Genomic DNA, 57671 nt, shown 5'->3' on the forward strand with positions numbered 1-57671 from the left:
ATCGAACCGACCAATACGCCGAGGACGATTGCCCAGACGCCCGCCTGGAACGACAGGCCGAACAACACGGGAAAACTGCCCAGCACTGCCGTGGCAAAGGTATTGGCACCACCGAAAATCAGTCGGAACAAATCCCGGGGAGTGGCACTGCGGGCGTGATCGGGAATCTGTTCGACGCCGAAGGTTTCGATGCTGCTGGCGGGACGTTGTGTGGGGGCACGCTGTTTATTGTTATCCATGACCTGCTCCGATCATTGGGTGCTTGTGGAGTACTGCTTGTTTTAAGGGAATAGCGATTAGGGGATAGCCGACAAATGTTCGTGAACGGCGAGCCAGTTCCCGGACGCCTGGCGGGCAAACACGATGGTTTCGCGTTCGTGGCTGATGCTTTGTTCGCCTGCTACGCGTAACTCGGTGGTCACGTCGTGGAGAAAAATTGCCACATCGCCATACAGGCTGACATGGGCGTTGCTGGATACGCATGACAGCACTTCAAACCCCTCTTCCCGCCAGCTGTCCCACAACGTTTGATAAGCGCTGCGGCTGAGCAGCGGTTTTTCCAGGGTGTAGAAAACGAAAGTCGCATCCGGGCTGAATGCGCCGAAATACGTATGGCGGTTATTGCTGGCGAACGCCGTCACCAGATCGGCGGCGGCTTGCAGTACGTTGTTGTGGTCGCTCATGTGCAGTCCTCCTTATTGCCTTTGCAGGAGCGAGGCTTGCCCGCGAAGAACGCTAACGCGGTGTGTCTGGCACAACGCGGCGGTTCGTTCGCGGGCAAGCCTCGCTCCAACGGGTCGTCGTTTGTCGTTAACGATGGGTCACACCCGGCAAGACACAGAGCATTTCGTAGAGCAGGTTGGCGCCCAGCAGGGACGTGTTGCCGGTGGTGTCATACGGAGGCGAGACTTCCACCAGATCGCAGCCGACCAGATCCAGGCCCTGGCAGCCGCGGATGATTTCGATGCCTTGAATGGTGGTCAGGCCACCAATTTCCGGGGTGCCAGTGCCAGGCGCCCAGGCCGGGTCGATGCCGTCGATATCGAAACTCAGGTAAACCGGACCACCAGCGACTTTCTCGCGAACTTCAGCCATCAGCGGCGCCAGGGATTTGTGCCAGCACTCTTCGGCCTGAACCACGCGGAAGCCCTGTTTGCGGCTCCAGTTGAAGTCTTCGGCGGTATAACCCTGAGCGCGCAGGCCAATTTGCACCACGCGATCACAGTCCAGCAAACCCTCTTCAACCGCGCGGCGGAAGGTGGTGCCGTGGGCGATTTTCTCGCCAAACATGTGATCGTTGACGTCAGCGTGAGCATCGATGTGCACCAGGCCAACCTTGCCGTGTTTCTTGTGAATGGCGCGCAGGATCGGCAGGGTAATGGTGTGGTCGCCGCCCAGCGTCATCGGCACCACGTCATGGGTGAGGATTTCGTCGTAGGCTTCTTCGATGATGCGCACGGCGTCCAGCAGATTGAAGGTGTTGATCGCCACGTCGCCGATATCGGCCACTGACAGTGAGTCAAACGGCGCAGCACCGGTTGCCATGTTGTAGGGGCGAATCATCACCGATTCAGCGCGAATTTCACGCGGGCCGAAACGGGTGCCAGCGCGCAGCGAGGTGCCGATATCCAGTGGCACGCCGACAAAGGCAGCGTCCAGACCGGCCGCGGATTGCAGGTGCGGCAAGCGCATCATGGTGGCAATACCGGCGAAGCGCGGCATTTCGTTGCCGCCCAGTGGTTGGTGAAAAATCTTTTCCACGGGATTGCCTCATCGTTGGTTTGAATGGGTCGATTCTGGGAAGTGGGGCAGCAGGGAACAATCGCTGGGGCGAAATACTTAGTTTAGAGATTTCGAAACTAATCTGCTTTTGAGCTAAGCTGCGCGGCCAGAATATATAGTCGGACGGATGAACCGTAGGTCGCCAGATCAGCAATCCAGGAACCCAGGAACCCCCATGGCCAGCGCATTACCCGATCTCAAACTGCTGCGTATTTTTGCCAGCGTGGTGCGCCATCAGGGCTTCGCCAGCGCGCAACAGGAACTCAATCTGTCCACCTCGGCGATCAGCACTTATATGAGCCAGCTGGAAGCGGCGCTGGGCATTGTCTTGTGTCATCGGGGTCGGGGCGGGTTCAGTCTGACCAGCAAAGGCGAACTGTTTCATCAGGAAACCCTGCGTCTGCTGGGCGAGCTGGAAGGCTTCGAGCTGTATGCCGCCGCACTCAAGGGCGAGCTGCGCGGTACGCTCAACCTCGGCGTGCTGGACTCCACCGTCAGCGATCCGGCCCTGCCGTTTGCCGAAGTCATCGGTGCCTACAGCCAGGAACACCCGGCGGTGCATTTACACCTGTCGGTGATGAGCCCTTACGAGTTGCAGCTCGGCGTGCTGGATAATCGGCTGGACCTGGCCATCGGCTCGTTCTCCACGCGGATGAACGGTCTGCTCTACCAACCGCTGTATCGCGAGCAGCATTGGCTGTATTGCAGCAACCGCCACACCTTGTTTGCCGAGCGGCGCATTCCCGAACCGGTGATCGCCCAGCAGCGTATGGTCGGGCGCGGATACTGGAGCCAGGCGGAACTGGCCCGGCACGGTTTCAAGCACAGCGCCGCAACGGTGGAAAGTATGGAGGCGCAGCTGATTCTGGTGCTGTCCGGTGCTTATATTGGTTATCTGCCGGAGCACTACGCGCATTCCTGGGTGGACTCTGGGCACTTGCGCGTGCTGTTGCCAGCGACCTTCGGTTATCAGGCGCCGTTTTCGATGATCGTGCGCCGGGGCCGCAGCCGCGAGCCGTTGATTCAAACTTTCCGTGATCTGCTCAAAGCGCAGCTCAATCCTGTCTGACCGCATCCTTTCTGAGGAACGTTTCCATGTCCCGCCCGCGCTGTGAGCGTTGTCTGCGCCCCGAAAGCCATTGCCTGTGTGCGCTGATCCCGCGACTGGACAGCCGCACGCGCGTGCTGGTGTTGCAGCATCCCAGCGAAGTAAATCATGCCCTGAACACCGGCAAACTGGCGACGCTGGGCTTGAGCAATGCGCAGTTGGTGGTCGGTGAAGTTTTCGAAAATATGCATGAGCTGCTCAATCCGCCGGGTTATCAGGCGCGACTGTTATTTCCCGGCGACGATGCGCAGCCATTGGCCATGCAGGACAAGGACGCGTTGCCGATGTTGCTGGTGGTGCCGGACGGCACGTGGCGCAAGGCGCGCAAATTGTTGCATCTCAACCCGCTGCTGGCAGCGTTGCCCCGGGTCACGCTGGGGCAAGTGCCCGAGTCCCGTTACCGACTGCGCAAGGCACCGGGTCCGGATGCGTTATCCACCCTTGAGGCGATCACCCATGCCTTGCAAATCCTTGAAGCGCCGCAGTCATTCGCGCCGCTGCTGGCGCCATTCGAGGCCTTGATCGAGGGGCAGATCAAGGCGATGGGCGCCGACACGTTCGCGCGCAATCACGGCTGAGCATCAACCGTTAAGCGATGTCAGCCCAGCACTGTTGAGCGCTTGCATGCGCTGAATATAAGCCTCGGTTTCACGCTCGGCTTCAGTTCGGTTGGGGTACGGCCCTTCAAGGGTGTTTTCCCGGGTGCTGAAAAAATATTCGCCATTGACCCGCGTTACCCGGTCACTGCGATAGTGGACGGTGGGGGCCGGGTCCTGCTCACGCTTGCCGAACATGGTTTTCTCCTGCTTAAAAATGAATCTGGGGAACTGCACGGCGCGAAGTCCGACTAAAACAGTTCTGGCCGTATTGCGCGCTCAACTGCAACTGTGTCGTGTTGCAATCCACGCCTACAATGATCGCCTGCACTCTTTGCACTTGCCTGGGAAATCTTCATGCACATCTCGTCTGGCCGATGGATCTATGGCCTGTGTCTGGCGCTATTGACGGCGCTGCTCTGGGGCATTCTGCCCGTCAAGCTCAAACAAGTACTGCAAGTGATGGACCCTGTCACTGTGACGTGGTTCAGACTTTTGGTGTCCGGATCTCTGCTGTTTATATGGCTGGCCTCCGTCAAGCGCCTGCCCAGCTTCAAGGTGCTGGGACGCAAGGGAAAGATTCTGGTCCTGCTGGCGGTATTGGGGCTGGTGGGCAACTACGTGCTGTATCTGATCGGCCTGAATCTGCTCAGCCCCGGCACCGCCCAATTGATGATTCAGATGGGCCCGATCCTGTTATTGATCAGCAGTATTTTTCTGTTCAAGGAGCGTTTCAGTATTGCTCAAGGCGTGGGCCTGGCGGTGCTGTTGATCGGGTTTGCGTTGTTCTTCAATCAGCGCCTCGGCGAGTTGCTGACGTCCATGAGTGAATACACTGCGGGCGTGCTGACCGTGTTTCTCGCGGCAGTGGTATGGACGTTCTACGGTCTGAGCCAGAAGCAATTGCTGACGGTGTGGAATTCGGTGCAGGTCATGATGGTGATCTATCTGTTCTGCGCGCTATTGGTTACGCCGTGGGCGCATCCTGCCGAAGCGTTGCAGCTGAGCCCGTTGCAAGGCTGGCTGTTGCTGGCCTGCTGCCTGAATACACTGGTGGCCTATGGCGCGTTCGCCGAGGCGCTGGCTCACTGGGAAGCCTCGCGTGTCAGTGCGACGCTGGCGCTGACCCCGCTGGTGACCTTTGCTTGCGTGGCAATCGCTGCCTGGTTGTGGCCCGAGTACGTGCAAGCCGAGCAGATCAATCTGCTGGGCTATGGCGGGGCGGTACTGGTGGTGGCCGGTTCGGCACTGGTCGCACTCGGTCCTTCGATGCTTGCCGGATGGCGCGCAAGGAAGGCGAGGCTGGCACTCCAATAGATCCAGGCTATTTACTTGCGCCCGAGCATTTCGGCCTTGCGCAGCCATTGCTGGCGCTGTTCTTCGCTGGAAATGCGGATCGGGGCGAATTCGGTCAGGCGCTTGGTCTTGATCCCGCAGAAAGCCAGCACAGTCCGCACCATCTGCCGATGCGCCGGCGCGCCATATACCCAGCGGAAATAGCGCGGCGGGGTGTCCATGGTCACCAACAGCTCAGCCGTGCGGCCCCTGAGCAGCTCGTTGGAAATGTGTTTACGACCATGGGCCTTGAAGGCGAAACCGGGCATCAATACCCGGTCGAGAAAACCGCTGAGCACGCTGGGCAATCCGCCCCACCAGACCGGGTAGACGAACACCAGATGCTCGGCCCAATGGATCTCCCGTTGGGCTTCGAGCAGGTCATGTTCCAGATTCTGGCTTTGTTCGTAACCGTTATGCAGCACGGGGTCGAAGTCCAGTTCTCCCAGCTTGAGCATCCGCACCACATGGCCTTCGCTGCGCGCGCCCAAGGCATAAGCCTCGCCCAGCGCGTGGCCAAAGCTTGCGGATTTCGGCGTACCGAAAATCATCAGGATGCGTTTGCCATACCCTTCCAGGGGTGTCGCGCCGCTTTTCGGATCAACCATTGCTGCCGGCCTCGAGCATTTTTTCCGGGCGAACCCAGGCATCGAACTCGGCATCGGTCAGATAACCCAGGGCCAGCGCAGCCTCGCGCAAGGTCAGCCCTTCGCTGTAGGCCTTCTTGGCGATCTGGGCGGATTTGTCATAGCCGATGTGCGGGTTGAGCGCAGTCACGAGCATCAGGCCGCGTTCCAGGTGTTCAGCCATTTTTTCCGCGTCCGGTTCCATGCCGGCGATGCAATGCTCGTTGAAGTTGCTGCAGCCGTCGCCGAGCAGGCGAATCGATTGCAGCAGGTTATGAATGATCACCGGCTTGTAGACGTTCAGCTGCAAATGGCCCTGGCTCGCGGCAAAGCCGATCGTGACGTCGTTGCCCATGACCTGGCAGGCCAGCATCGACAGCGCTTCGCACTGAGTCGGATTGACCTTGCCGGGCATGATTGAGCTGCCGGGCTCGTTGGCTGGCAGTTTGACTTCAGCCAGGCCAGCACGTGGACCGGAGCCCAGCAGGCGCAGGTCGTTGGCGATTTTCATCAAGGTCACGGCCAGGGTTTTCAACGCGCCGGACAATGCCGTCAACGGCTCATGACCGGCCAGCGCGGCGAACTTGTTGGGCGCGGTCACGAACGGCAAGCCAGACAGCGCCGCCAGTTCAGCCGCAACCGCTTCGGCGAAACCATGAGGGGAATTAAGACCCGTACCCACCGCCGTACCGCCCTGGGCCAGTTCATAGACGGCGGGCAGGGTGGCGCGAATGGCTTTCTCGGCATAATCGAGCTGCGCGACGTACGCCGAAAGCTCCTGGCCAAAGGTGATCGGCGTCGCGTCCATCATGTGCGTGCGGCCGGTCTTGACCAGTTTCATATGCCGCGCCGACTGCTCGGCGATGCCGTTGGACAACTCGGCAATCGCTGGCAACAGTTGCTCTTTCACCGCCTGGGCGGCAGCAATATGCATTGCGGTCGGGAAGCAATCGTTGGAGCTTTGCGAGCGGTTGACGTGATCGTTGGGGTGTACCGGCGTCTTGCCGCCACGGCCTTGTCCGGCCAGCTCATTGGCGCGCCCGGCGATCACTTCGTTGACGTTCATGTTGCTCTGGGTGCCAGAGCCGGTTTGCCAGACCACCAAGGGAAACTGGCTGTCGTGCTCGCCGGCCAGCACTTCATTGGCGGATTGCTCGATCAGTCGGGCAATATCGGCTGGCAGGTCGCCATTGCGATCGTTGACCCGGGCCGCAGCCTTCTTGATCAGCGCCAGGGCGTGCAGCACCGGCAGAGGCATACGCTGATCGCCAATCGCAAAATTGATCAGCGAACGTTGAGTCTGTGCTCCCCAGTAGGCGTCATCGGGGACTTCGATCGGGCCAAGGCTGTCAGTTTCAGTACGACTCACGGGTTCACTCCTCAAAGTTCAGTGCGCATCAATGCGAAGTTTAGGCTTTGGTATCCATATTGGGTTCCCTAATTAGCGTTTTTAACCGCTCGGCGCGTCAGGGGTTGAGCCAAAAGCGGTCCTGGGCGCAGAATGGTCGGCCTTGAGGTATTGCCTCGCCTGCTAGAAAGGAAACTCGATGACCCGTCTTCGTGCCATTTGTACTGCGGTTGTACTGGTTTGTGCCAGCGGCCAGGTTCTTGCCGATACCGCCAGCCATAACGCCAGTGCCGAAACGTTCCTCAAGCTGGCTCATGCTGACAAGCTGGGCACCCCGGTCTACATGCAAGTGCAACAGATGTTTGCCCAGCGCTTTGCCGAAACCAAAGCCCCTGAAGCGAAAAAAGCCTTGCTTGAAACCTATCAGGCCAAAGCCAATGCTGCGCTGGATCAGGCGATCGGCTGGAACAAGCTGAAACCCGACATGATCAAGCTCTACACCGCCAACTTCAGCGAAAGCGAGTTGAAGGATCTGGTTGCGTTCTACCAGTCTCCACTGGGCAAGAAAGTGCTGACCAAAATGCCTGAGATGACTCAACAGTCGGCTCAGCTGACCCAGAGCAAACTGGAAAGCGCAGTGCCTGTCGTCAACAAGCTGCTGGCTGACATGACTGCTGAACTGGAACCTGCCAAGGCAGCTCCTGCTCCAGCCAAAAAGCCTTAACCGACTGATCGGGCGAAACCTGTCATGACCATGCAAAAGCGAATCGAATCGGCGCTGGCCGTGTTTCAGCCACTGCACCTGCAAGTGCTCGACGAGAGCCACATGCACAGTCGCGGTGAGCAGACTCACTACAAGGCGATTATCGTCAGCGAGCAATTCGAGGGGCTCAACGCCGTCAAGCGTCACCAGAAGGTCTACGGCATTCTGGGCGGCCTGATGGGTGAGTTTCACGCGTTGGCGTTGCACACGTTTACCCCTGAAGAATGGGCTAAAACCGGTGCCGCGCCAGCCTCGCCGACCTGTGCGGGTGGTCATTGACCGTCGCCTGACGGGGGTTACCGGATTAACCCTGATTTTTGCTAGAATCCGCACGCGCCGCTCTGTCGGCGCGTTTTTCATTCCGAATTTTGATCCGGTAGGCCCTTTGCGAGGGTCGCCACCTGGAGATACACATGACACAACAGCCGATGACTCAACCGATCGTCGTGGCCGCTCTATACAAGTTCGTCACGCTCAGCGACTACGTTGCCCTGCGCGAACCGCTGCTGCAGGCGATGGTCGACAATGGCATCAAAGGCACGCTGCTGATTGCCGAAGAAGGCATCAACGGCACCGTCTCCGGTAGCCGTGAAGGCATCGACGGGCTGATGGCCTGGCTGAAGAACGACCCGCGTATGGACGACATCGATCACAAGGAGTCGTACTGCGACGAGCAGCCCTTCTACCGCACCAAGGTCAAGCTCAAGAAAGAGATTGTGACCCTGGGCGTCGAAGGCGTGGACCCGAATAAATCCGTGGGCACCTATGTCAATCCGCAGGACTGGAACGCGATCATCAGCGATCCGGAAGTGCTGGTGATCGACACCCGCAACGATTACGAAGTGTCCATCGGCACCTTCGAAGGCGCCATCGACCCGAAGACCACCAGCTTTCGCGAGTTTCCCGAGTACATCAAGGAACACTTCGACCCGGCGGTGCACAAGAAAGTCGCGATGTTCTGCACCGGTGGCATTCGCTGTGAAAAAGCCTCGAGTTATATGCTCGGCGAAGGCTACGGCGAGGTCTTCCACCTCAAGGGCGGGATTCTCAAGTATCTGGAAGAGGTGCCTCAGGAAGAAAGCCTGTGGCGTGGCGAGTGTTTCGTTTTCGACAATCGCGTCACCGTGCGCCATGACCTGACCGAAGGCGACTACGATCAATGTCACGCCTGCCGTACGCCGATCAATGCCGAGGACCGCGCCAGCGAGCATTACACCGCGGGTATCAGTTGCCCGCATTGCTGGGACACGCTGAGCGAAAAGACCCGCCGCAGCGCCATCGATCGGCAGAAACAGATCGAACTGGCGAAGCAGCGCAATCAGCCACACCCTATCGGCCGTAACTATCGCCTGCCAACCGAGGCTTGATCCATGTCTGCTCGCCTGCTCTATGTGATGGACCCGATGTGTTCCTGGTGCTGGGGCTTTGCCGATGTGGCCAAGGCGCTGGTGGAGCAGGCGCAGGCGGGTGGCATGACCTTGCAATTGGTGGTGGGCGGTTTGCGCACCGGCAGCGGAGCCGCACTGGAGCCGACGACCCGACGCTACATCCTCGAACACTGGCAGGCGGTGGCGCAAACCACCGGGCAACCCTTTCGATTTGAGGATGCGTTGCCCGATGGTTTTGTCTACGACACCGAGCCCGCCTGTCGAGCGGTGGTGGCTGCGCGCAGCCTCGATCCGGACAGCGCGTGGCGTCTGGTCAGACTCATTCAACAAGCGTTCTATCTGGATGGCCGCGATACAACCCAGGCCGCGTTGCTGACCGAACTGGCCGAGCAGGCTGGCTTGCCGCGCATTGAATTCGCCGAGGCGTTTGACAGCGCCGAGCAGCATGCCGCGACGGCGGCTGATTTCGCCTGGGTTCAGGACCTCGGTATCGCCGGGTTCCCAACCTTGCTGGCTGAACGCAACGGCCAGTTGGCGCTGCTGACCAATGGTTATCAATCCCTGGAAGATCTCTCGCCGCTGCTCGGTCGATGGCTGGAGCGTGCCGCCAGTGCATGAACCTGATCAGGGTGCGAGCGAGCAGCCCAGGCGCATTGATCGGCTGAGCTGGGCAGAAATTCGACGTCTGGCAGTGCGCCATAAAAAAGCCCTGTGGATCGCCAATGGTGTCGCCGTGCTGGCGACCTTGTGCAGCGTGCCGATCCCGTTGCTGCTGCCGTTACTGGTGGACGAGGTGTTGCTCGGCCACGGCGACAGCGCTCTCGCGTTCATGAACCGCTTTCTGCCCGGCAGCCTGCAAACCTCGGTCGGCTACATAGGCCTGATGCTGCTCGCCACGGTAGGCCTGCGCCTGGGTGCGCTGGTGTTCAACGTCATTCAGGCACGGCTTTTCGCCCGCTTGTCCAAGGACATCGTCTATCGGGTGCGCATCCGGCTGATCGAGCGGCTCAAGCGGATATCCCTGGGCGAATATGAAAGCCTCGGCGGCGGCACCGTAACTACGCATCTGGTCACCGACCTCGACACCGTGGACAAATTTATCGGTGATACGCTCAGCCGGTTTCTGGTTGCCATGCTGACTTTGGCGGGAACCGCCGGGATTCTGGTGTGGATGCACTGGAAGCTTGCCCTGTTGATCATGCTGTTCAACCCGCTGGTGATATATGCCACGGTCAAGCTGGGCAAGCGGGTCAAGCACCTGAAGAAGCAGGAAAACGACAGCACCTCGCGCTTCACCCAGGCCCTGACTGAAACCCTGGACTCGATCCAGGAAGTCCGCGCCGGCAATCGTCAGGGTTATTTTCTCGGGCGGCTTGGGCTGCGCGCGCAGGAAGTTCGCGATTACGCCATCGCCTCGCAATGGAAAAGTGACGCATCCAGCCGTGCCAGCGGGCTGTTGTTCCAGTTCGGCATCGATATCTTTCGCGCGGCGGCAATGCTCACCGTGCTGTTTTCCGATCTGTCCATCGGGCAGATGCTCGCGGTATTCAGCTACCTGTGGTTCATGATCGGTCCGGTCGAACAATTATTGAACCTGCAGTACGCGTATTACGCCGCCGGAGGCGCGCTGAAACGGATCAACGAGTTGCTGGCTCGTGCTGACGAGCCACAGTATCCGGGTGGTGCCGATCCGTTCGCAAAGCAGGAAACCGTCGGCATCGAGATTCGTGGCCTGAGTTTCGCCTATGGCGAAGAGAACGTTCTGGATCAACTGAACCTGACCATCGCTCCCGGCGAAAAAGTTGCCATCGTCGGTGCCAGTGGCGGCGGTAAAAGCACGCTGGTGCAACTTTTGCTGGGGCTGTACACGGCGCAATCCGGCACGATCCGTTTCGGTGGGGCGAGTCTGGAGGAAATAGGTCTGGAGACCGTCCGGGAAAACGTTGCAGTGGTGCTGCAACATCCGGCGCTGTTCAACGATACGGTGCGCGCCAACCTGAGCATGGGGCGTGAGCGCAGCGACGAGGCCTGTTGGCGGGCCCTGGAGATTGCTCAACTGGCGCCGACGATTCGTGCCTTCCCCGATGGGCTGGACAGTATCGTCGGGCGTTCCGGGGTGCGCTTGTCGGGCGGCCAGCGCCAGCGACTGGCCATCGCCAGAATGGTGTTGTCCGACCCCAAGGTGGTGATCCTCGACGAAGCCACTTCGGCGCTGGATGCCGCGACTGAATACAGCCTGCATCAAGCCTTGTCGCGCTTCCTTCAAGGGCGCACGACGCTGATCATTGCGCATCGCCTGTCAGCGGTTAAACAGGCAGATCGAGTGCTGGTGTTCGATGGCGGAAGTATCGCCGAAGAGGGCGATCATCAGCAGCTGATTGCCGATGGCGGGCTGTACGCCAGGCTTTACGGCCATTTGCAACATATCTGACAGGTGCCGATTCAAAAGCGCTGCGGATTATCCCGAAAATACCCGGAACCCACGTTTTCCTGAACCGTCTTCTTGTCGGCGCTGCGTCAGGATCGCGACGCAGCGCCCGCCTGTTTCATCGTTGAGAAAATCCTCCTACCTTTTCATGGAATTGGCCTAGTCTGAGGCAAGGATGAAATTGATCAGGCCGCTTGTTGAGCATCTGGCAACGCTAACGCTTATGAAAGGGAAACCATGAGGCAAAAGCGGATACTCGAAAAGCCCCGGCTGTTGGGCATTGTCTGGCCATTTATTGCTGTGGCGTTGTTCCAGGCGTTGCTTGGCTGCGTCAGCTTGTACACGCTGTCAGCCGTACGCAGCTATGTCGCCGGCGAAAGCCTTTGGTCCAAGGGGCAAAAGGATGCCATCTTTTACTTGAGCCTTTACGCCAACAGCCGCGACGAACTCGATTACCTCAACTATCAACAGGCCATCGCCGTGCCCAAGGGCGGCCAGCTGGTCCGACTGGCATTGGACCAACCCAAGCCTGCGCTGGATCTTGCGCGCCAAGGCATTCTGCAAGGCGGCAATCATCCTGACGATGTCTCTGGAGTGATCTGGCTGTACCTGAACTTTCAGCACTACGGCTATATGCAAAAGGCTGTGAAACTGTGGGTTCTGGGTGACGAGTACCTGATGCAGCTGGATGATATTGCCCGCCAGATGCACGAGCGCATCAACTCGGGCGAAGCAACTTACAGCGATGCAGTGCGCTGGCGCGCCGAGATCAGCGCGATCAATGAACATGTGACACCTACGGCGAAAGCTTTTTCCGACGCGCTGGGCGCAGGCTCCAGGAGCATTTTGCGGCTGTTATTGATCGTCAACCTTGCGACTGCTGTGGTGTTGATCATTCTGGCCTTGTTGCGCACCGACAAACTGCTCACCCAGCGCCACGCCTTCGCCGATGCCCTGGAAATCGAGAAGGAGCGGGCGCAAATCACCCTGGAATCCATCGGCGAAGGGGTCATCACCACTGACGTCGAAGGCTCCATCGTCTACATGAACCCGGCGGCTGAAAGTCTGACCCACTGGAAGAATGGCCAGGCCAGCGGATTGCCTCTTGCGGCGTTATTCAGCCTGCTTGACGAAAATGACCAGAAGGACAGCCATAGCCTGATCGAACGCATCCTCAGCGGCAAATTGATGGGCGGCAGCGAACACTCCAAATTGATTCAGCGGCTCGACGGCAGCACCGTCTCGGTCGCTCTGGTGGGCTCGCCGATCCAGACCGATGGCAAGATCAGCGGTACCGTGCTGGTGCTGCACGACATGACGCGAGAGCACCAATACATCGCCAATCTGTCCTGGCAGGCCACCCACGATGCATTGACCGGGCTTGCCAATCGGCGTGAGTTCGAGCAGCGCCTGGATGTTGCGCTGATCGGTCTGGCCCGCCAGCCGAATCGGCATTCGGTGATGTACCTGGATCTTGATCAATTCAAATTGGTCAACGACACCAGCGGGCATGCGGCGGGTGATGAGCTGTTGCGGCATATCTGCGCGTTGTTGCAGCAAGGCCTGCGCGAAGGCGACACGCTCGCCAGACTGGGCGGCGACGAGTTCGGGATATTGCTGGAAGACTGTGCGCCGCAACGGGCGGAAGACATCGCCGAGACCCTGCGCCAGACCGTGCAAAGCCTGCATTTCGTCTGGAAAGGCCGGCCGTTTGTCACCACCGTCAGCATCGGTCTGGTGCATATTTCTCACGTGCCGACCACCCTTGAGGCTGCGCTGCGTGCCGCTGACATGGCGTGCTACATGGCCAAGGAAAAGGGCCGTAATCGCGTGCAGGTCTATCACGCCGATGACTCAGAGGTTTCCGTGCGCTTCGGTGAGATGGCCTGGATCCAGCGTCTGCATCTGGCCCTGGAGGAAAACCGCTTCTGCCTGTATGCCCAGGAAATTTCTGACATCAGTCATGGCGGCGGGCAAGCGGGACATATCGAGATCCTGCTGCGTTTGCGTGACGAGTCCGGACGGATGATCCAGCCCGACAGTTTTATCCCGGCCGCCGAACGCTATGGCTTGATGACGACACTGGATCGCTGGGTGGTGCAGAACGTGTTCAAGATCATCGCGCAATGTGCCGAGGATAAAAGCTACAGCGGCCCTCTGGTGGTGTGTGCGATCAATCTTTCCGGCTCCAGTATTGGTGACGATGCGTTTCTCGAATTCCTGAAGCAGCAATTTCGCACCCATGGGATCGCGCCTTCTTCGATTTGCTTTGAAATTACCGAAACCAGCGCCATTGCCAATCTGGGAAGTGCAATTCGCTTCATTAGTGAATTGAAAAGCCTGGGATGCCAGTTTTCACTCGATGATTTTTGCGCCGGTATGTCGTCGTTTGCTTACCTCAAACACTTGCCTGTGGACTTTTTGAAGATCGACGGAAGTTTTGTCAAAGACATGCTCGACAATCCCATCAATAGAGCTATGGTCGAAGTGATCAATCATATTGGTCATGTCATGGGCAAGCGCACCATTGCCGAGTTTGTCGAAACACCGGAAATTGAAGAGGCGTTGCGGGAAATCGGGGTGGACTTTGCGCAAGGATTTCTGATCGAACGTCCAGCAGTGTTTACCTGTGAAAGTCTGCGGCCCCGGCCGGTGCGGACCCAGACATTGCTGTTCAGCACGCCCGGAGTATTTCGCTGACCCCTACTGAAACCTACACCAAAAAAGGAGCCACACAGTGATCGAAGTTTTCAGCAGAACCGGTCCGCTTATGGAAGCCAGTAGTTATCCAGTTTGGGCGCAGCAGCTAATCCAGGAGTGCAGCAGTGCCAAGGCCAGGGTCGTCGAACATGAGCTTTATCAACGTATGCGTGACGGCCAGCTTAGTTCGAAGATCATGCGCCAGTATTTGATTGGCGGTTGGCCGGTCGTTGAACAGTTCGCTGTATATATGGCCAACAATCTTGCCAAGACCCGCTTTGCCCGTCATCCCGGCGAGGACATGGCGCGGCGCTGGCTGATGCGCAATATCCGCGTGGAACTCAATCACGCCGATTACTGGATCAACTGGAGTGAGGCCCATAGCGTTTCCCTGGACGACCTGAAAGCACAGCGGGTATCGCCGCACTTACATGCGTTGAGTCATTGGTGCTGGCATACCAGTTCGGCCGATTCGCTGATCGTGGCAATCGCGGCCACCAACTATGCCATCGAGGGTGCCACGGGGGAATGGTCGGCAGTGGTGTGTTCCAGTGGCGAGTACGCGGAGTCGTTTCCGGAAGAGTCAAGAAAGCGCGCCATGAAGTGGCTCAAGATGCACGCGCAGTACGATGATTCGCACCCATGGGAGGCGCTGGAGATCATCTGTACCCTGGCGGGTAACAACCCGAGTCAGCAGTTGCAGGCTGAGTTGCGGCAGGCAGTCACCAAGAGTTATGACTATATGTTCCTGTTTTTGGAGCACTGCATGCAGCTGGACAAGACGGCAACGCATCGCGTGCGGGCGGTCGAGCTCCAGAGCTGAGGATTAACTGGCCATGGCCAGCCGATTACGGCCTTCGCGCTTTGCGACATAGAGGGCGGCATCGGCACGGCGCAACAGGCTGTCGGCGGACTCCGCTGGCAGCAGTGTCGAACAGCCGAGGCTGACGGTCAGCTCCAGCGGATGGTCCAGTATTGGGTAGATCAGGTCGTGTGCAGCCTGGCGCAGGCGCTCGCCGATCAATGCTGCGGATTCGCGCCCGGTGTTCGACAGCACAATCAGGAACTCTTCGCCGCCGTAGCGGAAGACCCGGTCGATATTGCGCAACTGCCCTTTGATCGCCAGGGAGATCGCCTTGAGCACTTCATCACCCGAGGAATGCCCGTAGGTATCGTTGACCTGCTTGAAGTGGTCGATGTCGAGCATCAGCAACGACAACGGCTGCTTGTGGCGACGGGCAACCTCGATTTCCCGCGACAGGGTCTGGTCCATCGCAATCCGGTTGCCCGCGCCGGTCAGCGGATCGCGCAGGGCGCTCTGCGTGGCCGAACGGTACAGCAACGCATTGCGCATCGGGAACAGCAGGCAGGCCAGCAGCGACTCAAGGTCTGCGAGCTCTTGCTCGGTAAACCGTTGGTTACGCTGGAACAGCAGGGTTCCCAGGTATTCGCCTTCGTTACTCAGGCTGTAGTTCGCACTGTGATGGGAGCGCTCGCCAAGCTGCAGATGCAAATCGCTGTCACGATGGTCATAGGTCAGTGCACTGAGGGACATCCAGCGCTGTACGCCCTGGAAAAAAATCGACAGAACCCGTTCCACTTCCAGACTGGTCTGTAAATGCAGGCCGAGTTGGTGTATCAACTGGGGCAGGTCGACAGGCGGCGGTACGATGTGTTGACTTTGCCTATTACAAAAACCCAGTCGTTGCAATTTGGCGGCGTCGAAATCAATAGCGTTGGTATTGTTGGTCTGGGTAGGAGAAATCATGGTCTCACTCCTCAGCACATATTGCTGGCTTGGCTCGGTTAGAGCGAAACTTATGCAATCAAGTTCATTTATATATATGACTTTGAGTTCAGATAGATATTGAACCGAATTGCCAAATGCTGGTCGGCCGGCGACAGTTAAATGACAGTAAGAGTGAGCCAGATATTTGACTGGCACTTACCAGGGTAATGTGCACCCTGGCAAATGCCTGTAACCATTGTTGATCAAACAGCTTATTGGGCGTTGTAAGCCTGGCCGTTTACCCCTGTGCTGTCGGGGCCCATCAAGTACAGATAGACCGGCATGATTGCTTCCGGCGTCGGGTTGTTCAGCGGGTTTTCAGCGGGATAGGCATGGGCACGCATGCTGGTGCGGGTCGCGCCGGGGTTGATGCTGTTGGAACGCACCGCTGCGACGGTGTCGAGTTCGTCGGCGAGGGTTTGCATCAGGCCTTCAGTGGCGAACTTGGACACGCCATAAGCGCCCCAGTAAGCGCGACCCTTGCGTCCGACGCTGCTGGAGGTGAACACCACCGATGCATCCGTGGACAGTTTGAGCAGCGGCAACAGCGTGCTGGTCAGCATGAACATCGCGTTGACGTTGATCTGCATGACGCGCATGAAGTTCTCGCCGGACAACTGCTCCAGAGGCGTGCGCGGGCCGATGATCGACGCGTTGTGCAGCAGTCCGTCCAGGTGACCGAATTCAGTTTCGATCATTGCTGCCAGTTCATCGTATTGATGCGGCTGGGCAGTTTCCAGGTTGAACGGGATCACCACCGGCTGAGGATGGCCCGCCGCTTCGATTTCGTCATAGATCTGGGTCAGATTGGCTTCGGTCTTGCCCAGTAGCAGCACGGTCGCGCCGTGGGCTGCGTAGGTTCTGGCAGCCGCAGCACCGATGCCGCGACCGGCACCGGTCACAAGAATTATCCGACCAGTCAGCAGGTCAGGGCGAGGGGAGTAGTCGAACATGGGTTACCTCTTTAATTCGTACGCGACGAAATTACTCCGTTGGAGCAAGGCTGCTGCAGGACCGACTTTAGCCGGGAGGGAAATTCACGCCTTCGCGACTAAAGTCGCTCCTACGGCCGATTGGCGGGCAAGCCTCGCTCCAACGGATCCTGCATTCAAATGAGTCTCAGCACCCGCACAGTGCGTTATCCAGCACCTTGCGCAGGTCCAGCGGATGATCGACCACCACATCCGCACCCCAATGATCGGGATTGTCATGGGGATGGATATAGCCGTAACGCACCGCTGCAGTCTTGGTGCCAGCATCGCGACCGGATTCGATGTCGCGCAGGTCGTCACCGACAAACAGCACGCTGGCCGGGTCGAGGTCGAGCATCTTGCAAGCCAGGATCAGCGGTTCCGGGTGGGGTTTGCTATGGGTGACGTGATCCGGGCAGATCAGCAGCGCCGAGCGCTCCGCCAACCCAAGCTGCTCCATGATCGGCTGGGCGAAGCGCACCGGTTTGTTGGTGACCACGCCCCAGATCAGATTGGCTTTTTCGATATCCGCCAGCAGTTCGGCCATGCCATCAAACAGTTTGCTGTGGACCGCACAGTCCCGCTGGTAGCGCTCAAGAAATTCCAGACGCAGCGCCTCGAACTCTTCGGCATTGGGGGAAAGGGCGAACGCCGCCGCGACCATCGCCTTGGCGCCGCCGGAAACTTCATCACGAATCAGTTTGTCGTCTACCGCCGGCAGGCCTCGTTCCGCCAACATCGCCTGACAAATGGCGATGAAGTCCGGAGCGGTGTCGAGCAGGGTGCCGTCCATATCGAATAGAACCGCTCTCAAGCGCATGGTTTACGCCTCCCGCAGGGTCTGGATCATGTAGTTGACGTCGACATCCGCAGCCAGCTTGTAATGCTTGGTCAGCGGGTTGTACGTCAGGCCGATGATGTCCTTGACCTGCAGGCCGGCAGCCCGGCTCCAGGCGCCCAGTTCGGAAGGGCGGATGAATTTCTTGAAGTCGTGAGTGCCGCGCGGCAGCAGGCCCATGATGTATTCGGCGCCGACAATGGCGAACAGATACGCCTTGGGATTACGGTTGATGGTCGAGAAGAACACCTGGCCGCCGGGTTTGACCATGCGGAAACAGGCACGAATGACCGACGATGGGTCCGGCACGTGCTCCAGCATCTCCAGACAAGTCACTACGTCGAACTGCTCAGGCAGCTCTTCGGCCAGGTCTTCGGCGGTGATCTGCCGATATTCGACGCTGACTCCGGATTCCAGCTGGTGCAGTCGAGCCACCGCCAGAGGCGCTTCGCCCATGTCGATCCCGGTAACTGTCGCGCCGCGCAGGGCCATGGCTTCGCTGAGGATGCCGCCGCCACAGCCGACGTCGAGCACTTTCTTGCCCGCCAGATTGACGCGCTCGTCGATCCAGTTCACGCGCAGTGGATTGATATCGTGCAGCGGCTTGAATTCGCTGTTGCGATCCCACCAGCGATGGGCAAGGGCTTCGAATTTGGCGATTTCAGCGTGGTCGACGTTGCTCATGGGAAGTCCTCTCAAACTTGGAAAATCGTGTCGCCGGGCTGGCAATGGGTGTCAGCGTGGCTTTAATCGGTGTGGCCTGAAATGCGCTGGCCCCAGGCTTTGGCGGTTTCGCACAGCGCCTGTTCATCCATGCGCGTCAAGCTGCGGTTTGCCAGCAGCTGCTTGCCAGCCACCCAGACATGGCTCACGCAGTCGCGGCCGGTGGCATATATAAGCTGCGATACCGGATCGTAAATCGGTTGCTGGGCCAGGCCGCTCAGATCGAAGGCGACGATATCGGCCGCCTTGCCAATCTCCAGCGAACCGGTGACCTGCGCAATGCCCAACGCACGCGCGCCATTCAGAGTCGCCATGCGCAAGGCGCGATGGGCGTCCAGCGCCGTGGCAGAGCCCGCGACCGCTTTGGCCAATAACGCTGCGGTGCGTGTTTCGCCCAGCAAATCCAGATCGTTGTTGCTGGCCGCACCATCGGTGCCTACTGCTACATTGACGCCAGCCTGCCACAGACGTTCGACCGGGCAGAAGCCGCTGGCCAGTTTCAGGTTCGACTCAGGGCAATGAATGACGCTGGAGTTGCTTTCTACCAGCAAAGCCAGGTCTTCATCGCTGATTTGCGTCATGTGCACGGCCTGAAAGCGCGGCCCGAGCATGCCCAGGCGACTCAGGCGGGCCAGCGGCCGCTCGCCGCTCAGCTCAACAGCTTGCCCGACTTCAAAGGCCGTTTCGTGAACGTGCATCTGAATCATCGCGTCGAGTTCATCAGCAATGACCCGGATCTTCTCCAGGTTGTCATCGCCGATGGTGTATGGCGCGTGGGGGCCGAATGCGACTGTTATGCGCGGATGATGGATCAGGTCGTTGAACAGCTCGACGCCGGTGTGCAGCGCTTCGTCGGTGGTGCGGGCGCCGGGAATCGGGAAATCCAGCACCGGTACGGTAATTTGCGCACGCATGCCGCTGACATGCACGCGATCGGCGGCAACTTTCGGGAAGAAGTACATGTCCGAAAAACAGGTGATGCCACCTTTTATCTGCTCGGCAATCGCCAGGTCGGTGCCGTCGCGGACAAAGTCTTCGTCGACCCATTTACCTTCGGCGGGCCAGATGTGTTCTTCCAGCCACGTCATCAACGGCAAATCGTCGGCCAGGCCACGAAACAACGTCATCGCCGCGTGGCCGTGGGCGTTGATCAGGCCAGGGCTGAGCAATATGCCCGGCAACTCCAGGGTTTCCAGCGTCGCTTGCCTGATCGCTTCGGCGCGTGGACCGATATAGACGATACAGCCGTCACGAATACCCAGGCCGTGCTCCTTGAGCACCACGCCGGCAGGTTCGACCGGCACCAGCCAGGTGGGCAGGAGCAGGAGATCGAGAGGCGCTGAAGGGTTGGGCATGACGGGTTTTCCAGAGCTTATTGCAGGGACGGCGAAGTATACCCGAGCGTCTTCGCAGGCGGCTCGCTATAATCGGCGGCTTTTGGTGTCCGGCATTGGTTTTTAGTATGGGGTGTGCAATGCGCGATCGACTTATGGCTGCGGAGAAGGTGAAAGCCATCGATTGGCGGGATGACGCTCTTCATCTGCTGGATCAGCGGGTGCTGCCGTTCCAGGAAATCTGGCTGGCCTATACCTGTGCCGCGGGAGTCGCCGAGGCGATTCGTTCGATGGTGGTACGCGGCGCGCCGGCAATTGGTATCAGCGCCGCCTATGGCGTGGTGTTGGGCGCGCGCGCGCGGATTGCGGCGGGCGGCGATTGGGTGGCTGCGCTAGAGGAAGATTTCCAGGTGCTGGCGGATTCGCGCCCCACGGCAGTCAATCTGTTCTGGGCGCTGAACCGCATGCGTGACCGGCTGCAGCGCGTCAAGCACAGCGATGATGCGTTGCAGGCACTGGAAGCCGAGGCGGTGGCGATTCACCTGAGTGATCGGGAAGCCAACCTGACCATGGCGCAATTGGGCGCCGACCTGATCCGCAAGCATCAAGGCAATCTGCAGACCGTGCTGACTCACTGCAATACCGGCGCACTGGCCACCGGTGGTTTCGGTACGGCCCTGGGCGTGATCCGCGCGGCATACCTGGAAGGCATGATCGAACGGGTCTACGCCGATGAAACCCGGCCATGGTTGCAAGGCTCGCGACTCACCGCCTGGGAACTGGCCAACGAAGGCATTCCGGTAACGCTCAACGCCGATTCGGCCGCGGCGCACCTGATGCGCACCAAAGGTATCACCTGGGTGATTGTCGGCGCGGACCGGATCACCGCCAACGGCGACGTGGCAAACAAGATCGGCACCTACCAACTGGCCGTCGCCGCCATGCATCACGGCGTGCGCTTCATGGTCGTTGCCCCGAGTTCGACCATCGACATGGACACCGCCAGCGGCGAAGACATCGTCATCGAAGAGCGCGACGGTCGCGAACTGCTGGAAATCGGCGGGCAACGGGTCGGTGCGGATGTCGATGCGTTCAATCCGGTGTTTGATGTGACCCCGGCTGATCTGATTGACGCGATCGTGACTGAAAAGGGCATCGTCGAGCGCCCGGATGCCGCGAAAATGACTCAATTGATGTGTCGCAAACGCCTGCATTGAGTGCTTTGTTGCGCGATCAGTCGTTTGTCTTGAGTGGGCTATGCGGTCCTGTAAGCGTTTCTCAGGCGTCTTACAGTAGCGTGGCTCATTTTCAGGGCTTTCAAAGGATAGGTGCGTAGCGGCGTTTGTGGTAACATCCGGCGGTTTCCAAGGGCGCTATTCGTAGCCGCCCTTACTGCGCAGATCCAGAGCTTAACTCGTTGATTTGTCGTAAGTCGTTGCCAGGCAAATGCCAGCAGCGGCGAGCTTCGTTCGTCCCGCATGGATGTGACGAAGTTTCACCAGAAAAAGGAATCAGGCTTCTCATGGGCGAACTGGCCAAAGAAATCCTCCCGGTCAATATCGAAGACGAGCTGAAACAGTCCTACCTTGACTACGCGATGAGCGTGATCGTCGGTCGGGCACTGCCGGATGCGCGCGATGGCTTGAAGCCCGTGCACCGACGTGTGCTGTTCGCGATGAGCGAGCTGGGTAACGACTGGAACAAGCCGTACAAGAAATCCGCCCGTGTGGTCGGTGACGTTATCGGTAAGTACCACCCGCACGGCGACACTGCTGTCTACGACACCATCGTCCGGATGGCGCAGCCGTTCTCGCTGCGCTACCTGCTGGTAGACGGTCAGGGCAACTTCGGTTCGGTGGACGGCGACAACGCCGCCGCCATGCGATACACCGAAGTGCGCATGACCAAGCTGGCGCACGAACTGCTGGCCGACCTGCACAAGGAAACCGTGGATTGGGTGCCGAACTACGACGGCACGGAAATGATCCCAGCGGTCATGCCGACCCGGATTCCCAACCTGCTGGTCAACGGCTCCAGCGGTATTGCCGTGGGCATGGCGACCAACATTCCGCCGCATAACCTCGGTGAAGTCATCGACGGTTGCCTGGCGCTCATCGACAACCCCGAGTTGACTATCGATGAGTTGATGCAATACATCCCGGGCCCCGACTTCCCGACAGCCGCGATCATCAACGGTCGCGCCGGCATCGTCGAAGCCTATCGCACCGGTCGTGGCCGCATTTACATGCGCGCCCGCTCGATGGTGGAGGACATCGACAAGGTCGGTGGCCGCCAGCAGATCGTCATCACCGAACTGCCGTACCAGCTGAACAAAGCCCGCCTGATCGAGAAGATCGCCGAGCTGGTTAAAGAGAAGAAACTCGAAGGCATCACTGAACTGCGCGACGAATCCGACAAAGACGGTATGCGTGTCGTGATCGAGCTGCGTCGTGGCGAAGTGCCTGAGGTCATCCTCAACAACCTTTATGCCCAGACCCAGCTGCAGGCCGTGTTCGGCATCAACATCGTTGCGCTGATCGATGGTCGTCCGCGAATCCTGAACCTCAAGGATCTGCTCGAAGCCTTCGTCCGTCACCGCCGCGAAGTGGTTACCCGGCGTACCGTTTTCGAGCTGCGCAAAGCCCGTGAACGTGGGCATTTGCTCGAAGGCCAGGCGGTTGCCCTGTCGAACATCGACCCGGTCATTGCCCTGATCAAGGCCTCGCCGACACCGGCCGAAGCCAAGATCGGGCTGATTTCCACCGCCTGGGAATCCAGCGCTGTAGTGGAAATGGTCGAGCGCGCCGGTGCCGATTCATGCCGCCCGGACAACCTTGACCCGCAATATGGCCTGCGTGACGGCAAGTATTTCCTGTCGCCGGAGCAGGCTCAGGCGATTCTGGAACTGCGTCTGCACCGCCTGACCGGTCTGGAACACGAAAAACTGCTGACTGAATACCAGGAAATCCTGGCCCAGATCGGCGAACTGCTGCGCATCCTCAACAGCGCCACGCGTCTGATGGAAGTCATCCGCGAAGAGCTGGAGCTGATCCGCGCCGAATACGGCGACGTGCGCCGCACCGAGATTCTCGATGCGCGCCTGGATCTGACCCTGGGTGACCTGATCACCGAAGAAGAGCGCGTCGTCACCATTTCCCACGGCGGCTATGCCAAGACCCAGCCATTGGCGGTCTATCAGGCGCAGCGTCGCGGCGGCAAAGGCAAATCGGCGACCGGCGTCAAGGATGAGGACTACATCGCTCACCTGCTGGTTGCCAACAGTCACACCACGCTGCTGATGTTCTCCAGCAAAGGCAAGGTGTACTGGCTCAAGACTTACGAAATCCCGGAAGCATCCCGCGCTGCGCGCGGGCGTCCGCTGGTCAACCTGCTGCCGCTCAGCGAAGGTGAATACATCACCACCATGCTGCCGGTAGACCTGGAAGCCATGCGCAAGCGTGCTGACGAGGAAGAAGGCGACGTCATCGAAGGCGAAATCGACGACGCCGACACCAACGAAGCAAGCACCGAAACCGAAGAAGAGCGCAAGGCGCGTATCAAGGCTGCAGACAAGAAGAAGGCACCGTTCATCTTCATGTCCACCGCCAACGGCACCGTCAAGAAAACTCCGCTGGTGGCTTTCAGCCGTCAACGTAGCGTCGGCCTCATCGCGCTGGAGCTGGACGAAGGCGACATCCTGATCTCCGCGGCCATTACCGATGGCGAGCAGGAAATCATGTTGTTCTCCGATGGCGGCAAGGTGACGCGCTTCAAGGAATCCGACGTTCGCGCCATGGGCCGTACCGCTCGCGGTGTGCGCGGCATGCGTCTGCCGGAAGGGCAGAAGCTGATTTCCATGCTGATCCCGGAAGAAGGCAGCGAGATTCTCACTGCTTCGGAACGTGGTTTCGGCAAGCGCACGGCGATTTCCGAGTTCCCTGAATACAAGCGTGGCGGTCAGGGCGTTATCGCCATGGTCAGCAACGAACGTAACGGCCGCCTGGTCGGTGCGGTTCAAGTGCTCGACGGCGAGGAAATCATGCTGATTTCCGATCAGGGCACGCTGGTTCGTACCCGTGTCGACGAAGTTTCCAGCCTGGGCCGTAATACCCAGGGCGTCACGTTGATCAAGCTGGCCAGCGACGAAAAACTGGTAGGTCTGGAGCGCGTGCAGGAACCTTCGGAAGTCGAAGGCGAAGAACTCGAAGGCGTTGAGCTGGACGGTGAAGAGCTGGAAGGCGACGCTATTGAGGGCGAAATGCTCGATATCGCTGAAGGCGATGCTGGCGACGAGCTGCAAGCCGACGCCGCGCCGGACGACGAAGAACCGCAGAGCTGATCTGATGTGTAAATAGCAGGAAGCCCAAGGGTTTCCTGCAGGAGTTGCCGAAGGCTGCGACCGGTTCAAAACCGTTCGCAGCCTTCGGCACTTCCAACTTCAAATGACCCAAGCCTGAGAAATCAGCGCGTAGTGAGAGTGGATATGAGCAAGCGAGCCTTTAACTTCTGCGCAGGTCCTGCTGCGCTACCTGAAGCTGTTCTGCTGCGTGCCCAGGCGGAACTGCTGGACTGGCATGGCAAAGGCCTGTCCGTCATGGAAATGAGTCATCGCAGCGATGAATTCACCTCCATTGCCAACAAGGCCGAGCAGGATCTGCGCGACCTTCTGACGATTCCCTCAAACTACAAAGTATTGTTCCTGCAAGGCGGCGCCAGCCAGCAGTTCGCCCAAATTGCACTGAACCTGCTGCCTGAAGAAGGCACCGCCGACTATATCGACACCGGTATCTGGTCGCAGAAAGCCATCGAAGAAGCCTCGCGTTACGGCCACGTCAACGTCGCCGCGACCGCCAAGCCCTACGACTATTTCGCGATTCCCGGTCAGAACGAATGGCAGTTGTCCAAAGACGCGGCCTACGTGCATTACGCGCCCAACGAAACCATTGGCGGTCTGGAATTCAGCTGGATTCCGGAAACGGGCGACGTGCCGCTGATTGCCGACATGTCTTCGGACATCCTTTCGCGTCCGCTGGATATCTCCCGTTTCGGCATGATCTACGCCGGCGCGCAGAAAAACATCGGCCCGAGCGGCCTGGTGGTGGTGATCATTCGCGAGGACCTGCTGGGTCGCGCGCGTTCGCTGTGCCCGACCATGCTCAATTACAAAGTCGCGGCCGACAATGGCTCGATGTACAACACGCCGCCGACCCTGTCCTGGTACCTGTCCGGTCTGGTGTTCGAATGGCTGAAAGAGCAGGGCGGCGTTGAGGCCATCGGCAAACTCAATGAAGCCAAGCAGCGCATGCTGTATGACTTCATTGATGCCAGCGGCCTGTACAGCAACCCGATCAACAAGTCTGATCGCTCGTGGATGAACGTGCCGTTCCGGCTTGCCGATGATCGTCTGGACAAGCCGTTCCTGGCCGGTGCCGACGCTCGCGGGCTGCTCAATCTCAAGGGTCACCGCTCGGTCGGTGGCATGCGTGCCTCTATCTATAATGCCGTGGACATCACCGCCGTCAACGCGCTGGTTTCCTACATGGCAGAGTTCGAGAAGGAACACGGCTAATGTCCGAACAAGAACTCAAGGCGCTGCGGGTCCGCATCGACAGCCTGGATGAAAAAGTCCTGGAGTTGATCAGCGAGCGCGCGCGCTGCGCGCAGGAAGTGGCGCGGGTCAAGATGTCGACCCTGGCTGAAGGCGAAGTGCCGGTGTTCTATCGCCCGGAGCGTGAAGCCCAGGTGCTCAAACGTGTCATGGACCGCAATCGCGGTCCGCTGAGCAACGAAGAGATGGCGCGGCTGTTTCGCGAAATCATGTCGTCGTGTCTGGCCCTGGAGCAACCCCTGAAGGTGGCTTATCTGGGCCCCGAAGGCACGTTTACCCAGGCCGCTGCGATCAAGCACTTCGGCAACGCGGTGATCAGCCTGCCAATGGCGGCCATTGACGAAGTGTTCCGTGAAGTCGTCGCGGGTGCGGTGAATTTCGGCGTGGTTCCGGTGGAAAACTCCACCGAAGGCGCGGTCAACCATACGCTGGACAGCTTTCTCGAACACGACATGGTCATCTGTGGCGAAGTCGAATTGCGCATTCACCACCACCTGCTGGTTGGCGAAAGCACCAAGACTGAAAGCATCAGCCGCATCTATTCCCATGCCCAGTCGCTGGCGCAGTGCCGCAAGTGGCTGGACGCGCGCTACCCGAACGTCGAGCGCGTCGCTGTCGCCAGCAACGCCGAAGCGGCCAAGCGGGTCAAGGGCGAGTGGAACTCGGCTGCCATTGCTGGCGATATGGCTGCTGGCCTGTATGGCTTGACCCGTCTGGCAGAAAAAATCGAAGACCGCCCGGACAACTCCACCCGGTTCCTGATCATCGGCAGCCAGGAAGTCCCGCCGACCGGCGACGACAAGACCTCGATCATCGTGTCGATGAGCAACAAGCCCGGCGCGCTGCATGAGCTGCTGGTGCCGTTTCATCAAAACGGGATCGACCTGACGCGCATCGAGACGCGGCCTTCGCGCAGCGGTAAATGGACCTACGTGTTCTTTATCGATTTCGTCGGCCACCATCGCGATCCGTTGGTCAAGGCCGTGCTGGAACAGATCAGTCAAGAAGCCGTGGCGCTCAAGGTGCTGGGTTCCTACCCGAAAGCCGTTCTTTAAAGGGGCCAGCCATGACTGCCGACTTCCTCGCCCTGGCCCAGCCAGGCGTGCAAAAACTTTCGCCTTACGTTCCGGGCAAGCCCGTGGACGAACTGGCGCGTGAGCTGGGTATCGACCCGGCGCACATCATCAAGCTGGCGAGCAATGAAAACCCGCTGGGTGCCAGCCCTAAAGCATTGGCCGCCATTCGTGATGAACTGGCCGAGCTGACCCGCTATCCCGATGGCAACGGCTTTGAGCTGAAGAAGCGTCTTGCCGAGCGCTGCCGGGTGCAAGCCAGTCAAGTCACGCTGGGCAATGGCTCCAACGATATCCTTGAGCTGGTCGCCCGGGCTTATCTGGCGCCGGGCCTCAATGCGGTGTTCAGCGAATTTGCCTTCGCCATCTATCCCATCGTGACCCAGGCGGTTGGTGCAGATGCCCACGTCGCACCGGCTAAAGACTGGGGCCACGATCTGCCTGCAATGCTGGCGGCTATCGACAGCAACACGCGTGTGGTTTTCATCGCCAATCCGAACAACCCGACCGGGACCTGGTTCGGCCCGGATGCCTTGAACACGTTCCTCGCTGCAGTGCCCAGGCATGTGCTGGTGGTATTGGACGAGGCCTATATCGAATACGCCCAGGGCGCGCAATTGCCTGATGGCCTGAATTACCTGGCCGATTTTCCGAACCTGCTGGTGTCGCGCACTTTCTCCAAAGCCTATGGCCTGGCGTCGTTGCGGGTCGGTTATGGCCTGTCCTCGCCAGCCGTTGCCGACGTCCTCAATCGAGTGCGTCAGCCGTTCAACGTCAACAGCTTCGCGCTGGCGGCCGCGTGCGCTGCGCTGGATGACGTCGAATACGTCACCAAAAGCCGCCAGTTGAACGAAGTGGGCATGGAGCAACTGGAAGGCGGCCTGCGTTTGCTGGGCCTGGACTGGATTCCCTCCAAAGGCAATTTCATCGCCGTGGATCTGGGACGTGAAAGCGCGTCTGTTTATGAAGGCTTGCTCCGCGAGGGCGTGATCGTGCGGCCGGTTGGCGGCTATGGCATGCCCAATCACTTGCGTGTCAGCATCGGTCTGCCCCAGGAAAACACCCGTTTCCTTGAAGCGCTGAGCAAGGTTCTGGCGCGTGATTGATGTCATCTCAATGCAACCTGCCCGGCCTATGATCGGCCGCCTGGTAGTCGTGGGTCTGGGTTTGATCGGCGGCTCGTTTGCCAAAGGTTTACGCGAAAGCGGGTTGTGCGGCGAAGTGGTCGGTGTCGATCTCGATCCTCAATCGCGCAAGCTGGCGGTGGAGCTGGGTGTGGTTGATCGCTGTGAAGAAGATCTGGCAATTGCCTGTCGCGGTGCCGATGTCATCCAGCTTGCGGTGCCGATTCTGGCCATGGAAAAAATGCTCGCGTTGCTGGCCACTTTCGAGCTTGGCAATGCCGTGTTGACCGATGTGGGCAGCGCCAAGGGTAACGTCGTGCGGGCTGCGACCAAGGCGTTTGGCGGCATGCCTTCGCGCTTCGTGCCGGGGCATCCGATTGCGGGTTCGGAGCAGAGTGGCGTGGAAGCGTCCAATGCACAGTTATTCAAGCGCCACAAAGTGATCCTGACACCGCTGGCCGAAACTGATCCACAAGCCTTGGCGCTGGTTGATCGGTTGTGGTCCGAGCTGGGTGCCGATGTCGAGCACATGCAGGTCGAACGTCACGATGAAGTGCTGGCCGCGACCAGTCATCTGCCGCATTTGCTGGCGTTTGGTTTGGTGGATTCATTGGCCAAACGCAATGAAAATCTGGATATCTTCCGCTATGCCGCCGGTGGTTTTCGCGATTTTACGCGCATTGCCGGCAGCGACCCGGTGATGTGGCATGACATCTTCCTCGCCAATCGCGAAGCGGTTTTACGGACGCTGGATACGTTTCGCAGTGACCTGGATGCGTTGCGCGACGCGGTCGATGCGGGCGACGGGCATCAATTGCTGGGCGTGTTCACCCGTGCTCGAGTGGCGCGCGAACATTTCGGCAAGATCCTCGCGCGCCGCGCCTATGTCGACGAAACACCGGCGAGCGATCTGGTGTTTGTCGCCAGTCCGGGCGGTAGCGTTCATGGGCGTATTCGGGTGCCAGGCGACAAGTCGATTTCCCATCGCTCGATCATGTTGGGGTCCCTGGCTGATGGCATCACCGAGGTCGAAGGTTTCCTCGAAGGCGAAGATGCACTGGCGACGTTACAGGCCTTTCGCGACATGGGCGTGGTGATCGAAGGTCCTCATCACGGCCGCGTGGTCATTCACGGGGTTGGCCTGCACGGCCTGAAAGCTGCGCCGGGTCCGCTGTATCTGGGTAACTCCGGGACATCAATGCGTTTGCTGGCCGGTTTGCTCGCTGCTCAGGATTTCGACAGCACGCTGACCGGAGACGCCTCGTTGTCCCGGCGTCCCATGAGTCGGGTTGCCGATCCTTTACGGCAGATGGGTGCTGTCATCGAAACGGCTGCTGAAGGTCGTCCGCCAATCACGATTCGTGGCGGGCAGTCGCTCAAAGGCCTGACCTACGACATGCCGATGGCCAGCGCTCAGGTCAAGTCCTGTTTGCTGCTGGCGGGTCTGTATGCAGAGGGCAAGACGTGCGTGATCGAGCCCGCGCCGACTCGCGACCACACCGAGCGAATGCTGCGTGGTTTCGGCTATGCGGTCAGCGTCGACGGTCCAATGGTCTCTGTCGAGTCAGGCGCAGGATTGACGGCTACCCGGATTGAAGTGCCGGCAGACATTTCTTCGGCGGCATTTTTTATGGTCGCGGCCTCGATTTGCGAAGGGGCCGATCTGCTGCTTGAACACGTTGGCATCAATCCGACCCGTAGCGGCGTGATCCAGATCCTGCGTTTGATGGGGGCGGATATCACCCTGGAAAACCCGCGTGAAGTGGGCGGGGAGCCGGTGGCGGACCTGCGCGTGCGCTCGGCGAAACTTAAAGGTATTGAAATACCCGAGGCACTGGTGCCTTTGGCAATAGACGAATTCCCGGTTTTATTCGTTGCAGCGGCCTGTGCAGAAGGGCGTACTATCTTGCGCGGCGCACAGGAGTTGCGGGTTAAAGAGTCGGACCGTATCCAGGTCATGGCCGATGGTCTGCTGGCGCTTGGTGTCAGCGTTCAAGCTGTGCCGGACGGGATTATCATTGACGCGAGTCAGATGGGTGGCGGCGTAGTGAATGCCCATGGCGACCATCGTATCGCCATGGCTTTCAGCGTTGCGTCACTGCGGGCCTCGGCCCCGATTCACATTCATGATTGCGCGAACGTCGCTACGTCGTTCCCAAATTTTCTCGCGCTTTGCGCTCAAGTCGGCATGCGCGTAGTGCAAGAGGGACAGCTGTGAAGATTAAAGCACCGGTTATCACCATCGACGGACCAAGCGGTTCAGGTAAAGGCACAGTTGCCGGTTTGTTGGCCAAGCGGCTGGGATGGTGCCTGCTGGACTCCGGCGCGCTGTACCGTTTGCTGGCGTTCGCCGCCCGCAATCATGGCGTCGACCTGACCAACGAAGAAGCCTTGAAACTGCTGGCCGCGCACCTCGACGTGCAATTCGAAGCCGGACCTGGCGGTCAGGGGCAACGCATCATCCTCGAAGGCGAGGACGTTACCCATTCGATTCGTAATGAACAGATTGGCAGTGGCGCTTCCCAGGTCGCTTCATTGCCGGCAGTGCGCGATGCCTTGTTGCAGCGTCAGCGGGCGTTTCAGGAAGAGCCGGGCCTTGTCGCAGACGGACGCGACATGGGTACGGTAGTGTTTCCAGACGCGCCGCTGAAGATTTTTCTGACTGCCAGCGCCGAGGAACGTGCCCGACGTCGTTACTTGCAGTTGAAGGCCAAGGGCGATGATGTTAGTCTGTCGAGTCTGCTAGATGAGATATGTGCACGCGACGAGCGTGACACCCAGCGAGCGGTAGCGCCGCTCAAGCCGGCGCATGACGCCATACAGCTGGATTCCACGGAATTATCCATCGAGCAGGTGTTGGAACGCATCATGAGTGAAATCGCGCTTCGCGATATCGCCGGATGACAAAGAAGCGTGTGGGAGACCAGTCGAGTCCCGCAGGCTTTCTTTTACTTGAACGAAACCCACGTTGTCTGGAATGTGGCAGATGGGCGTATTCTTCGCCCTTGATCAACAGGAATTAAAATGAGCGAAAGCTTTGCAGAACTTTTTGAAGAAAGCCTAAAGACCCTCAACCTTCAGGCCGGTTCGATCATCACCGCGATCATCGTTGATATCGATTACCAGGCTGGATGGGTGACGGTTCACGCCGGTCTCAAATCTGAAGGCCTCATCCCGCTGGAGCAGTTCCACAACGACGCTGGCGAGCTGACCATCAAGATCGGCGACGAAGTTCACGTTGCTCTTGACGCGGTCGAAGACGGCTTTGGCGAAACCAAGCTGTCCCGCGAAAAAGCCAAGCGTGCCGAGTGCTGGATCGTTCTGGAAGCGGCTTTCGCAGCTGAAGAAGTGGTCAAGGGCGTTATCAACGGTAAGGTTAAAGGCGGCTTCACTGTCGACGTTAACGGCATCCGTGCGTTCCTGCCAGGTTCTTTGGTTGACGTCCGCCCTGTGCGTGACACGACTCACCTGGAAGGCAAAGAGCTCGAGTTCAAGGTCATCAAGCTCGACCAGAAGCGCAACAACGTTGTCGTTTCCCGTCGCAGCGTCCTCGAAGCCGAGAACAGTGCCGAGCGCGAAGCTCTGCTCGAGTCCTTGCAGGAAGGCCAACAAGTCAAAGGTATCGTCAAGAACCTCACGGATTACGGCGCATTCGTCGATCTGGGTGGCGTCGATGGCCTGCTGCACATCACCGACATGGCCTGGAAGCGCATCAAGCATCCATCGGAAATCGTCAATGTTGGCGATGAGATCGATGTAAAAGTCCTGAAGTACGATCGCGAACGCAATCGTGTTTCCCTGGGCCTGAAGCAACTGGGCGAAGACCCATGGGTTGCTATCAAAGCTCGTTACCCGGAAGGCACTCGCGTAACTGCCCGTGTCACCAACCTGACCGACTACGGCTGCTTCGCAGAGCTGGAAGAAGGCGTGGAAGGCCTGGTACACGTTTCCGAAATGGACTGGACCAACAAGAACATCCACCCTTCGAAAGTCGTTCAAGTCGGCGACGAAGTGGAAGTTATGGTTCTGGACATCGACGAAGAGCGTCGTCGTATCTCCCTCGGCATCAAGCAGTGCAAATCTAACCCATGGGAAGATTTCTCTGGCCAGTTCAACAAGGGCGATAAAATCTCCGGCACCATCAAGTCGATCACCGATTTCGGTATCTTCATTGGTCTGGACGGCGGCATCGACGGCCTGGTTCACCTGTCCGACATCTCCTGGAACGAAGTGGGCGAAGAAGCCGTACGTCGTTTCAAGAAGGGCGACGAGCTCGACACCGTTATCCTGTCTGTAGATCCAGAGCGCGAGCGTATTTCGCTGGGTATCAAGCAGCTGGAAAGCGATCCGTTCTCCGAGTACGTCACTGTCAATGACAAAGGCGCAATCGTCCGCGGTATCGTTAAAGAAGTTGACGCCAAAGGCGCCATCATCACTCTGGCCGACGACATCGAAGCTACCCTCAAAGCCTCCGAAATCAGCCGTGACCGCGTTGAAGACGCGCGTAACGTTCTGAAAGAAGGCGAAGAGATCGAAGCCAAGATCATCAGCGTTGACCGCAAGAGCCGCGTGATCAGCTTGTCCATCAAGTCGAAAGACGTTGAAGACGAGAAAGAAGCGATCCAAAGCCTGCGTAGCAAGCCAGAAACTGCAGAGAGCACCGGTCCTACCACTATTGGTGACCTGCTTCGCGCACAAATGGAAAAACAGAACTAAGTTCTGATTGACCATTAAAAAGGGCGACTTCGGTCGCCCTTTTTTGTGGGCGAGATTTGAGCTTAAGCTCCTGACGCTTCGACAGGCAGCTTGATCGTCAGCAGCCGGATAACCTGGCTTTCTCTAACGTTTTCGCCTTGGAGAGCCTTCGGGGCGCTTCCAGGTCTCGAGCCTTGCCCACGCTCATTCAGCGGCAACAGATGTTTTCCGAACAGTAATAGACTCACATAAGTCAATACTTGGGCTGTTCAAATCGATCCGGTCATGCTAAAACCTTCGGAGCGCTGATCTAGCTGCTTGAAAAAGAAGGGAAAAATATGACGAAGTCGGAGTTGATCGAACGAATTGTCACCCATCAAGGGCTGCTCTCATCCAAAGATGTGGAGCTGGCCATCAAGACCATGCTTGAACAAATGTCCCAGTGCCTGGCCACCGGCGACCGTATTGAGATACGGGGCTTTGGCAGCTTCTCTTTGCACTATCGAGCTCCGCGTGTGGGTCGTAACCCAAAAACCGGCCAGTCGGTTACGCTGGATGGCAAATTTGTTCCGCACTTCAAGCCAGGCAAAGAACTGCGCGACCGCGTCAATGAAGACGAAGAAGAAGGCCTCTAGGCCTTCAGAACGGAGAATAGATACATGCAGATTCTTGTACGTGCTCTGCTGGGCGTCGTCGCCTTGGCCGTAGTCGCGACCACGATTATTTTTATCCTCGAAAATCAGCAGCCTGTTTCGCTGGCGTTTTTAGGATGGTCGGCTCCGCAACTCTCCCTCTCTGTACCGATAATCCTCGCGCTTCTGGTCGGAATGCTCATTGGTCCGGTTTTGTCATGGGCAATGGGTCTGCGAAAAAAACGCAAGGTGGGGGCGCTTTAGCTGCCTTGTTCAAGCACTCCGCAATCTGCGATGGCGGATTCCGAAATCTCGGAACCTTCGAAGATGTCTCCGGGCTGTCCTTCATCTGCGGACAGGATCGGAAACCCGGTCAACATTATTGGCTGGATCAGCATCAGGCTGCGAAAAGACTACCGCCTTTGTAGTGCTTTTCGTCACTCCTTGTAGGAAAAGTCATCTAAGTTGCTCGGAAAGGTAATCAGTTCCTGTAAGGGTCTGTAACTTTATTAACAGGCATATACTTGGACCCCTTTGTTTACGGGGTTGGATGTGTATTTTATATCTGATTTAGCCAATGCAGGGAGTTGTCAACCCAGTTGCAATAAATCTGTCCGCAATCAGAATGCACCTCATTCCCCATATAGACGAGCGCGGTTGAACCCATCGAAGTTTGTTTGAAATGTCACTAAGTGCATCTGTCTGCACGATGGCATTTTACGTGCTACGAGGATTCGGACCTGCCGCTGAGTCAGGATTGACGAGGTCATTCATGCAATATCCCCAAATCACTCATCATGGCGCCGTTGAAAGTGTTACGGGTTCATGTCATGAGTTGCATATGGATGAACATCACAGCCTGCTCATCGATTGTGGGGCTTTGCTGGAATCTGCAGGAGGAAAAGAGCCGTCCGCTATTAATTCCGTTCAGTTTGCTCTCGACACCGTGAAAGTATTGGTACTCACCCATGTGCATGCCGATCATGTCGGGCGCATTCCTGAGTTGCTGGCTGCTGGTTACAGTGGTCCCATCCTGTGTAGTGAACCCTCGGCTCATTTATTGCCAGTTGTCCTGCAAGATGCCTTTAGTCACCAGTTTGGCCGTTCTGCAAAAGAGCTGGATGACTATCTGACGATGATCAACAAGCGATTGGTCGCCCTGCCATTCGACCGATGGTTCACGATCGTCGAAACCGATCAGTTGGTATGTAGGGTTCGCCTGCAGCGAGCAGGACATATCCTGGGCTCTGCCTATGTTGAGTGCGATATCAATTACCCGCTGGAGATGCGTGATAAGCGTGTGGTTTTTTCCGGCGACCTGGGTTCAAGTCATACACCCTTCTTGCCGAGCCCCCAGTCGCCCGAGCGGGCAGATATCCTGGTATTGGAAAGCACCTATGGTGATCGCCTGCATGAGGATCGTGCCAGCAGACAGCAACGGCTCGAGGCGGTTATAGATCAAGCCTTGGCCGATAACGGCACGGTATTGATTCCGGCGTTCAGCATTGGCCGTACGCAAGAGTTACTGTACGAAATTGAAGATATCCTGAGACGCAAAGCGTTTGCCGATGCGCCTTTCCCCGCAGGTCCTGAAGGCAGCGACATTGGTCCGGCGGCGGGCTGGTCGCAATTGCCAGTCATTCTGGATTCGCCACTCGCAGCAAGCTTCACCGCCATATACAGGGACTTCAACGACTACTGGGATGCCGAAGCTCAGGAACGTCAGAACGAAGGGCGTAGGCCCTTGGCCTTCGAACAGCTGATTACCATTGATAGCCACGACAAACATCTGCAGATCGTTAACTATCTATCCAGTACCAAGCGCCCGGCGATTGTCATTGCAGGCCACGGCATGTGCGCAGGCGGTCGAATCGTTAATTATCTCAAGGCAATGCTGGGTGATAGCCGACACAACGTGGTCTTCGTGGGCTATCAGGTCAAGGGAACACCAGGCGCCGCCATACAGAAGTTCGGACCGCAGGGTGGATATGTGGAGCTGGATCGAGAGCGTTACGAAATCAACGCCGGAGTGACAACTGTTGGCGGGTACTCAGCGCATGCGGATCAAAGTGAGTTGATTGAATTCGTGACGGGGATGACTGAGTGGCCTGAGAACGTCCGGCTGGTGCATGGCGAAGAAATTGCCAAACGTGCATTGAGCCATGCTCTGCAGCGAAAATATGCCATTAAAAAGCGCGCCGTAACGATTGGCATGTAATTGTCTTTGCTGCGGGATTAGTCGATGCTCTTAAGTCTGGCGGTGGTTTATACACTCAGGGTGATCTCTGGGTTGGGAACATTATTAGCTATCGTGATTATTGATAGAACATATGGCAGCCAAGAGATCGCTAAATATGCAATATTCATGTTCTTGTTCAACCTGGCAACGGTATTGGCTGTGTGGGGCAGCAACGTTGTTGCGGTTGATAACAACAGTGAAGCTGAGGGAGGCGATAAGGCGACCGGGATATATGTTGGGCATAAACTGCTTGACGGGCTGGTCGCCTCTGCGGGCATCTACCTGGTATTGATGTCATCGGGTTATTGGCGCGCAGGCTTGTTGGCAGTTATACCTCTTGGTGTTGCGGGGCTGATTGCCGCAATGTTGATTGTGCGAAAGAGACCCGCCATAGCAATCGTCTGCAATGAATTTGGTCGCGCCTTTATTCCATTGTTAGTGATGGTTTTAATTTTGAGCGTTGGAACGATGCCGTTCGGCGTGTTGGTTGATACGTCGTACCTGATTTTGTTTGTTCTACTTCCACTTCTGCTTTTGTATGTGCATCGCAATCCATTCTGGAACATTAACTACACCCTAAGATTCGCGGTCTGGCTGGCTGAAAAAAAACATGCGGTGCCTATCGTTTTGCCGCAGATACTGATCGTGGTAGTCGCGCAATCCGACAGATTTGTGATTGAACAGTGGGGGAGCGCAAAGGAGCTGGCTTCCTATTTTGCTGCTCAGGCGCTTTACACCGTCGTGTTGTTTGGCTCCCACGCTGTTCTGAATTCAGTTATGCCGGATATTGCCCGGGTGGCCGCACAGAGTACTGGATCACTGCGTCAGGAAGGCCTGCTGGCGCTTAAAGTATCGGCCTTGCTTAGCGCCCTGCTGGTGCCAGTTGCATATGTCTATTTTGGCCTGATTGACATTGATCGCACTTTGGCCATGCAAGTATTGTTGGTCCTGATTGTCGGAGGGCTCGTTTCTTCAATGTTCGGAATTGGCTTGTCCGCCATGCAGTTCTGCCAGGATAAACGCAAGTATCTTTCGTTGGTGGTCCTAGGTTTGGTTTGTCAGTACGTGACAATTTTTTCGTTCTTCGACCCGTTCGGAGTCTATGCAGTCGCTTTGGGGTTCGTCGTATACGGTGCGGTGACAGCGTTTATCGCAGCCGTCTATTGGCGACGTAAAAAAATTCCTGTTACTCCCTTTGCTAGAAGACAAATAACTTCATGATAGCCTCCAGAGTGTTGGGCATGTGCCCCGATGTCCGTGTGTTACGCGGTCTGTTCGTCATAATGCTTGTATTAAAATCTTTGGTGCTGTTTTACGCGTCTGTTTATGGTTTGGCTGTGTTTGGTGAAGGCAATGACGCTGACTATTATCACAAGTATGCGTCTGGTGAAGTGACCTTGCTTGCCAATTCGTGGGCCGCATTCCTGAAGTGGCTAAATGATATTGGCTGTTATTCTCGTGAGGGGATGAGATTTTTTATGGGCACGCTGGGGGCTGTGGCAGTTCCGTTTCTTGCAGCTGCCATAGCTGTCAGAGATAAAAGGACTCACCCAAAAGAGTATTGGTGTGTTGTTTTGATGGTCAGCCTGTACCCAACGCTTTTTTATTATGCGCTGGATATTTATCGTGATGTATTGATGTGCTGCTTGTTTTTGCTGGTATTATTTTTTTTGCAGGTTTTCTATGGGGCAAGGCTGGCATTAAGAAAAATTGCTGTTCTCGCTGTTTTATTGAGTATCTGTGGCGTGCTGTTTTTGATGCGGCCTTATCTGGGCGTAAGTCTGCTACTCAGTCTTATTGTAATGTTTCTGTTTGGTGTTCGCAGTTTGAGCCTGTGGGTCTTGGGTTGTTGTTATATTATTCTCCTGAATGCTCTCTATGCCGCCGGATTGCTCGATAGCCTTATGTTGTATCGGTCCAAGTTTGGCGTCGCGCTAAGGGGTGGGAGCAATCTGGAAATTGTGTTCGACTCTTCATATTGGTTTGTCCCAACGTTTTTGAAAAGCGTGCTTGTTCAGCTTTTCGGATTCTATTTCCAGGGATTTCTGGCTACCTTGCTTTTTGTTGTAGAGAGCGTGCCATTGATTGCAGGCCTGGTTTACACCTGTAGAAATTGGCGATTCGTCGATCAGTTGAGCAAATTCCTTTGTGTTTTCTTTGTTATTTATGGAACGATCTGGTTGCTGGGTAATGACAATATGGGGACTGCCGTAAGGTTGCGGATATTTAATTATATTGCGGTTCTGTTGTGTGTGGTAAGTATTTATGTTCGCAAGAAAACAATATCCAATTTATAGTTATCAAGACGTCTAATATGAAAGTTGCATTGGTTGGGACAACCGCTGCCTGCGTGTTAAATTTCCGTGCGGAACTGATCATCTCACTGGTTCAGGAGGGGCATGTAGTCTATGCTTTCGCAATTGACTACTGCCCGGTTACCCGCAGCCGGGTAGGTGATTTGGGCGCTATACCGGTTGACTATCTGTTTAGTCGGGGAGGAATGAACCCCGTCAGTGATCTGTTGAATACTGTCAGACTCTCGGGAAAAATACGAGCGCTGGCGCCCGATATGGTTTTTTCATATTTTCCCAAGCCGGTAATCTTCGGGACCCTTGCAGCAGCCTTGGCCGGTGTCAAAAAGCGCATGGGGATGCTTGAAGGTCTGGGCTATGCGTTCACCCGCTGCTCCAATAGACCCAGTTTTAAAAAATATGTCGTCGCTTATGCGCAGGTGATTTTATATCGCTTGGCGTTACCGTTATTAGATCGTCTGATATTTTTGAATCGTGATGACCCTGAGGATCTGGTACAGAGATACCGATTGAAGGTTCGCAAGGTTTGTGTGCTGGGTGGCATTGGTCTTGATCTGCAAAAATATGTTTATTCAACGCCTCCATCAAGGATGGTCAGCTTTATCTTCATCGGCCGTCTCCTCGCCGAAAAAGGCGTGCGGGAATATGTAGCGGCAGCACGGCTGGTAAAACTCAAGTACCCAACGGCCAGATTCTTCATGTTGGGTGATCTGGATGAAGCTAATCCGGGGGCGCTGTCACGCGAGGAACTTGGGCAGCTTGTTCATAAGGGTATCGTCATACATCCTGGTCATGTTGAGGACGTTCGCGGCTGGCTTAAGCAATCAAGTGTCTTTGTCTTACCCTCCTACCGAGAAGGGGTTCCCCGGAGTACCCAAGAAGCAATGGCGATAGGTCGACCGGTTATTACTACAGATGTGCCCGGTTGTAGAGACACCGTCGTTGATGGGAAAAACGGTTTTATTGTTCCGCCATTTTCGGTCCCTGACCTGGTAGATAAAATGGTCTTTTTTATAGAAAATCCGGATCGGATCGAACCTATGGGGCTGGAAAGCCATCGCATGGCCAAAGCCAGATTTGATGCAGTAAAAGTGAATGCGAAGCTTGTTGAATATTTCAATTGAGTTTTGAAGTCTGCTCGGTAAACATCCCTGAAATTTTCAGAGTACGGTCTCATGGTTGCTAAAACGACGTTGATTGCCATTACTGGTGCGACAGGCTTGGTCGGTGGTGCCGTAACGCGTTATTTGTCCACCCGTTCCGAATGTTCTGTACGTGTCGCTATACGCGGTGACCACGCTGCAGCCGATAGCACTGTGGAAGTTGTAACAATCAAGTCGATCGAGCCGGACGCTGAGTGGGAAAATTTTGTAGCCGACGTTGATGTCGTCATCCACGCCGCCGCCCGGGTTCATGTGATGAACGATTTGTCCGCTGATCCTGAAGCGGAATATCTACGTATCAATGTCGCCGGAACGCTGAACCTTGCCGAGCAGGCTGCGGCGGCAGGCGTGAAGCGCTTCATTTTTATCAGTTCGATCAAGGTCAATGGCGAAGCAACAGATATGGGCCAAGCATTTACTGCGGATCAGCCTTGCAGTCCTTCTGATCCTTACGGCGTCTCCAAGGCCAAGGCGGAACAAGGGCTTCGAGAACTCGCCGCTCGCACGGGTATGGAAGTAGTCATTATTCGCCCGGTTCTGGTTTACGGTCCCGGCGTCAAGGCGAACTTCCTGAGCATGATGCGCTGGCTGGATAAAGGTGTTCCGCTACCATTGGGTGCCATCATCAATCGGCGCAGCCTGGTGGCGCTGGATAATCTGGTGGATCTGATTGTCACGTGCATGCACCATCCGGCTGCGGCCAACCAGACGTTTCTGGTCAGCGACGGCAATGATCTGTCCACAACCGGACTGCTAAGGCAAATGGCCAAGGCCTTGGGCAGGCCCGCACGCCTGATCCCGGTGCCGATGTGGTTGCTGACGACAGCTGCCACGCTATTGGGGAGGCGAGCTTTTTCACAGCGTCTCTGCGGTTCCTTGCAGGTCGATATAACCAAAACCTGTACGATGCTCGGCTGGACGCCTCCGGTCAGTGTCGAGGAAGCCATGAAGAACACAGCACAATATTATCTGGAACATAAAAACGATGAGTGAGTGGTGGTGGGTTGTATTGGCAGTGCTGTTGTCGCTAACGCTGACGGCTGGCCTTCGTCGCTATGCGCTTTCGCAAAGGTTGATGGATGTGCCCAATGCCCGAAGTTCGCATTCGGTGCCGACGCCACGTGGGGGCGGTGTTTCTATTGTTGTTACATTTCTGCTGGCGCTGATCGTGTTGGGCCTCCAGCAAAAACTGCCTACGGCCGCGCTGATAGCGATAGCGGGTGCGGGCGCTTTGGTTGCGGTGATCGGTTTCATGGATGATCACGGGCACATTGCTGCGCGCTGGCGGTTGCTTGGCCATTTTGCGGCTGCGGCATGGGCGCTTTACTGGCTGGGCGGTTTGGCACCGTTGGAGCTTTTTGGCGTGCGAGTGGATCTCGGTTTTGTCGGTAACGTTCTCGCGGCGTTCTACCTTGTATGGATGCTCAATCTCTATAACTTCATGGATGGCATCGACGGCATTGCCAGTATTGAAGCGTTGAGCGTTTGCTGCGGTGCGAGCTTCATTTACCTGGTGTGCGGTTATACCGAGCTGATCTGGATGCCGATGCTGCTGGCGGCGGCCGTTGCCGGGTTTCTTTTCTGGAATTTCCCACCCGCGAAAATCTTTATGGGTGATGCAGGCAGCGGTTTTCTGGGGGTTGTACTAGGCGTGGCTTCGCTGCAGGCGGGCTGGGCATCGCCTCAATTGTTTTGGGCGTGGCTGATTTTACTGGGAGTGTTCATCGTCGATGCGACATTCACACTGATCCGGCGTTTGTTGCGCGGGGACAAGGTCTACGAAGCCCATCGCAGTCATGCTTATCAATTCGCATCACGACGGTATGGCCGACACCTTCCCGTCACGCTGGCAGTGGGCCTGATTAACCTGTTGTGGCTGCTCCCCGTAGCGTTGTGGGTGGAGACGTCCGGAATTGACGGACTGATAGGGATTTGTATTGCTTACGTGCCGTTGGTGGTGCTGGCAATCAAATTCAGCGCGGGTGCGCTTGAGCGCGATTGACAGCGCGGCGCCCTGGTTTTTCAGATAAATTGAAACAATTCCGTGTTTGCGTAACAGTTCAAATTCGTTGTGTCGAAACAAGAGGGGTAGCAAGAGGTGCGGGAAGGAGTCATGAACACGTTACGGAATTTTCTAGTGGCATTGCCACGTCGGCAAAAGCGTGTGATTCAGGTAGCCACTGATGTCGTGTTGGTCTGGTTCGCGCTTTGGATGGCGTTCGTCGTTCGTTTGGGCATCGACGACCTGATCAATCCACTGGAAAAACATACCTGGCTGTTCATCAGTGCGCCGATCGTTGCTATCCCGCTGTTTATCCGGTTCGGGATGTACCGCGCTGTCATGCGTTATTTCGGCAATGATGCGCTGATCGCGATCATCAAGGCTGTCAGCCTTTCCGCTCTTATTCTGGGTTGCATCGTTTACTCCTACAGCAATCATCAGCCTGTGGTGCCGCGCTCCATCATGTTCAACTATTGGTGGTTGAGCCTGGTGATGATTGGCGGGCTGCGCCTGGCGATGCGTCAATATTTTCTCGGCGACTGGTTCTCTGCCGCGCAGCATGTGCCGTTTACCAATCGTGATGACGGCTTGCCCAAGGTCGCGATCTATGGCGCGGGCGCTGCCGGTAATCAACTGGTCGCGGCCCTGCGAATGGGGCGGTTGATGCGCCCGGTGGCATTTATCGATGACGATGAATCCATCTCCAATCGAGTGATTTCCGGGCTGCAGGTCTACAAGCCCAAGCATATCCAGCGAATGATCGAGGTCACGGGCGCTCAGGAAATATTGCTGGCAATCCCGTCATCGACCCGTGGCCGGCGTCGTGAAGTTCTCGGGTATCTGGAAGGCTTTCCGCTGCACGTGCGCAGCGTACCCGGCTTCATGGATCTGGCTGCAGGCCGGGTCAAGGTTGACGACCTCCAGGAAGTGGACATCGCCGACCTGCTCGGGCGCGATTCCGTACCTGCCCAAGAGGAATTGCTGGAGCGCTGCATCAAAGGCCAGGTTGTGCTGGTAACGGGGGCCGGCGGGTCGATCGGCTCCGAACTTTGTCGGCAGATCCTGCTCCTCGGGCCAACGACACTGCTGTTGTTCGATCACAGTGAATTCAACCTCTACACCATTCTTTCCGAGCTGGAGCAGCGGGTTGCGCGCGAGTCGCTGTCGGTGAAGCTGTTGCCGATTCTGGGGTCGGTACGTAATCACTCCAAGCTGCTGGACATCATGAAAACCTGGCATGTGGCGACGGTTTATCACGCCGCAGCTTATAAGCATGTGCCCATGGTCGAGCACAATATTGCTGAAGGCGTGATCAACAATGTTGTGGGTACGCTTAATACTGCCCAGGCGGCGTTGCAGGCGGGTGTCGCCAACTTTGTATTGATTTCCACCGACAAGGCTGTGCGGCCAACCAATGTCATGGGCAGTACCAAACGTCTGGCTGAACTGACCTTGCAAGCCCTGAGCCGCGAAACAGCGCCGGTAATGTTCGGTGACAAGGGCAATGTTTACCAGGTCAACAAAACCCGTTTCATCATGGTTCGTTTTGGCAATGTCCTGGGCTCTTCTGGCTCGGTGATTCCGCTGTTCCATAAGCAAATCCAGTCCGGCGGGCCATTGACGGTTACCCACCCGAAAATTACCCGCTACTTCATGACTATTCCGGAAGCCGCCCAATTGGTAATCCAGGCCGGTTCCATGGGGCAGGGCGGCGACGTGTTCGTTCTGGACATGGGCGAGCCAGTGAAAATCGTCGAACTGGCGGAGAAGATGGTGCATTTGTCCGGTCTGAGTATTCGCTCCGAGAAGAATCCGCAGGGGGATATTTCGATCGAGTTCACGGGGTTGCGTCCAGGTGAAAAGTTGTACGAAGAGTTGCTGATCGGCGATAACGTGGTGTCAACCGAGCATCCCATGATCATGAGCGCTCACGAAGACTATTTATCCTGGGAAGTATTGAAGGTCCGCCTTTCTCAACTTCTTACAGCCGTTGAAGACGATGATTACACTGCCGTCAGACAACAACTCCGGGAAACCGTCAGTGGCTATTCGCCGGATGGAGAAATTGTTGACTGGATATATCAGGAACGTCGCGGTGAATTCTGATTGGAGTTGAGTCGGTCAAAAGAATCTATTTAATTTTTGTAAATTGAATTTACAACTGATCAAGTAATAACTCGAAACTCTTGTCGTCTTTGACAGCCTCCATTCATCAACTAAGTTGAGTGGGCGACTTTGGAAAGTTGCCAACTTTAATGATGTTATGGAGCCTGCTAATGCGTAAATCTCTTCTGTCCTCGCTGTTGTTTGCATTGTTAACCAGTGCCTCGGTCGCCGTCACGGCCGCCCCGGCGTCGCCTGCAACAATGGATGCGCCAAAGGTGGCGAGCGCACAGCAACAGATGACCGATAAGGTCAACATCAACACCGCCGATGCGGAAACGCTTCAAAAACAGCTGTCCGGTATTGGCATGGGTAAAGCCAATGCCATCGTTGCCTACCGCGAGACCAATGGCGAGTTCACATCCATTGACGAGCTCATTGAAGTGAAGGGCATCGGCAAAGCGATTCTGGAAAAGAACCGCGAAAAGATCGTGGTTCAATAAAGCGTCCTGACCTCACTCCCCCCGGCCGATCCAGGATCGGCCATCTCGCTCCCGCCTCGTCGCACTCCGTCATCCCCGTCATCCCCGTCATCCCCGTCATCCCCGTCATCCCCGTCATCCCCGTCATCGCAAAACTGTAGCCTCGGCTTGACATTATGAATGTCGGCCGACATACAATGCGCTTAAATTATGATCGTAATTTAATGGCGGCGCCTCTGCGGCAGCTCGTCATAAAGACTGAACCATTCGATGAATATCAGGAGAGCGAGTTTATGAGTGGTCCCCGAATCGTGGTCACTGGCATGGGCCTTGTCACGCCCCTGGGCAGCGGGGTCGAGCAGGTTTGGCAGCGTTTGCTGGCAGGTCGTTCCGGCATCGTCAGGCTGGCGGATGAGGTTGTTGCGGATCTGCCGGGCAAAGTGGGTGGGCGTGTGCCGTTGCTGGAGGAAGATGCCGAAGCCGGCTTCGATGCTGATTGGGCAGTAGCTGCGAAAGAGCAGAAGAAGATGGATCGTTTCATCCTGTTCGCCCTTGCGGCGGCCAAGGAAGCCATCGCCCAGTCCGGCTGGGCTCCGGACACGCTGCACGCCCAAGAGCGGACCGCGACGATCATCGGTTCAGGAATTGGCGGTTTTGTGTCCATCGCCGAGGCAGTGCGCACCACCGATACACGCGGACCGCGACGTCTTTCGCCATTTACGATTCCGTCTTTCCTGGTCAATCTCGCAGCGGGTCACGTCTCCATCCAGCATGGTTTCAAAGGTCCGCTGGGCGCTCCGGTCACCGCTTGTGCGGCAGGCGTGCAGGCCATCGGTGATGCGGCGCGGATGATTCGTTGTGGCGAGGCTGACATTGCCATCTGCGGCGGAGCTGAAGCCGCTATCGACAAAGTCAGCCTCGCGGGGTTTGCCGCAGCGCGGGCGCTGTCCAGTGGCTTCAACGAAACCCCCGAGCGGGCTTCGCGACCTTTCGACCGGGATCGTGACGGTTTCGTGATGGGCGAAGGTGCCGGGATTCTGGTGATTGAAACGTTGGAGCATGCACTGGCCCGGGGCGCCACGCCGATTGTCGAACTGGTTGGCTATGGCACCAGTGCCGATGCCTACCATTTGACCGCCGGACCGGAAGACGGCAACGGCGCTCAACGTTCGATGCAGGCGGCGATTCGCCAGGCGGGTATCGAGCCTGCGCAAATCCAGCACCTGAACGCGCACGCCACGTCCACGCCAGTGGGGGATAAAGGTGAGATGGCGGCGATCAAGGCGGTATTCGGGGATCAGAACTCGGTTGCGGTGACGTCGACCAAATCTGCAACCGGGCACTTGCTCGGCGCTGCGGGTGGCATAGAAGCCATCTTCACCGCCCTGGCGATTCGCGATCAGATAGCGCCAGCGACGCTCAACTTCGATAACCCTGACGAGGCTGCGCACGGGCTGGATATAGTGCACGGTGCCGCGCGGCCGATGGCGATTGAATATGCCTTGTCCAACGGTTTCGGCTTCGGCGGCGTCAATGCCAGCGTGCTGTTGCGCCGCTGGCGTGACTGATCACGCCTCGTTCGGGGTCTTCTTCAAGCATTCCCGGGCAGTTGCCAGGATCCGGTCCGACAGTTCCGGGTCCTGCACGCTGCGTGACAACATAAGCGCGCCGACCATTGTCGACATCATCATGATGCTCTGCGCTTCGGCATCGGGGCCGGACAGCGTGTTCTTGAGGGAAGCCAGTCGGGCAAGAATCAGCTCGTCGGTGATCGGGCTGGGTTGACCGCGCTGTCCCAGTTCTGCGGACATGGTCGGCAGCGGGCAGCCTTTGTCAGGGTTGCTGCGATGGCCTTCGGACAGATAGAAATCGATGTATTTCTCCAGCGCGTTTTCTTCGGCGAAAACCGGTGCGGTGCGTTCACGGGACTCGTCCACCGCGCAGCGTAGCGCCTTTTCCACCAGATCGTCCTTGGATTTGAAGTGCGCGTAAAACCCGCCATGGGTCAGGCCCAAGGCCTTCATCAAGGGTTGCAGACCTGTCGCGCCAATGCCGTCGCGGCGAAAGCGCGCCGCCGCTTCGGTAAGAATGCGTTGGTGAGTTTGAGCTTTGTGATCCTGTGCGTAACGCATGCTGAGCCTCCCGACCTGGCTCGTTAAATGGTGGTCGACATTTTCACATGGATGCGCGAGCCGATGCAGCATTCATTTGTGTTCCAGGCCAACGGGTCGGCGAAGCCGCTAAATTTCTCGGCGCGACTGACGTTTTCTCATGGAATACGTCTTTTTTCGTGAGCCCGGAACATGCCCTCTTCACTACCGCTGAGCCCCCTGCAATTGATCCGCCCGCCCAAGCCGGTCGGCGAAGTCTATCGACGCTTCGATGCCCGGCTGGGCAGCTGGATTTCCCTGCGTACCGTCGACATCGACCAGGATCTTGAGCGATTCAGCCGCTGGCAAAACAACCCGCGGGTTCTGGCGTTCTGGCAGGAAGGCGGCACGCTTGAGCAACACCGTGAATATTTGCTCAAGCAGCAAGCCGATCCCCATACCGTGACTTTGATTGGCAGCTTCGACGATCAGCCGTTTGCTTACTTCGAGGTGTACTGGGCGCTGGAAGATCGCATTGCGCCGTTCTATGACGCGGCCGAATTTGACCGGGGCATTCACATGCTGGTCGGCGAAGAAAGTCAGCGGGGTCCGCATAAGGTCGCCAGCTGGCTGTCGGCGTTGCTGCACCACGTATTTGGCGACGACGAGCGCACCCGGCGGATCGTGTCGGAACCCCGTGCGGACAACGCGAAGATGATCGGCTACATGCAGGCGCAGGGTTTTATCCGTGAGAAAGAGTTCGACTTCCCGCACAAACGCGCGGCACTCATGACCCTGGATCGCGAGCGCTTTTTTGCGCAATGCGACTGGCTTTGATGGGGGAAGGTAGACGGGGCGCAGCGCGGGCAGGGATGACCTGCCCGATAGCTGTCAGCGACGAAGAGCGCGGGGTTCCTGGCGGGACACCTTGCGGCAATGCACCAGCGCATCGCGGATCATGAAGTTCACCAGGGTCGGTGACACGCCCAGTTCCTTGGCGATGTCTTTTTGCGGAACACCGTGCAGACGATACATTTCAAAAGCATACCGGGTACGGCTCGGCAGCTCGGTCAAGGCATCGGCAATGGTCTCCAGGGTCGTGAAGTTGATGTGCGAAGTTTCAGGAGATGCGCCGTGGATGACCACATTGAGTCCTTCTTCCTCGCTGCCTGAATACTTCTGTTCCAAGGCCTGTTTGCGATAGTGATCGATCGCCAGATTGCGCACGATCTGGAACAGATAGCTCAGTTGCGCCTTGATCGATGAGGTGATCTGCGGCGCGGATTGCAGGCGGAAGTAGGCATCCTGCACAACGTCTTCGGCCCTTGATCGACAGCCCGTAATGCGGGCAGCGATTTTGACCAGGATAAGGCGGTTTTCTACGAACGCCTGGAGTAACGGTGAATCGCACGTACTTGTGGATAATTGTTCCGGCATGGAAATCACCTTGCAGCAATGGGCAGCTGAAGCTTTGTAGGAGAAGCCCCCTACACACCGGGCAACAAATTAGGCTGGATGATAATTATTGTCAATTGAGAAATATAACTAACATCATGTTTCGATGGTGGCTTTCTGATGGCTTGTGGGCCGCACAGAGTGGGCAGAACCATCTGTTACTAATTAATTCGCAACCCCATCCGTTCTCCTTGGTGACAGTGCCGGCTCACCGCCGGGCTCCCATGCAGCAGGAGAATGACATGGTATTTGATCGCGAAGACCTCACCTTCCAGGTGGTGTGCAATCACGAAGAGCAGTACTCCATCTGGCCCGACTACAAGGCCATTCCTAATGGCTGGCGGGCGGTTGGCATGAAAGGCCTGAAGAAGGAATGCCTGGAATATATCGAGCAGCACTGGACAGACATGCGTCCGCTGAGCCTGCGACAGAAGATGGATCAGGACAAAGTGGTGGCCTGAAGTGAGCGCCTTCAACAGCTTGCGCCTGTTCTGCCTGCCGTATTCCGGCGCCAGCGCCATGGTCTACAGCCGCTGGCGACGGGCATTGCCGCAGTGGCTTGAAGTTCATCCGCTGGAATTGCCGGGACGCGGCATGCGCATGAACGAGCCGCTGCACACCGATATTCGCGGCCTGGCCAGGCAACTGGCGCGGGAAGTCAGCCAGCAATGTCTCCGCACGCCGGATCAGCATTACGCCCTGTTTGGGCACAGTCTCGGCGGGCTGCTGGCCTACGAGCTGGCTCATGCGCTGGATGAGCTGGGTGCGCCTGCGCCGTTATGCCTGTTCACCTCGGCAACCGCCGGTCCGGCGCGGCGTGATGTCAGCGAATACCGCGTCGCCAAGACCGACGCCGAGCTCATCGAGCGCTTGCGAACGCTGCAAGGCACCTCCGAGGATGTGTTGGCCAACCGCGACTTGATGGAGCTGATGCTGCCGATTCTGCGCGCCGACTTCCTGATGTGCGGCAGCTTTGAATACCTGCCGCGCGAACCGCTGCCGATGCCGGTTCATGTGTTCGGCGGCAAGCAAGACAGCGTGAAGGTTGAAGAGCTGCTCGATTGGCAGGATGAAACCACGGTCGGATTCTCCCTGGACATGTTCGAAGGCCATCACTTTTTCCTGCAGAAACAGGAAGGCGCCTTGCTGCGTTGTCTGCGGCGCTACGCCGAGCAGCATCTGGCGCGTGCCAGCCGCCAACGCTCACCCGCCGCAGCAGCCAGCTGATCCACACCGCGATACCCGGCGCGCATTCGGCGCGCCCATCCCCGGCATTCCCGATTGCAAGCCAGACTCAGGCAGGAACAACCATGATCGACGCATTCGAACTCCCCAACACTCTGGTGCAGGCCCTGCAACAACGTGCGGCCCGCCAGCCTGATCGAATTGCCCTGCGTTTTCTTGCCGAAGACGCCAGCGAAGGCGCGGTGCTCAGCTATCGCCAGCTGGATCTGCGGGCGCGCACCATCGCCGCTGCATTGCAGGCACGGGCCAATCCCGGCGAGCGTGCGGTGCTGCTGTTCCCCAGCGGTCCGGACTACGTAGCCGCGTTTTTCGGCTGTTTGTACGCCGGGATCATCGCCGTGCCGGCTTATCCGCCCGAGTCGGCGCGCCGCCATCATCAGGAGCGTCTGCTGTCGATCATCGCCGACGCCGAACCGCGCCTGATTCTGACCCGTTCCGCATTGCGCGATTCGCTGCTGCAAATGGAGCAACTGCACAACGCGAACGCGCCGCAATTGTTGTGCGTCGACAGCCTGGACGATGCGCTGGCCAATGACTGGCGCGCGACGCAGTTGCACGCCGACGATATCGCCTTTTTGCAGTACACCTCCGGCTCCACAGCGTTGCCCAAAGGCGTGCAAGTCACCCACGGCAATCTGGTTGCCAATGAACTGTTGATCCGGCGCGGCTTTGGCATTGATCTGAACCCGAACGATGTCATCGTCAGCTGGCTGCCGCTGTATCACGACATGGGGCTGATCGGCGGGCTGCTGCAACCGATCTTCAGCGGCGTGCCGTGCGTTTTGATGTCGCCGGGGTATTTTCTGGCGCGGCCGGTTCGCTGGCTGCAAGCCATCAGCGAATACGGCGGAACCATCAGTGGTGCACCGGATTTTGCCTATCGCCTGTGCAGCGAACGGATCAGCGAATCGGCCATGGCCGGTCTGGACCTGAGCAAGTGGCGGGTGGCGTTCTCCGGCTCCGAGCCGATCCGCCAGGACAGCCTCGATCAGTTCAGCAGCAAATTTGCTGCGACCGGCTTTACCCAGGAAAGCTTCTTCGCCTGTTACGGCCTGGCCGAAGCGACGCTGTTCGTCAGCGGCGGGCAACGTGGATCGGGCATCGGCAACCTTGAAGTGGACAGCCAGGCACTTACGCAAAATCGCGCGGAACCGGGCCGTGGCAGCCTGTTGCTGAGCTGCGGCCGCAGTCAGCCCGAGCACGCGGTGCAGATCGTCGAACCGGCAAGCGGCGAAGTGCTGGCCGACAATCAGGTCGGCGAAATCTGCGCGGCGGGTCCGAGCATCGCCCATGGCTATTGGCGCAATCCCGAAGCCAGCGCGAAAACGTTTGTCGAGCGTGACGGCCGCACCTGGCTGCGTACCGGCGATCTGGGCTTTATCCGTGACGGCGAAGTGTTTGTCACCGGGCGCCTGAAAGACATGTTGATCGTGCGCGGCCACAACCTTTATCCACAGGACATCGAGCAGACCATCGAGCGCGAAGTGGACGTGGTGCGCAAGGGCCGGGTCGCGGCGTTCGCCATCAGCGAAAACGGCGTGGACAGCATCGGGATCGCCGCCGAAGTCAGCCGCAGCGTGCAGAAAATCCTCGCCCCGCAGGCGTTGATCAAGGCCATTCGACAAACTGTTGCCGAAGCGTTCCAGGAAGCGCCCGGCGTCGTGGTGCTGCTCAATCCCGGCGCGCTGCCCAAGACCTCCAGCGGCAAGCTGCAACGCGCCGCCTGCGCCAAGGGTTTGGCCGATGGCAGTCTCGACAGCTATGCGCGTTATCCGGATGAGCAGCCTCTTGAGCAAGTGCTGGCTGGCGCAGTCGACGACTTGCAGGACAGCATCGCTACTATCTGGCGCGAACAGCTGCAAGTGGAGCAGATCGCGGCCGACGATCATTTCTTCCTGCTCGGCGGCAATTCCATCGCGGCGGCGCAGGTCATGGCCCGCCTGCGGGAAGTACTTGGCCTGGAGCTGAACCTGCGTTTGCTGTTCGAAGCGCCAACGTTGGGGGAGTTCTCGGCTGAAATCAATCGTCAGCAAGCGGCGGGGGTGCCATCGCAGCATGCAATCCAGGCGCTGCCCCGCGATCGCGACCTGCCGCAATCCCTGGCGCAGAATCGCTTGTGGATTGTCTGGCAACTGGAGCCGCAGAGCGCGGCTTACAACATCCCGGCGGCGCTGCGTTTGCGCGGCGAGCTGGATCAGGCGGCGTTGACCGCCAGCTTCCAGCAGTTGATCCAGCGCCATGAAGCCTTGCGCACGCGCTTCCTGGAGCGCGACGGGCAGGCGCTGCAACGTATCGAGCCGGCGTCGGCCTTCGCCTTGCAGCATCTGGACCTGAGCCAGTTCCCTGCCAGCGAACGTGACGCGCGGGCCACACAGGCCAGAGAGCGGGAAGCTCAAGCCCCATTCGATCTGCAAAACGGCCCGCTGCTGCGCGTGACGCTGGTACGCCTCGACGATCAGGAACATCAGCTCTGGGTCACGCTGCATCACATCATTGCTGACGGCTGGTCGTTGAATGTATTGATCGACGAATTTTCCAGGCTGTACGCCGCTGCCAGTCAAGGCCAGAACCTTGACCTGGCGCCGTTGCCGCTGCACTACGGCGATTACGCCCAATGGCAGCGCCAATGGCTGGCGGCGGGTGAAGCCGCGCGGCAACTGGCGTACTGGACCGAACAACTGGGCGACGAACAGCCCACGTTGGCATTGGCCACCGATCATCCGCGCAGTGCATTGCACAGCCATCGGGCAGCGCGTTACAGCGTGTTGCTCGATGAAGGCCTGAGCACTGCGTTGCGCTACACCGCCCAGGAACATGACGCGACGCTGTTCATGGTCCTGTTGGCCGCGTTCCAGGGTTGGCTGCATCGCTACAGTGGCCAGACTGATATCCGCATCGGCGTGCCGGGCGCCAACCGCCCACGTCTGGAAACCCAGGGTCTGGTGGGCTTTTTCATCAATACCCTGGTGCTGCGCGGTGCCGTGGATTCACGCAAACCGTTCAGCCAGTTGTTGCGCGAAGCCCGCGCGGCAGCCCTCGGCGCTCAGGCCCATCAGGACTTGCCGTTCGAGCAACTGCTCGAAGCCATGCCCCATGCGCGGGAACAAGGCCTGTTTCAGGTGATGTTCAACCATCAGCAACGGGACCTGAGCGCGCTGCGCCGCTTGCCGGGCCTGCTCGCCGATGAACTGCCGTGGCACAGCCGCGAAGCCAAGTTCGACCTGCAATTGCACAGTGAAGAAGACCATCGCGGGCGTCTGGCGCTGCATTTCGATTACGCCCCCGAGTTGTTCGACGTGCAGACCGTGCAGCGCATGGCCGAGCATTTCACTGCCTTGTTGCAGCAGGTCAGCGACCAACCAACGCAATGCATTGGCGACCTCTTGCTGCTCAGCGCTGCCGAGCAGGCCCAGCAACAGGAATGGAGTCGCGCACCTTGCGCGCCCGCCAGGCGCTGGTTGCCGGAGTTGCTCGCCGAGCAGGCGGCACTGACGCCTGAACGTATCGCGCTGATCTGGGACGGCGGGCACCTGGATTTCGCCAGTCTCGATAGCCAGGCCAATCAGCTCGCGCATTATTTGCGCGACAAAGGCGTCGGCCCGGACGTGTGCGTTGGCATCTGCGCCGAACGCTCGCCGCAACTGCTGGTCGGTTTGCTGGCGATCATCAAGGCCGGCGGTGCCTACGTACCGCTGGACCCCGAATACCCGCAAGAGCGAGTGAGTTTCATGCTGCGCGACAGCGGTGTCGAGCTGCTGCTGACCCAAAGCCATCTGCTGACCGGTTTGCCAGTGGACGAAGGCGTCACCGCCATCACCCTCGATACCCTGCATCTGGACAACTGGCCACGCAGCGCGCCGGGTTTGCACCTCAATGGCGACAACCTGGCCTATGTGATTTACACCTCCGGCTCCACCGGCCAGCCCAAAGGCGTGGGCAACACCCATGCCGCGCTGGCCGAGCGCCTGCAATGGATGCAGGCCACTTATCAGCTGACGCCCGACGATGTGCTGATGCAGAAGGCGCCAGTCAGTTTCGATGTGTCGGTGTGGGAGTGCTTCTGGCCGCTGATTACGGGTTGCCAGCTGCTGATTGCCGCGCCCGGAGAGCACCGCGATCCTCGACGCATTGCCGAGCGGGTCGAGCAATTTGGCGTGACGACCTTGCACTTCGTGCCGCCGCTGTTGCAGCTGTTTATCGAAGACCCGCACGTCGTTGCCTGTAGCAGCCTGAAACGGATTTTCTCCGGTGGCGAAGCCTTGCCTGCCGAACTGCGCAATCGAGTGCTGGCGCAGCTGCCGAACGTGCAACTGCACAACCGCTACGGCCCGACCGAAACCGCCATCAACGTCACCCATTGGCATTGCCGCAGTGAAGACGGCCCGCGCTCGCCCATTGGCCGTCCGCTGGGCAACGTGGTGTGCCGGATTCTCGACAGCGAACTCAATCCGCTGCCGGCCGGCGTGCCCGGCGAACTGTGCATCGGTGGCATTGGCCTGGCCCGTGGTTATCTGGGCCGACCTGACTTGACGGCGGAGCGTTTCGTGCCCGATCCATTGGGCGAGGAGGGCGCGCGCCTGTATCGCACCGGCGACCGGGCGCGTTGGTCCACCGACGGCGTGATCGAGTATCTGGGACGTCTCGATCAGCAGGTCAAATTGCGCGGCTTTCGCGTTGAACCCCAGGAAATCGAAGCGCGCTTGCTGACCCAACCCAACGTGCTGCAAGCCGTGGTGCTGGTCCGCGAAACCCAGGCGGGCGCGCAGTTGATCGGCTGGTACACCGCAGACGGCGAGGTTGCCCCCGAACAGCTGAAAACCGCGCTGGCCGCCGAACTGCCGGAATATATGGTTCCCGCGCAGCTGATGCGTCTGGCGCAGATGCCGCTGAGCCCCAGCGGCAAGCTGGACCGCCGCGCCTTGCCGGAGCCGCAATGGCAGCAGCGCGAGCACGTCGAACCGCGCTCCGAGCTTGAGCAGCAAATCGCCGCCATCTGGCGCGAGGTGCTGGGTTTGCAGCAAGTGGGGTTGAACGACGACTTCTTCGCCTTGGGTGGGCATTCATTGCTGGCCACCCAGATCGTTTCCCGGGTGCGTCAGGCCTGCGACGTGGAATTGCCATTGCGGGTGTTGTTCGATGCCAGCGAGCTGGGCGCGTTTGCCGGGCAGGTGGCGCGGATTCAACGGGCGGGCGACAGCAATCGCCAGCAGCCGATTCAGCGGGTTGATCGCAGCCAGCCAGTGCCGTTGTCCTATTCCCAGCAACGCATGTGGTTCCTCTGGCAAATGGAGCCGGACAGCCCGGCCTACAACGTCGGCGGCATGGCGCGGTTGCGCGGCGTGCTGGACATCAGCCGCTTTGAAGCGGCCCTGCAAGCCTTGATCGCCCGTCACGAAACCTTGCGCACCACGTTCCCGAGCGTCGACGGCGTGGCCTGCCAGCAGGTTGCAGCTGAATCGACGGTGCCTATGCAATGGCAGGATTTCTCCGCGCTGAGCCAAAGTGCCCGCGAGCAGCAGTTGCAGGCCTTTGCCGATGCTCAGGCGCACCAGCCTTTCGACCTGGAGCGCGGCCCGTTGCTGCGCGCTTGTCTGGTCAAGGCTGGCGAGCAGGAACACTACTTTGTCCTGACCCTGCACCACATCGTCACCGAAGGTTGGGCGATGGATATTTTCGCCAGGGAATTGAGCGCGCTGTACGAAGCCTTCGTCGATGATCGCGAATTGCCCCTTGAACCGCTGCCGGTGCAGTATCTGGACTACAGCGTCTGGCAGCGGCAATGGCTGGAATCCGGCGAGCGCCAGCGTCAGCTGGATTACTGGACCGCCAAGCTGGGCAATGAACATCCGCTGCTGGAATTGCCCGGCGACCGTCCGCGTCCGCCGGTGCAAAGTCATCGCGGCGGTTTGTATCGCTTTGATCTGGGCGACGAGCTGGCCGCGCAGGTGCGCCGCTTCAACGCTGAACACGGCCTGACGCTGTTCATGACCATGACCGCCGCGCTGGCAGTATTGCTCTATCGCTACAGCGGCCAGCAGGATTTGCGCATCGGCGCGCCGGTTGCCAATCGCATCCGTCCGGAAAGCGAAGGGCTGATCGGCGCGTTCCTCAATACGCAAGTGCTGCGCTGTCAGCTCGACGGGCAGATGAGTGTCGCGCAATTGATCGATCAGGTGCGCCAGACAGTCATTGAAGGTCAGTCCAATCAGGACTTGCCGTTCGATCATCTGGTCGAAGCCCTGCAACCGCCGCGCAGTGCTGCGTATAACCCGCTGTTTCAGGTGATGTGCAACGTGCAGCGCTGGGAATTCCAGCAAAGCCGCACGCTGGCGGGCATGGCGGTGGATTATCTGGTCAACGATGCCCATGCGACCAAGTTCGACCTGAATCTGGAAGTCACCGATCTCGATCAGCGCCTGGGCTGCTGCCTGACCTACAGCCGCGATCTGTTCGATGAGCCACGCATTGCGCGCATGGCCGCTCATTGGCGCAACCTGCTGCAAGGCTTGATCGCCGATCCGGACCAACGCTTGAGCGAGTTGCAACTGTTTGATCCTGCCGAGCAGACGCGCTTGATTGCCAGTCTGGCTGAAGAGGCGGGCGAGCATGATCTGTCGCAGTGCATTCATGTGCTGTTCGAAGAGCAGGCGCGCAAAACCCCGGAGGCGGGTGCGCTGACGTTCGCCGGGCAAACCCTCAGTTACGCCCAGCTCAACGGCCGCGCCAACCAGTTGGCCCGAGCCCTGCGCGAGCGCGGCGTCGGTCCGCAGGTGCGGGTCGGGCTGGCGTTGCAGCGCTCTCATGAAATGGTCATCGGCCTGCTGGCGATTCTCAAGGCGGGCGGCGCTTACGTGCCGCTGGACCCGGAATACCCGCTGGATCGCTTGCACTACATGATTGAAGACAGCGGCATCGGCCTGCTGTTGGGCGATACGGCGTTGTTTGAGGCGTTGGGCGAGTTGCCTGCGGGGCTGATCACTTTCGACTTCCAGGCTCATTGCAGGAGGGGATTTATCCCCGAAGAGGCCGATGCAGGCGCTGAAACCCTGTCTGATCTTACTGACATCTTCCCGGATAAATCCGGTCCTACAGGTTTTGCATCAAGCAGCAACCTGCCCAACCTCACCTCGCCACAGCATCAGGCTTATCTGATCTACACCTCCGGCTCCACCGGCAAACCCAAGGGCGTGGCGGTCAGTCATGGCGAGATTGCCATGCATTGCCGGGCGGTGATCCAGCGATTTGGCATGCGTGCCGACGATTGCGAGCTGCACTTTTATTCGATCAACTTCGATGCCGCGACTGAACGTCTTCTGGTGCCGTTGCTTTGCGGCGCGCGAGTGGTCATGCGCGCCCAGGGACAGTGGGATGCCGAGGAAATCTGCCAGCTGGTTCGTGAGCAGCAGGTCAACATTCTCGGTTTTACCCCGAGCTACGGCAGCCAGTTGGCGCAATGGCTGGCCAGCCAGCAGCAAACCTTGCCGGTGCGCATGTGCATTACGGGCGGCGAAGCGCTGACCGGCGAGCACCTGCAACGCATCCGCGCGGCGTTCCAGCCGCAACAGTTTTTCAACGCCTATGGCCCGACCGAAACCGTGGTCATGCCGCTGGCGTGTCTGGCGCCGCACGTGTTGGAAGAGGGTGCCGCCACGGTGCCGATTGGCAGCGTGGTGGGGGCGCGAGTCGCCTACATTCTTGATGCCGACCTGACGCTGTTGCCCCAAGGCGCCATCGGCGAGCTGTACATCGGTGGTGCCGGTCTGGCCGGGGGCTATCATCAGCGGCCGGGGATGACCGCCGAGCGGTTTGTCGTCGATCCGTTCTGCGCCAATGGCGGCCGGATGTACCGCACCGGCGATCTGGTGCGCCAGCGCGCCGATGGTTTGGTGGAATACCTGGGGCGCATCGACCATCAAGTGAAAATTCGTGGTTTCCGCATCGAGTTGGGGGAAATCGAAAGTCGCCTGCTGGAACATCCGAGTGTGCGCGAAGCCGTGGTGCTGGCGCTGGATGCGCCAGGTGGCAAGCAACTGGTGGGTTATGTGGTCGGCGAAGGCGACACGGCCGAGCTGCGTGATGCCCTGCGCACTCACCTGCACAGCCAGTTGCCGGATTACATGGTGCCCGCGCAGTTGATCCTGCTGGACAGCATGCCGCTCACCGCCAATGGCAAACTCGACCGCCGCGCCTTGCCGGCGCCGGACCCGGAGCACAATCGCGAGCGTTTCATCGCCCCACAAAGCGAGCTGGAGCAAGCGTTGGCGGCGATCTGGCGTGACGTGCTGAATGTCGAGCGGGTTGGTCTGGTGGACAACTTCTTTGAACTGGGCGGCGATTCGATCCTGTCGATTCAGGTCGTGAGCCGGGCGCGTCAGGCGGGGATTCATTTCAGCCCGCGTGACATGTTCCAGCACCAGACCGTGCAGACCCTGGCCGGCGTGGCGACCCGCGTCGAACAGATTCTTGCCGAACAAGGGCCGATTCTCGGTGCGGCGCAACTGACCCCGATTCAACACTGGTTCTTCGCCAGCGAAATCCCCCAGGCGCAGCACTGGAACCAGTCCGTGCTGCTGCAAGCCACGGAAACCCTCGACCCGGTCCGCCTGGAGCAGGCGCTGCGTGACGTGCTGGTGCAGCACGACGCCTTGCGCTTGCGCTTCAAGCGCGACGCTGACGCGTGGAGTGCCGAGCACGCGCCGATGGAGCAATGCGCCGTATTGTGGCGCGCGGAACATGCCTCGCCAGAGCTGTTCGCCGACGCGCAACGCAGCCTTAACCTGGAGCGCGGGCCGTTGTTGCGCGCAGTGTTGGTCAGCGACGGCAAGGCGCAGCAGCAACTGTTGCTGGCCATTCACCATTTGGTGGTGGACGGCGTGTCCTGGCGGATTCTGCTGGATGATTTGCAGGCGGCATATCGTCAGCAAACGTTGCCGGCGAAAACCAGCGCGTTCCGTGACTGGACCCAGCGTTTGCAGACCTATGCCGTCAGCGAACCGCTGCGTGAAGAATTGCAGTGGTGGCAAAGCCAGTTGATCGACAGCAGCCGCCTGCCGTTCGATCATCCTCAAGGTCGTCAGCTCAATGCTCAGGCGCACACCCTCAGCGTGCGCCTTGATGCCCAGCGCACCCGCCAGTTATTGCAACAGGCGCCGGCTGCCTATCGCACTCAGGTCAATGACTTGCTGCTGACCGCGCTGGCGCGGGTGGTGTGTCGCTGGACCGGCGACACGGCGGCGCTGATTCAGCTGGAAGGCCATGGCCGCGAAACCCTGTTCGATGACATCGACCTGACCCGCAGCGTCGGCTGGTTCACCAGTGCGTACCCGTTGCGCCTGGTGCCGCAGGACGTTGCCGACGTCGCCGGACTGGCGCCCTCGATCAAAGCCATCAAGGAACAGCTGCGCAGCGTACCGCACAAAGGTCTGGGTTATGGCGTGCTGCGTTATCTGGCCGATGATGCGTGTCGGCAAGCGATGGCCGCATTGCCCCAAGCCTTGATCACCTTCAATTATCTGGGCCAGTTCGATCAGAGTTTCGTCGCTGACGGGCTGTTCAAACCGCTGGACGCCGACGTCGGCCCGACCCACGACGAACAGGCGCCATTGCCTAACGCGTTGAGCATTGATGGCCAGGTGTATGGCGGTGAACTGGTGTTGCGCTGGACGTTCAGCCACGAGCGTTTTGACCCGGCAAGCATCTACGTCCTGGCCAATGATTAT

The 57671-nt window shown here is 58.3% G+C and carries 45 protein-coding genes and 1 pseudogene (2 of these 46 cut by a window edge); 33 read left to right on the forward strand and 13 right to left on the reverse strand.

Going from position 1 to position 57671, the window contains the following annotated elements; all coding sequences use genetic code 11:
- The 3 genes from CFII64_RS02415 to speB all read right to left on the reverse strand — a co-directional run.
- Positions 1-239, reverse strand: the beginning of a protein-coding gene (locus CFII64_RS02415) for a cytosine permease (protein WP_020289163.1). The gene continues 1285 nt to the left of window position 1, outside the view; only the first 239 of its 1524 coding nucleotides appear in the window; it begins with the start codon at positions 237-239; the stop codon falls past the left edge of the window.
- 57 nt (positions 240-296) lie between these two features.
- On the reverse strand, positions 297-683 hold the full coding sequence (locus CFII64_RS02420) for a nuclear transport factor 2 family protein (protein ID WP_020289164.1): 387 nt from the start codon (positions 681-683) through the stop codon (positions 297-299).
- A gap of 127 nt (positions 684-810) precedes the next feature.
- Positions 811-1761, reverse strand: a complete 951-nt coding sequence (gene speB / locus CFII64_RS02425) for an agmatinase (protein WP_020289165.1) — start codon at positions 1759-1761, stop codon at positions 811-813.
- Between the two features lie 196 nt (positions 1762-1957).
- Between speB and CFII64_RS02430 the strand changes: the two genes are divergently transcribed.
- Positions 1958-2851 (forward strand): LysR family transcriptional regulator, encoded by an 894-nt coding sequence (locus CFII64_RS02430; protein WP_020289166.1) that lies wholly within the window; start codon positions 1958-1960, stop codon positions 2849-2851.
- Between the two features lie 26 nt (positions 2852-2877).
- A complete protein-coding gene (locus tag CFII64_RS02435) occupies positions 2878-3468 on the forward strand; it encodes a tRNA-uridine aminocarboxypropyltransferase (RefSeq protein WP_020289167.1) in 591 nt (196 codons plus the stop codon).
- A 3-nt stretch (positions 3469-3471) separates the two neighbouring features.
- Here the strand turns inward: CFII64_RS02435 and CFII64_RS02440 are convergent, their stop codons facing one another.
- Positions 3472-3684 (reverse strand): DUF6316 family protein, encoded by a 213-nt coding sequence (locus CFII64_RS02440; RefSeq protein WP_020289168.1) that lies wholly within the window; start codon positions 3682-3684, stop codon positions 3472-3474.
- A gap of 159 nt (positions 3685-3843) precedes the next feature.
- Here CFII64_RS02440 and CFII64_RS02445 point away from each other — a divergent pair, with 159 nt between their 5' ends.
- Positions 3844-4803 carry a DMT family transporter gene (locus tag CFII64_RS02445; protein ID WP_020289169.1) on the forward strand — a complete coding sequence of 320 codons (960 nt, stop codon included), beginning with the start codon at positions 3844-3846 and terminating at the stop codon, positions 4801-4803.
- Between the two features lie 11 nt (positions 4804-4814).
- Here CFII64_RS02445 and CFII64_RS02450 read toward each other — a convergent pair whose 3' ends face one another.
- Together CFII64_RS02450 and CFII64_RS02455 are read right to left on the reverse strand one after the other, a co-directional pair.
- Positions 4815-5429 (reverse strand): NAD(P)H-dependent oxidoreductase, encoded by a 615-nt coding sequence (locus tag CFII64_RS02450; RefSeq protein WP_020289170.1) that lies wholly within the window; start codon positions 5427-5429, stop codon positions 4815-4817.
- Positions 5422-6816 (reverse strand): class II fumarate hydratase, encoded by a 1395-nt coding sequence (locus CFII64_RS02455; RefSeq protein ID WP_020289171.1) that lies wholly within the window; start codon positions 6814-6816, stop codon positions 5422-5424. Before CFII64_RS02455 ends, CFII64_RS02450 begins: the two co-directional genes overlap by 8 nt.
- A gap of 178 nt (positions 6817-6994) precedes the next feature.
- Here CFII64_RS02455 and CFII64_RS02460 point away from each other — a divergent pair, with 178 nt between their 5' ends.
- The 7 genes from CFII64_RS02460 (at position 6995) to CFII64_RS02490 (ending at position 14897) form a co-directional block, all read left to right on the forward strand.
- Positions 6995-7519 carry a DUF2059 domain-containing protein gene (locus tag CFII64_RS02460; RefSeq protein WP_020289172.1) on the forward strand — a complete coding sequence of 175 codons (525 nt, stop codon included), beginning with the start codon at positions 6995-6997 and terminating at the stop codon, positions 7517-7519.
- 24 nt (positions 7520-7543) lie between these two features.
- Positions 7544-7837 (forward strand): BolA family transcriptional regulator, encoded by a 294-nt coding sequence (locus CFII64_RS02465; protein ID WP_020289173.1) that lies wholly within the window; start codon positions 7544-7546, stop codon positions 7835-7837.
- A 134-nt stretch (positions 7838-7971) separates the two neighbouring features.
- Positions 7972-8925 (forward strand): rhodanese-related sulfurtransferase, encoded by a 954-nt coding sequence (locus CFII64_RS02470; protein WP_020289174.1) that lies wholly within the window; start codon positions 7972-7974, stop codon positions 8923-8925.
- Between the two features lie 36 nt (positions 8926-8961).
- Positions 8962-9564 carry a DsbA family protein gene (locus CFII64_RS02475; protein WP_177325389.1) on the forward strand — a complete coding sequence of 201 codons (603 nt, stop codon included), beginning with the start codon at positions 8962-8964 and terminating at the stop codon, positions 9562-9564.
- Complete coding sequence (locus CFII64_RS02480) at positions 9557-11377, forward strand: ABC transporter ATP-binding protein (protein WP_020289176.1); 1821 nt, start codon at positions 9557-9559, stop codon at positions 11375-11377. The genes CFII64_RS02475 and CFII64_RS02480 overlap by 8 nt, the downstream gene beginning before the upstream one ends.
- A gap of 234 nt (positions 11378-11611) precedes the next feature.
- Positions 11612-14074 (forward strand): EAL domain-containing protein, encoded by a 2463-nt coding sequence (locus CFII64_RS02485; RefSeq protein WP_020289177.1) that lies wholly within the window; start codon positions 11612-11614, stop codon positions 14072-14074.
- Positions 14075-14111: 37 nt separating this feature from the next.
- Positions 14112-14897, forward strand: coding sequence for a TenA family transcriptional regulator (locus tag CFII64_RS02490; RefSeq protein WP_020289178.1), 786 nt, complete (start codon positions 14112-14114; stop codon positions 14895-14897).
- A 3-nt stretch (positions 14898-14900) separates the two neighbouring features.
- Here CFII64_RS02490 and CFII64_RS02495 read toward each other — a convergent pair whose 3' ends face one another.
- The 5 genes from CFII64_RS02495 to CFII64_RS02515 form a co-directional block, all read right to left on the reverse strand.
- The gene (locus CFII64_RS02495) at positions 14901-15842 is read right to left on the reverse strand and encodes a GGDEF domain-containing protein (protein WP_020289179.1); all 942 of its coding nucleotides are present in this window, start codon (positions 15840-15842) and stop codon (positions 14901-14903) included.
- A 233-nt stretch (positions 15843-16075) separates the two neighbouring features.
- A complete protein-coding gene (locus CFII64_RS02500; RefSeq protein ID WP_020289180.1) occupies positions 16076-16816 on the reverse strand; it encodes a YciK family oxidoreductase in 741 nt (246 codons plus the stop codon).
- Positions 16817-16982: 166 nt separating this feature from the next.
- Entirely contained in the window at positions 16983-17654 is a 672-nt protein-coding gene (mupP, locus tag CFII64_RS02505) for an N-acetylmuramic acid 6-phosphate phosphatase MupP (protein WP_020289181.1), read from the reverse strand.
- Between the two features lie 3 nt (positions 17655-17657).
- Entirely contained in the window at positions 17658-18356 is a 699-nt protein-coding gene (gene ubiG, locus CFII64_RS02510; RefSeq protein WP_020289182.1) for a bifunctional 2-polyprenyl-6-hydroxyphenol methylase/3-demethylubiquinol 3-O-methyltransferase UbiG, read from the reverse strand.
- Between the two features lie 62 nt (positions 18357-18418).
- A complete protein-coding gene (locus tag CFII64_RS02515) occupies positions 18419-19750 on the reverse strand; it encodes a TRZ/ATZ family hydrolase (RefSeq protein WP_020289183.1) in 1332 nt (443 codons plus the stop codon).
- 119 nt (positions 19751-19869) lie between these two features.
- Between CFII64_RS02515 and mtnA the strand changes: the two genes are divergently transcribed.
- The 19 genes from mtnA to fabF all read left to right on the forward strand — a co-directional run bounded on the left by mtnA (position 19870) and on the right by fabF (position 44730).
- Positions 19870-20946 (forward strand): S-methyl-5-thioribose-1-phosphate isomerase, encoded by a 1077-nt coding sequence (gene mtnA / locus CFII64_RS02520; protein ID WP_020289184.1) that lies wholly within the window; start codon positions 19870-19872, stop codon positions 20944-20946.
- A 305-nt stretch (positions 20947-21251) separates the two neighbouring features.
- Positions 21252-24068 carry a DNA gyrase subunit A gene (gene gyrA / locus CFII64_RS02525; protein WP_020289185.1) on the forward strand — a complete coding sequence of 939 codons (2817 nt, stop codon included), beginning with the start codon at positions 21252-21254 and terminating at the stop codon, positions 24066-24068.
- Positions 24069-24212: 144 nt separating this feature from the next.
- Entirely contained in the window at positions 24213-25298 is a 1086-nt protein-coding gene (gene serC, locus CFII64_RS02530) for a 3-phosphoserine/phosphohydroxythreonine transaminase (protein ID WP_020289186.1), read from the forward strand.
- Entirely contained in the window at positions 25298-26392 is a 1095-nt protein-coding gene (pheA, locus tag CFII64_RS02535; RefSeq protein ID WP_020289187.1) for a prephenate dehydratase, read from the forward strand. Before serC ends, pheA begins: the two co-directional genes overlap by 1 nt.
- Before the next feature lie 11 nt (positions 26393-26403).
- Positions 26404-27516, forward strand: coding sequence for a histidinol-phosphate transaminase (hisC, locus tag CFII64_RS02540; RefSeq protein ID WP_020289188.1), 1113 nt, complete (start codon positions 26404-26406; stop codon positions 27514-27516).
- Between the two features lie 28 nt (positions 27517-27544).
- Positions 27545-29752, forward strand: a complete 2208-nt coding sequence (locus tag CFII64_RS02545; protein WP_044901091.1) for a bifunctional prephenate dehydrogenase/3-phosphoshikimate 1-carboxyvinyltransferase — start codon at positions 27545-27547, stop codon at positions 29750-29752.
- Positions 29749-30438, forward strand: a complete 690-nt coding sequence (gene cmk, locus CFII64_RS02550) for a (d)CMP kinase (RefSeq protein ID WP_020289190.1) — start codon at positions 29749-29751, stop codon at positions 30436-30438. The genes CFII64_RS02545 and cmk overlap by 4 nt, the downstream gene beginning before the upstream one ends.
- A gap of 120 nt (positions 30439-30558) precedes the next feature.
- Positions 30559-32250 (forward strand): 30S ribosomal protein S1, encoded by a 1692-nt coding sequence (gene rpsA, locus CFII64_RS02555; protein ID WP_020289191.1) that lies wholly within the window; start codon positions 30559-30561, stop codon positions 32248-32250.
- Positions 32251-32567: 317 nt separating this feature from the next.
- Positions 32568-32864 carry an integration host factor subunit beta gene (gene ihfB, locus CFII64_RS02560; RefSeq protein ID WP_020289192.1) on the forward strand — a complete coding sequence of 99 codons (297 nt, stop codon included), beginning with the start codon at positions 32568-32570 and terminating at the stop codon, positions 32862-32864.
- A gap of 24 nt (positions 32865-32888) precedes the next feature.
- Positions 32889-33125 (forward strand): lipopolysaccharide assembly protein LapA domain-containing protein, encoded by a 237-nt coding sequence (locus tag CFII64_RS02565; protein WP_020289193.1) that lies wholly within the window; start codon positions 32889-32891, stop codon positions 33123-33125.
- Between the two features lie 508 nt (positions 33126-33633).
- Positions 33634-35079, forward strand: coding sequence for an MBL fold metallo-hydrolase RNA specificity domain-containing protein (locus CFII64_RS02570; RefSeq protein ID WP_044901092.1), 1446 nt, complete (start codon positions 33634-33636; stop codon positions 35077-35079).
- 24 nt (positions 35080-35103) lie between these two features.
- Positions 35104-36321, forward strand: a complete 1218-nt coding sequence (locus CFII64_RS02575; RefSeq protein WP_020289197.1) for a lipopolysaccharide biosynthesis protein — start codon at positions 35104-35106, stop codon at positions 36319-36321.
- Positions 36322-36341: 20 nt separating this feature from the next.
- Positions 36342-37397, forward strand: a complete 1056-nt coding sequence (locus CFII64_RS02580) for a hypothetical protein (protein ID WP_044901121.1) — start codon at positions 36342-36344, stop codon at positions 37395-37397.
- A 17-nt stretch (positions 37398-37414) separates the two neighbouring features.
- Positions 37415-38536: a glycosyltransferase family 4 protein gene (locus CFII64_RS02585; RefSeq protein WP_020289199.1), complete on the forward strand. Its 1122-nt coding sequence runs from the start codon at positions 37415-37417 to the stop codon at positions 38534-38536.
- Positions 38537-38587: 51 nt separating this feature from the next.
- Positions 38588-39568, forward strand: coding sequence for an SDR family oxidoreductase (locus CFII64_RS02590; protein WP_020289200.1), 981 nt, complete (start codon positions 38588-38590; stop codon positions 39566-39568).
- Positions 39561-40577 (forward strand): glycosyltransferase family 4 protein, encoded by a 1017-nt coding sequence (locus CFII64_RS02595; RefSeq protein WP_020289201.1) that lies wholly within the window; start codon positions 39561-39563, stop codon positions 40575-40577. Before CFII64_RS02590 ends, CFII64_RS02595 begins: the two co-directional genes overlap by 8 nt.
- A gap of 111 nt (positions 40578-40688) precedes the next feature.
- The gene (locus CFII64_RS02600; RefSeq protein WP_020289202.1) at positions 40689-42683 is read left to right on the forward strand and encodes a nucleoside-diphosphate sugar epimerase/dehydratase; all 1995 of its coding nucleotides are present in this window, start codon (positions 40689-40691) and stop codon (positions 42681-42683) included.
- 170 nt (positions 42684-42853) lie between these two features.
- On the forward strand, positions 42854-43183 hold the full coding sequence (locus tag CFII64_RS02605) for a helix-hairpin-helix domain-containing protein (protein ID WP_020289203.1): 330 nt from the start codon (positions 42854-42856) through the stop codon (positions 43181-43183).
- Between the two features lie 272 nt (positions 43184-43455).
- Entirely contained in the window at positions 43456-44730 is a 1275-nt protein-coding gene (gene fabF, locus CFII64_RS02615) for a beta-ketoacyl-ACP synthase II (RefSeq protein ID WP_020289205.1), read from the forward strand.
- Here fabF and CFII64_RS02620 read toward each other — a convergent pair whose 3' ends face one another.
- Positions 44731-45294, reverse strand: coding sequence for a TetR/AcrR family transcriptional regulator (locus CFII64_RS02620; RefSeq protein ID WP_020289206.1), 564 nt, complete (start codon positions 45292-45294; stop codon positions 44731-44733).
- 210 nt (positions 45295-45504) lie between these two features.
- On the opposite strand from CFII64_RS02620, the pseudogene CFII64_RS02625 reads away from it, so the two are divergent.
- Positions 45505-46089: pseudogene (locus tag CFII64_RS02625) on the forward strand (GNAT family N-acetyltransferase); the annotation flags it as partial.
- A gap of 54 nt (positions 46090-46143) precedes the next feature.
- Here the strand turns inward: CFII64_RS02625 and CFII64_RS02630 are convergent.
- Positions 46144-46689, reverse strand: a complete 546-nt coding sequence (locus CFII64_RS02630) for an RNA polymerase factor sigma-70 (protein ID WP_020289208.1) — start codon at positions 46687-46689, stop codon at positions 46144-46146.
- A gap of 260 nt (positions 46690-46949) precedes the next feature.
- Between CFII64_RS02630 and CFII64_RS02635 the strand changes: the two genes are divergently transcribed.
- From CFII64_RS02635 to CFII64_RS02645, 3 genes are all read left to right on the forward strand, one after another.
- Positions 46950-47168, forward strand: coding sequence for an MbtH family protein (locus CFII64_RS02635; protein WP_020289209.1), 219 nt, complete (start codon positions 46950-46952; stop codon positions 47166-47168).
- 1 nt (position 47169) lies between these two features.
- The gene (locus CFII64_RS02640; protein ID WP_020289210.1) at positions 47170-47934 is read left to right on the forward strand and encodes a thioesterase II family protein; all 765 of its coding nucleotides are present in this window, start codon (positions 47170-47172) and stop codon (positions 47932-47934) included.
- 83 nt (positions 47935-48017) lie between these two features.
- Positions 48018-57671, forward strand: the 5' portion of a protein-coding gene (locus CFII64_RS02645) for a non-ribosomal peptide synthetase (protein ID WP_020289211.1). 3372 nt of this gene lie beyond the right edge of the window; only the first 9654 of its 13026 coding nucleotides appear in the window; its start codon is at positions 48018-48020; its stop codon lies beyond the right edge, outside the window.

The organism is Pseudomonas sp. CFII64, from assembly GCF_000416235.1.
Classification (GTDB): Bacteria; Pseudomonadota; Gammaproteobacteria; order Pseudomonadales; family Pseudomonadaceae; genus Aquipseudomonas.

What these genes read in the sequence shown, in the direction of transcription:
- CFII64_RS02420 (WP_020289164.1), bottom strand. Translation starts at nt 683, where the DNA reads ATGAGCGACCACAACAACGTACTGCAAGCCGCCGCCGATCTGGTGACG.
- CFII64_RS02430 (WP_020289166.1), top strand. Translation starts at nt 1,958, where the DNA reads ATGGCCAGCGCATTACCCGATCTCAAACTGCTGCGTATTTTTGCCAGC.
- CFII64_RS02435 (WP_020289167.1), top strand. Translation starts at nt 2,878, where the DNA reads ATGTCCCGCCCGCGCTGTGAGCGTTGTCTGCGCCCCGAAAGCCATTGC.
- CFII64_RS02440 (WP_020289168.1), bottom strand. Translation starts at nt 3,684, where the DNA reads ATGTTCGGCAAGCGTGAGCAGGACCCGGCCCCCACCGTCCACTATCGC.
- CFII64_RS02445 (WP_020289169.1), top strand. Translation starts at nt 3,844, where the DNA reads ATGCACATCTCGTCTGGCCGATGGATCTATGGCCTGTGTCTGGCGCTA.
- CFII64_RS02450 (WP_020289170.1), bottom strand. Translation starts at nt 5,429, where the DNA reads ATGGTTGATCCGAAAAGCGGCGCGACACCCCTGGAAGGGTATGGCAAA.
- CFII64_RS02460 (WP_020289172.1), top strand. Translation starts at nt 6,995, where the DNA reads ATGACCCGTCTTCGTGCCATTTGTACTGCGGTTGTACTGGTTTGTGCC.
- CFII64_RS02465 (WP_020289173.1), top strand. Translation starts at nt 7,544, where the DNA reads ATGACCATGCAAAAGCGAATCGAATCGGCGCTGGCCGTGTTTCAGCCA.
- CFII64_RS02470 (WP_020289174.1), top strand. Translation starts at nt 7,972, where the DNA reads ATGACACAACAGCCGATGACTCAACCGATCGTCGTGGCCGCTCTATAC.
- CFII64_RS02475 (WP_177325389.1), top strand. Translation starts at nt 8,962, where the DNA reads ATGTGTTCCTGGTGCTGGGGCTTTGCCGATGTGGCCAAGGCGCTGGTG.
- CFII64_RS02485 (WP_020289177.1), top strand. Translation starts at nt 11,612, where the DNA reads ATGAGGCAAAAGCGGATACTCGAAAAGCCCCGGCTGTTGGGCATTGTC.
- CFII64_RS02495 (WP_020289179.1), bottom strand. Translation starts at nt 15,842, where the DNA reads ATGATTTCTCCTACCCAGACCAACAATACCAACGCTATTGATTTCGAC.
- CFII64_RS02500 (WP_020289180.1), bottom strand. Translation starts at nt 16,816, where the DNA reads ATGTTCGACTACTCCCCTCGCCCTGACCTGCTGACTGGTCGGATAATT.
- mupP (WP_020289181.1), bottom strand. Translation starts at nt 17,654, where the DNA reads ATGCGCTTGAGAGCGGTTCTATTCGATATGGACGGCACCCTGCTCGAC.
- ubiG (WP_020289182.1), bottom strand. Translation starts at nt 18,356, where the DNA reads ATGAGCAACGTCGACCACGCTGAAATCGCCAAATTCGAAGCCCTTGCC.
- CFII64_RS02515 (WP_020289183.1), bottom strand. Translation starts at nt 19,750, where the DNA reads ATGCCCAACCCTTCAGCGCCTCTCGATCTCCTGCTCCTGCCCACCTGG.
- mtnA (WP_020289184.1), top strand. Translation starts at nt 19,870, where the DNA reads ATGCGCGATCGACTTATGGCTGCGGAGAAGGTGAAAGCCATCGATTGG.
- gyrA (WP_020289185.1), top strand. Translation starts at nt 21,252, where the DNA reads ATGGGCGAACTGGCCAAAGAAATCCTCCCGGTCAATATCGAAGACGAG.
- serC (WP_020289186.1), top strand. Translation starts at nt 24,213, where the DNA reads ATGAGCAAGCGAGCCTTTAACTTCTGCGCAGGTCCTGCTGCGCTACCT.
- pheA (WP_020289187.1), top strand. Translation starts at nt 25,298, where the DNA reads ATGTCCGAACAAGAACTCAAGGCGCTGCGGGTCCGCATCGACAGCCTG.
- hisC (WP_020289188.1), top strand. Translation starts at nt 26,404, where the DNA reads ATGACTGCCGACTTCCTCGCCCTGGCCCAGCCAGGCGTGCAAAAACTT.
- CFII64_RS02545 (WP_044901091.1), top strand. Translation starts at nt 27,545, where the DNA reads ATGATCGGCCGCCTGGTAGTCGTGGGTCTGGGTTTGATCGGCGGCTCG.
- rpsA (WP_020289191.1), top strand. Translation starts at nt 30,559, where the DNA reads ATGAGCGAAAGCTTTGCAGAACTTTTTGAAGAAAGCCTAAAGACCCTC.
- ihfB (WP_020289192.1), top strand. Translation starts at nt 32,568, where the DNA reads ATGACGAAGTCGGAGTTGATCGAACGAATTGTCACCCATCAAGGGCTG.
- CFII64_RS02565 (WP_020289193.1), top strand. Translation starts at nt 32,889, where the DNA reads ATGCAGATTCTTGTACGTGCTCTGCTGGGCGTCGTCGCCTTGGCCGTA.
- CFII64_RS02570 (WP_044901092.1), top strand. Translation starts at nt 33,634, where the DNA reads ATGCAATATCCCCAAATCACTCATCATGGCGCCGTTGAAAGTGTTACG.
- CFII64_RS02575 (WP_020289197.1), top strand. Translation starts at nt 35,104, where the DNA reads ATGCTCTTAAGTCTGGCGGTGGTTTATACACTCAGGGTGATCTCTGGG.
- CFII64_RS02580 (WP_044901121.1), top strand. Translation starts at nt 36,342, where the DNA reads ATGTGCCCCGATGTCCGTGTGTTACGCGGTCTGTTCGTCATAATGCTT.
- CFII64_RS02585 (WP_020289199.1), top strand. Translation starts at nt 37,415, where the DNA reads ATGAAAGTTGCATTGGTTGGGACAACCGCTGCCTGCGTGTTAAATTTC.
- CFII64_RS02590 (WP_020289200.1), top strand. Translation starts at nt 38,588, where the DNA reads ATGGTTGCTAAAACGACGTTGATTGCCATTACTGGTGCGACAGGCTTG.
- CFII64_RS02595 (WP_020289201.1), top strand. Translation starts at nt 39,561, where the DNA reads ATGAGTGAGTGGTGGTGGGTTGTATTGGCAGTGCTGTTGTCGCTAACG.
- CFII64_RS02600 (WP_020289202.1), top strand. Translation starts at nt 40,689, where the DNA reads ATGAACACGTTACGGAATTTTCTAGTGGCATTGCCACGTCGGCAAAAG.
- CFII64_RS02605 (WP_020289203.1), top strand. Translation starts at nt 42,854, where the DNA reads ATGCGTAAATCTCTTCTGTCCTCGCTGTTGTTTGCATTGTTAACCAGT.
- fabF (WP_020289205.1), top strand. Translation starts at nt 43,456, where the DNA reads ATGAGTGGTCCCCGAATCGTGGTCACTGGCATGGGCCTTGTCACGCCC.
- CFII64_RS02620 (WP_020289206.1), bottom strand. Translation starts at nt 45,294, where the DNA reads ATGCGTTACGCACAGGATCACAAAGCTCAAACTCACCAACGCATTCTT.
- CFII64_RS02630 (WP_020289208.1), bottom strand. Translation starts at nt 46,689, where the DNA reads ATGCCGGAACAATTATCCACAAGTACGTGCGATTCACCGTTACTCCAG.
- CFII64_RS02635 (WP_020289209.1), top strand. Translation starts at nt 46,950, where the DNA reads ATGGTATTTGATCGCGAAGACCTCACCTTCCAGGTGGTGTGCAATCAC.